Genomic DNA, 57,038 nt, shown 5'->3' on the forward strand with positions numbered 1-57,038 from the left:
GACACGGAGCGGTCTGCGGCGGCCGGGCTCCAGGCGGACGCTCGCCCGGGGCTCGGCCGTGGAGCGGTGCCAGGTCACCTCGGCCACCTCGCCCAGGCTGAGCGTGGCGATGGAGTTGTCGAACCACGGTCCCTTGACGATGCGCCAGCCGAACGGGCGGCGCGGCAGACCCGCGAGCCCGGCCAGCCAGCCGCCGAGCAGCGCGGCCAGGCCGAAGGAGGCCACGACGTTGGCCAGGCGCAGCAGCCTGCTCAACGGGTTGCGGATCGGGGAGCACACCACCTGGTGGATCGGCAGCCCGCGGGCCTTGGCGACGTAGGAGTAGTGCACGTCGCCCGACAGCAGCACGACCTCGCCGGGGAAGCGGGCCAGCATCAGGCACAGGTCCTCGAAGGAGCGGCGGAAGGCGGCCCAGTGTTCCAGGTCGATGGCCTGGCGCAGGGTCTCCGACCAGCGTGCGACCCGGCGGCCCCAGGCCCCGTCGCACAGCGCCTCGTTCCACGTCTCGACGTGGTGGATGCCGCTGGGCAGCAGCACCGGGATCGAGGAGCCGATCACCAGCCGGGCCGCCGGCCCGTGCGCCGCCCCCTCCACCTGCTCGCGGAGCCAGGCCCACTCCGCCGGGTCGAGCATCCGCCGGTCGCCGGGGGTGACCTGGCGGGCGCACCGGGTGTCGAGCATGATCAGCCGGGTGCCGCCGCCGAGGTCGCGGGCGTAGCTCCAGCGGCTGGCGCCCGGCTGCTCGTCGGCCCGCGCGGCGTACGCGTCGAGCAGGTCCGCGCCGTCCACGCCCTGGCCGGTGCGCTCGCGCAGCGCGGTCAGCAGCGGGTCGGCGGCGCGCTCGGCCGGGGACAGGTTGCCGAGGTGCTGGTAGACCCAGTACGACCCGAGCCCCGCCACCAGCCGCCGGTGCCACCACGGCACCCGGGCCATCTGCTCCCGCCAGGCCGCCGAGGTGTTCCAGTCGTCCCGCAGGTCGTGGTCGTCGAAGATCATCGCACTGGGCAGGGTGGACAGCAGCCAGCGGATCTCCGGCTCGGTCCACGCCTGCCGGTACAGCTCGGCGTACTCCTCGAAGTCGGCGATCTCGTACGCCGGCTCCTCGCCGTTCCTGCGCTCGCCGATGAACTCCAGCATCTCGCGCGAGGGCTCGTCGGCGTAGACCTGGTCGCCGAGCAGGAGCAGCAGATCGGGCCAGTCCTCCTGCGGCATGTCGCGCAGGCGGCGGCCGTACTCGCGCAGGGCGTCGGCGCCGTGGGTGAGCAGGTGCGCGGTGTCGTGCGGCACGCTGGTGCGGCAGGAGCCGAACAGCAGCACCGGGCGCCTGTCGGCCGGGGGCAGCCGGATCAGGCTCGGCGGGGCGTCCTGCGGGGGCCACACGCGCACGCCGTCGAGCTCCACCTCGTACGGCGTGCCGCCCGGCACCCCCTCGACGTCCACGATCGCGTAGTGGTGCCCGTGCACGGTGAACGTGCGCTCCTGCGCACGCGCCCCGCCCGCCACCACCGCGACCGTGCACGGCTCGGCGGTCTCCACCCACACGCTCGCGCATTCCGAATCGGCATACCGCAGCATCGGACCGACCACAAGCTCCGCCACGGGAGCACCTCCAAAACCTGACACACCGGCACGTTGCCCGCCCGAACCGTGCCATGGTGGCACGTTCCCAAACGCCGGATCACCGGCTTTGATCGAGAACAATGGACGGGGGGACGGGGCAACGGGGCCGCGTCCCGCCGCCAGCACCCGATGAGCGGGGCAAAGGGGCCCCGCCCAGATGGAGGATCTCCATGACCGTCATGGTGCCGTCAACGACGCCGGCCACCTCATCGCAAGCACCGCCGATCCCCTCGATCATCCCCGACCTTCCGGTCCCCCCGGGCCGCCAGGCCCTCGACTCCGCCCTGCACCAGCTCGGCCGGGCCGCCGACCTCCTCGGTCTGGACGACGGGCTGCGGGCGATGCTCGCCACGCCCCGCCGCTCGCTGATGGTCGCCGTGCCCGTGCGCCGCGAGGACGGCAGCGTGCGGGTGGTGCGGGGCTACCGGGTCCAGCACAACGTCTCCCGCGGGCCCGCCAAGGGCGGCATCCGGTTCCACCCGGCCACCGACCTGAACGAGGTCACCGCCCTGGCCATGTGGATGACCTGGAAGTGCGCGCTGGTCAACCTGCCCTACGGCGGGGCGAAGGGCGGCGTGGCCGTCGATCCGGCCGCCCTCACCGCCCGCGAGCTGGAGCGGCTGACCCGCAGGTACGTCAACGAGATACTGCCGCTGATCGGCCCCGAGCAGGACATCCCCGCCCCCGACGTGGGCACCGACGAGCAGACCATGGCCTGGATCATGGACACCTACTCGGTGAAGGCGGGCTACTCGGTGCCGGGCATCGTCACCGGCAAGCCGCCCGTGCTCGGCGGCTCGCTCGGCCTGGCGGGGGCCACCGCGCTCGGCGTCCAGATCGCCACTCTGGCGGCGCTCGACGGACGCGACCCCGAGGGCGTCACCGTGGCCGTGCAGGGGTTCGGCAAGGTGGGGGCGCTCACGGCCCGCAGCCTCGCCGCCGCCGGCTGCCGGATCGTCGCGGTCTCCGACGCGACCGGGGCGGTGACCGACCCGTCCGGGCTCGACGTCGGCGCGCTGCTGGAGCACCACGCCGAGGCGGGCGGCGTGCGCGGCTACCCTCGCGCCGACGCGCTGAGCCACGACGAGCTGCTGGAGCTGGACGTGGACGTCCTGGTGCCGGCCGCGCTCGAAGGCGCGATCCACGCCGGCAACGCGTCCCGGATCAGGGCCGGGCTCGTGGTCGAGGGCGCCAACGGCCCGACGACGCCCGAGGCCGACCGGGTCCTGTCCGACGCCGGGATCACCGTCGTCCCCGACATCCTCGCCAACGCGGGCGGGGTGATCGTGTCCTACCTGGAGTGGGTGCAGAACACGCAGGCCTGCTCCTGGAGCTCCGGCGAGGTCGAGCGCAGGCTGCGCGAGCTGATGCGCGACGCGTTCGGCGAGGTGCGCGAGGCCGCCGCCCAGCGCGGGATCTCGCTGCGCGACGCGGCCCACATGATCGGGGTCGGCCGGGTGGCCGAGGCGCACCGCGTGCGCGGCCTGTACCCGTAGGCCGTTCCCTGTGCCGGATCTTTACCCTGCGTGACGCATGCGCGCGATCACGCAGGGTAACCGGATCTCGTGATCGCCAAGGGACTGGGCGCCGCCTGCGCGGGCGCCGCACTGCTGATGACCCCGTACACCCCCGCAGTGGCCCCGGCGGCCGCGGAGGGGCCGCCCAGCGTCCCCGGCAGCCTGGTGATCACCCGCGACGGCGACCGGTACGGCTACGCGAAGGTGCCCCGGCCGTACACGCAGCGCCGGGCGCAGCGGCTCACCGGGGTGCTGCTGTCGCTCGACCCGGTCACCGGGCGTCACCGCACCTGCGGCGCGGCGGTGCTCCGCTCGCCCCGGCGCGACCTGGCCGTCACCGCCGCGCACTGCCTGTTCTACAACCACGGCGCGGAGCGGCGCTGGTTCGAGCGGGTCACGTTCGTCCCGGCGTACGGCGCGGCGCACAAGGGCGACATCCCGTACGGCGTGTGGCGCGCGGCCCGGCTGTGGGTGCCGCGGCAGTGGCGCACCCGCCCGTACTCCACCGAGGTGCTGCCCTATGACATCGGCCTGGTCCGGCTGGCCCCCGGCCCGGAGGGCAAGCGGCTGGAGGACGTCACCGGGCGCGGCCTGCGCCCGTACCCGACGCACCGCGGGCAGCCGCTCCTCGGCCTGGACCTGCTCGGCTACCCGTCGGAGGCCGGCTACACCGGCGACGACCTGTACCGCTGCACCGGCGACGCCACCGAGTCGGGCGGCGAGGGCCCGGGGATGCTGATCACCCGCAACTGCCAGATCGTGGCCGGGCACAGCGGCGGCCCGGCCGTGCACGACGGCATGATCGCCGGGGTCGCGTCCTCCTCCAACCCGTACGCGGCCCCCAACGGCTACTCCCTGATCACCCGCATCCCGCGCGACCTGGCCGGACACGGCTGACCCGGAGGGACCGCCGCGTGCGACCTGGCCGGGCACGGCTGACCCAAAGGGACCGCCGCGCGCCCGCCTCCCCATAGGGGCGGGCCGGTCAGGCGGCGGCGGTCCGCTCCTGCCCCCGCCACCACTCCAGGGTGGCCCGCAGCCCTTCGTCGATCGGGGTGGGCCGCATGCCGAAGGTCTGCTGGAAGTCGGTGGAGTCGATCACGAACGGGTGGTCGAACTGGTAGCGGACGTGCTTGATCTCCCCCATCATCGGGTTCACCACGCCCAGCATGTCCAGCAGCCACTGCGGCAGCCCGCCCACGCGCGGCGCGGGCAGCCCGGCCATCGCGCACACCCGCTCGGCCAGCTCCCGGTAGCTCGCCGGGGGCGCGGTCGGGATGTGCCAGGCCCGCCCGTACGCCCGCTCGTCGGTCCCGGCGATGGCGAGCGCGGCGGCGACGTCGGGCACGTACGTCCAGGAGTGCGGCTGGTCGGGGTCGCCGGTGAGCCGGACCGCCTTGCCGGCCAGCAGCCGCGGGATGAACCGGTCGCCCAGGTGCGACTGGTCGCGGCAGCCGGGCCCGTAGAAGTCGGAGCCGCGCACCTCGGTCACCCGCACCCGCCCCGCCTCGTGCGCCGCCAGCGCATCCCGCCACATCGCGACCCGCACCTCCGCCTTCTCACTGGACGGCTTCAGGGGGGTCCGCTCGGTCATCGGCCCGTCCACCGGCCCGTAACCGTACAGGCTGCCGAGGATGACGTACCCGGCCCCGGTGTCCTCCGCCGCCCCCAGCAGGGCCGCGGCCATCGGCGGCCAGTCGGGCATCCACCGGTGGTACTTCGGGTTGACGCAGTTGTACAGCGTCTCGGCCCCTTCGGCGATGGCCGCCAGCCGCTCCCGGTCGCCGGCGTCGGCCGCGACCCGCCGCACCCCCGCCAGCTCGGGCCCCGACCCCGACCGGCTGACGATCACGACCTCGTGCCCGCGCCGCACCAGCTCCCGAGCCAGCTCGGCCCCGACCTGCCCGGCCCCCACCACGACATGCTTTCCCATGACCAACGCTCCTTTGTGAGGCCATCGTTCGCTGACAAGAGCAACGCTCTCATGCATGAGCACCCATCGTCAAGAGCACTGCTCTTGAAAAAACTCACCGCTCTGCTAAAGTGAGCACATGAACGCCAGCCGAACCGCCAGGGAACGGGTCCGCGCCGAGCTGATCCGCGAGATCACCGACATCGCCCGCCGCCACCTCGCCACCGAGGGCGCCGCCGGCCTCTCGCTACGCGCGGTCGCCCGCGAGATGGGCATGGTCTCCTCGGCGATCTACCGCTACTTCCCCAGCCGCGACGACCTGCTCACCGCCCTGATCATCGACGGCTACAACGCGATCGGCGAGGCCGTCGAGCAGGCCGAGGCCACCTGCCCCCGCGACGACTACCTGGCCCGCTGGCTGGCATGCTGCCGCGCCGTCCGCACCTGGGCCCTCAACCACCCCCACGAGTACGCCCTGCTGTACGGCTCCCCGGTCCCCGGCTACCACGCCCCCACCGACACCGTCCCGGCCGCCATCCGCGACACGGTCGTCTACGGCCGCATAATCTCCGACGCCCACCACGCCGGCGCCCTCACCCCACCGGAACTCGGCCCCCAGCCCCCCGCCGTCTTCACCGAAGACGCCGACCGCCTGCGCGAAATAATCCCCGGCGTCCCGGACGACCTCGTGGCCCGCGCCGTAACCGCCTGGACGACCTTGTTCGGCATGGTGAACTTCGAACTGTTCGGCCAGTTCAACAACGCCATCTACGCCAGGGACGCCCTCTTCGACCACACGATGACCCGCATGGCCGCCTTCATCGGCATCCCCGGCACAACAACCGCCTGACACCCGACGAACAGTGAACCTCCCCCCACCCGCCAGGAGGAAATCCAGCAGAACTCCCTCTCCTTTCCCACGGCGCCGCTCGTACCGGATGACCGGCCTTCCACGGAAACCCCGATCCCGATTCTCTGTGCCTTTATAACCGCCTTGTCGCCGCAAGGGGAAGGTCGCGCAATACGCGATCAGGACGACCTGGCACGACGGTCGCCCATTTCCCGGCTCTCGGCCCGCTTCCCTCGTAGGACCGGTTGAAAGGTATGCCGGTGGGCATCGGCGGGTGTCCGCCGGTCCGCCTCGTCATCCCGGACCGGCCCTCCCCCGCACGGCAAGGGCCTTTGCCGTGAAATCGATGATACGTCGCGACTTCGAGGGCTACGATTCGTGCGGCGCGGAGAAAGGCGCCAGCCCCCAGATCATCGACCACCGGAACCGGGTGTCCCGATTGACGAGCACCGATTCACCGGCACTCGCCGCGCCACCGGATCTCCGGCCACCCCGGGGTACGGGCGACGCGTCTCATCGACGCCGAGCCTCCCCCAGCGGCATGAGCGTGCGCGCACGACGGCGCCGGTCACGGGCGCGGCCGGCACGCCTCCTGAGCGTTCTGGCGTTGCTCGCGGCCCTGTCCGGTTGCTCCTCACCCGGCGGCGCACCGGAGCCGGGCGTCATCGATTGCGACAGGTTCCGGCTCGTCGTGCTGAACGGCCTGTCGGTGGCCAACCCCGACTACCGCCCGCATTGGGAGTATCAGCACCGGAAGCCGGCCTGCGGCCCCGAAGTGTCGCCATTTCACCGTTCCGTTCCCATCGGGCTGGCGCCACGCAGCCTCGGCACGGCCAGAATCGTGTCCGACCCCCCGATGTGGGCCGATGAGATCGGCCAGAGCGCCGACGGAGAGCTCGCGCTGCCGCGATTGGGAGAATGGGGGATGAGCGCGGTGATCCGGAGCCTGGGTATTCCGGGCTCCCCCGGCGAGCAGGACACCGTTACGACGCTTTCCGGGGTCCGCGACGATTTCACCGTCCAGGCGGTCGTCGAACTGCGATCCCCGCTTCCGGAGGCCGGAATCGCGGATCTCTGGGCGACGCCGGAGGTGCTGTTCTTCTCCCCGGCCGGTCCGGGCAAGCCACTCGGTTGGGACTGGGATTCTCCCGGGCTGAACTGCGACGGCCTACGGGGATTCGGCTTCTGCGAAGGCGGCAGATCAGCGACTTCCGCCTTTCGTATCTGGGTGTCGCTGCTCACCGAAGGCGACGCTCCCGCGTTGGAGCAGATCGGGCTCGATCTCGATGAATTGCGCCGCCGGGCCGACGCTGGAATGATTCACGGGTTCGTCATGAGCAATCTGCCCGGCCAGGTGGCACGGGTGTCCCGAGATCCCCGGGTCGCTTCGGTGACGGTGATCGACATGGTGCCGTGGGTGGCGGGCTGAAAGCGGGCGGAGAGCACGTCGATTTCCGGCATCTCGATTCGCGGGAGCGGGCTTGATATCGATTATCTGTTCAGGCGCGGCCCTCGTCCGGGTCATGGCCGTCGTTCTGATCGCGGCCCTCGCCGCGTGCACGTCCTCCTCTCCGGCGCCGGCGAGGGCGCCGCGGCCGGCCGGTACCGTGGACGCCGAGCGGTTCCGGATGGTCGCCGGGAACGCGCTGGCGGTGAGCAGGCCCGACTACCGCATAGAGCTCGGGGAGGCGTTCGAGGTCGTCCGGCGGGAGGAGTGGCTGTCGCTGCCCGTGGTCGTCGAGCCGCAATGGGCGGGCGTCCCCGCCGACCCCTGGCTGCGGCGCCGCCTGGAGTTGCGGCAGTCGGCGGTGAGCGGGCGGGTTGTGCTGCCGGATCTTCCCGCTTCCCGGATCAGGCGCCTGTTCGGGCTGGTCGGCGGCGATGGCGGGGCGGAACGGCGAGAACGCGCCAGGGCGCTGCTCGACACCCTGGGGTCCGGCCCCGCTCTGACGCTCGTCATCGAGTTCGAGCGGGGCATGTCACCCGCGGAACTGAACCGGGAGGGGTGGGGCGAGATCCGGCGGGCGCTCCTCTCGCCGCGTACGGTGCGGCAGCCTCTCTACTGGGCCACCGGGTCATGCGCGAGCAAGGGGCTGCCGTCCACGTGCGATGAGGTGTCCCCGGTGGCCCAGTTCCACGCCTGGGTGTCCCTGCTCCGGCCCGCCGACGACCCCACCCTGCGCCAGTTCGGGCTGAGCCTCGCCCAGCTCCGGCAGTGGGCCGACACCGCGAAGGTGTACGGCTCGATAGAGATCGGGGTCGGAGCGGCGTACGCGAAGCGGCTGCTGGGGCGGGACGGCGTCAAGATGGTGCATGTCGTGGGCGCGGAGCTGGACTGCGTGTCCAACGACTACGCCTGCACCCCGCTGCGCTCCCCCTCGTGACTCATCTGCCTCGGGTGAAGTGGGCGGTGCGGGTGATCGAGTGGAAGCCGATGGCGGCGTACAGGGATCGGGGGATCGGGTACGCGGTGTCGCCTCGGGGGGCCACCGTCGCGTGGACGGCGCCCAGGTCGCGGGCCGTGTGCAGCGCCGACAGGCAGGCGGCGGTGGCCAGGCCCTTGCGGCGGTGGTCGGGGGTGGTGCCGGCGGGTTCGATCAGGACCGACCGGTTCGCCTCGTCCAGCCAGGCCAGGCAGTACGCGGCGACGCTGCCGTCCGGGGCCAGGACGATGGTGTCCAGCTCCTCCCGGTACGGCCAGGCGGCGCGGACGGCTGTGTAGCTCTCCTCGGTGACCCGGCTGGGGTGGAAGGCGGCCCGGTGGGCGGCGACCCGGGAGGGGACGTCCTGGGCGGTGACGTGGCGCAGGGTGTGGCCGGGTGGGACGCGCGGCTCGGGGAGGTCACCGGAGAGGTCGCGGGCCATGTGGACGAAGTGCGGCTCCTCGGCCGGGGCCCGGGTGAAGCCGTGGCGTTCCAGGGCCTCGATGAGGTGGGCCTCGGCGGCGGAGACGGCCGTGGTCAGGGTCGCGGCGGTCGCCGTTTCCGTGAACCAGGTCAGGATCTGCCCGGCCAGGCCGGCGTGGGCCGGATCGACCACCAGGTTCAGGTGGTCCGGGAGTTCGATCCAGGCCCAGGCGAGGACGTCCTCGCCGGAGCGCCAGATCGTCGTCGGCCACTCCGGCTCGCGGCCGGTGTGCTGGAAGCGGCCCCAGGCCAGGTCGCCGATGTGCCATCGCGACGCCGGGGACCACAGGCGGGAGACGAGGTCCTGCATCGCCCTGAGGTCGGCGGGGCCGCGGTACGGGGTGGGGGTGACCGTCACACTCCCATCGTGTCGGGTTCGGCGATCACGGAGAAGTCGGAGTCGCCGTGGCCGGTGCGGCAGGCGTGGTCCAGGGCCGTGAAGGCCGCGGTGAGGGCGGGCAGGGGGCGCGCCGACAGGCGCAGCATCAGCCGGGCGTCCTTGTGCAGCAGGTCGGCGGAGAACTGGGTGTCGTCGTACACCCCCTCGCGTACGATCTCGCCCTTGATGTCCCTGATGCGGGACAGCGGGGTGCCGTCGAGGGCGGCCAGGGCCTCCTCGGCGGTCAGACCGCCCGAGCAGCCCAGGCGCAGGGCCTCGACCATGCCCTGCATGCTGACCGCCAGGGCCAGGTTGGCCACCAGCTTGGCGGCGGCGGCCTTGGCCGCGGTGTCGTAGACGCGGGGCCTGCCCTGCGCGGCCCACAGCGACACGATGGGGCGGGCCAGGGCGATGGCGTCGGGCTCGCCGCCCAGCAGCACGCCCAGGGCGCCCGCCCGCGCGGGGGCCAGCGAGCCCACGACGGGCGAGTGGGCGAAGCGGATGCCGCGCTTGCGGGACCAGTCGGCGAACGCGGCGGCGTCCTCGGGGCCCACGCTGGTGATGTCCACCCACAGCGCCCCGTCGCCGATGGGCAGTTCGGGGGCGATCACGACCTCGCGTACGGCGTCGGGCCCGAACAGGACCGTGAGCACGGCCTCCGCGCCCGCGACGGCCTCCGGAGCGGTGTCGGCGGCGACCGCGCCCAGTTTGACGGCGCCCTCGGCCGCGGACGGCGTGCGGTTCCACACCGTGACCTGGTGCCCCGCGTCGATCAGGTGCACGACGAGCTCGCGCCCCATCCGGCCCAGCCCGAGGAAAGCGATGTTCACTTGCAGCCCCCTTGTCTTCATCCGGAACCCCGGCTCCGGCGTCACCGCTGCATCCATACCCCGAAATGCCAGGTGAACGGCATCGGCCCGCCGCGGGTGGTCGCGGCGGGCCGATGGGGGCGGGCAGGCTAGCGGCCGGCCCGGTTGACCGCGCTGATCAGGGCCTTGAGGCTGGCGGTGGTGGTGTTGGCGTCGATGCCGACGCCCCACAGCACCTTGCCGTCGACCTCGCACTCGACGTACGACGCGGCCTTGGCGTCGCTGCCGGCGCTCATGGCGTGCTCGGTGTAGTCGAGCACGCGTACCCGGATGCCGATCGTCTTCAGGGCGTTGCAGAACGCGGAGATCGGGCCGTTGCCGACGCCCTCGACCTCGCGGATCTCGCCGTCCACGCGGAGGTCGGCGCTGATCTTGTCCTTGTCGTCCAGGGTGGAGGCGGTGCGGTGGGCGAGCAGGCCCAGCCGGCCCCAGCGGTTGCCCGGGTTGGGGAGGTACTCGTCGGTGAAGATCTCCCACATGGCGGCCGGGGTGACCTCGCCGCCCTCGGCGTCGGTGCGGGCCTGGATCACCTTGGAGAACTCGATCTGCAGCTTGCGCGGCAGGTCGAGGTTGTGGTCGGACTTCATGATGTAGGCCACGCCGCCCTTGCCGGACTGGCTGTTGACCCGGATCACGGCCTCGTAGGTGCGGCCGATGTCCTTGGGGTCGATCGGCAGGTACGGCACCGCCCACCGGAAGTCGTCGACGGGCACGCCGGCCTCGGCCGCGTCGCGCTCCATCCACTCAAAGCCCTTCTTGATGGCGTCCTGGTGGGAGCCGGAGAAGGCGGTGTAGACCAGCTCGCCGCCCCACGGGTGGCGGGGGTGGACCGGGATCTGGTTGCAGTACTCGACGATCCGGCGCACCTCGTCGATGTCGGAGAAGTCGATCTGCGGGTCGATGCCCTGGGAGAACAGGTTCATGCCCAGCGTGACCAGGCACACGTTGCCGGTGCGCTCGCCGTTGCCGAACAGGCAGCCCTCGATGCGGTCGGCGCCGGCCATGTAGCCCAGCTCGGCGGCGGCGACGGCGGTGCCGCGGTCGTTGTGCGGGTGCAGCGACAGCACGATCGAGTCGCGGTAGGCCAGGTTGCGGTTCATCCACTCGATCTGGTCGGCGTACACGTTGGGCGTGGCCATCTCGACCGTGGCGGGCAGGTTGATGATCACCTTGTGGTCGGGGGTGGGCTGCCACACCTCGTTGACCGCGTCGCACACCTCTACGGCGTAGTCGAGCTCGGTGCCGGTGAAGGACTCCGGGGAGTACTGGAAGAAGATCGTGGTGTCGCCCATGTCGTCGGCGAGCTTCTTGCACAGCTTGGCGCCCTCGACGGCGATGGCGGTGATGCCCTCGCGGTCCTGGCCGAACACCACCCGCCGCTGCAGCGTGGAGGTGGAGTTGTACAGGTGCACGATGGCCTGCTTGGCGCCGCGGATCGACTCGAAGGTGCGCTCGATCAGCTCGGGCCGGGCCTGGGTGAGGACCTGGATCACCACGTCGCCGGGGATGCGGTCCTCTTCGATGATCTTGCGGATGAAGTCGAAGTCGGTCTGCGAGGCGGCGGGGAAGCCGACCTCGATCTCCTTGTAGCCCATCTTCACCAGCAGCTCGAACATCTTGAGCTTGCGGTGGGAGTCCATCGGGTCGATCAGCGCCTGGTTGCCGTCGCGCAGGTCCACCGCGCACCATCGCGGCGCCTGGGTGATCACCTTGTCGGGCCAGGTGCGGTCGGTCAGCCGGATCGGCTGGAAGGGCTCGTAACGGCCGTAGGGCATGGAGGTGGGCTGCTGTTGCGGATACGCCGTCATGGCTTCGGTGCTCCTCGTCGGCTGGTCATCGGTCGGCTGGTCATCGAAAAACGGCCGACGCGCATGACATGCTCCGCGGCGAGGGAGCCGGCCTGTTACAGGCCCCCGCCGCGGCACATAAGAAGCAGTCCGCGCAGCACGCTAATCACCGTAGCAGACGCCCCGCGCTGCCCGCGCCCCGCACGGCGGCCTCGTCCCGGCCTCCGGGCTCCCTCAGGCTAGAGTCGGCAGCAGTACGCGACTGCCGACCTAGGGGGCGTCATGCAAGACGGCGAGATCCTCTCTCGGATCAAGGACCTCATCGCCGAAGAGCACGAGCTGCGCGGCAAGCTGACCGCCGGCGAGCTGTCCTCGGAGGAGGAGAACGAGCGGATGAGGTCGGTGGAGCGGGCCCTGGACCAGTGCTGGGACCTGCTGCGTCAGCGCCGCGCCCGCCGCGAGTTCGGGCAGAACCCCGACGACGCGGCCGTGCGCCCCTCCGACGAGGTGGACTCCTACCAGCAGTAGCCGCGCCGGACGTACGCGCCGGAAAACCGGTCGCGTCCGGGCCGCCCGTGGGGTTGGCTTGGGAGCATGACGATCGTCGCGGTGGAGCCGTCAGAGCGCGCTGTGGTGGAGGAGTTCTACGCCGTCTTCGCGGCGGCGCACGAGCACGACCGCACCGGCCCCTACCCCCGCATCGCCCGGTTCGCGATCGGGTTCGAGGACCAGTGGGACGACGAGACGGTGGCCGCGCACGTGTTCGTGCGCGGCGGTGCCGTCGCCGGCGGCTACGCCCTGCGCCTGCCGCACAAGGACAACAGCCACATGGCGATGCTGCGCACGCTCGTCGTGGCCCCCGGGGCGCGCCGGGCCGGGATCGGCTCGGCGCTGCTGGAGCACGCGACCGGCGTCGCCCGCGCGCACGGCCGCCGGGTGCTGAGGGGCGAGTCGCCCGCGCAGGGCCCCGGGGCGGCCTTCGCCCGCGCCCACGGCTTCTCATCCGGCCTGGTCGAGGTACGCCGCGCGCTCGACCTGCGCGCGGCCGACCCGGGCCGGCTCGCCGAGCTGAGGCGGGAGGCCGAGCGCCACGCCGCCGGCTACACGCTGGAGCGGTGGCGCGGTTCGGCGCCGGAGCGGCTGCTCCCCGACCTGGCGGTGCTGATCAACGGCATGAACGACGCGCCGATGGGCGACCTGGACGTCACCGGCGAGCACTGGGACGTCGAGCGTGTGCTCGCGATGGAGCGGATGAACGAGGCCGCCGACACGCTGATGTACGCGACCATCGCCCGCCACGCCGCCACCGGCGAGCCCGCGGGTTACTCCGCGCTCGCGGTGCCCCGCAGCCGGCCCGACGGCTGGGCGCGGCAGACCGACACGGTGGTGTTGCGCCCCCACCGCGGCCACCGCCTCGGCCTGCTGCTGAAGCTGGCCAACCTCGCCTGGATGCGCGAGCACGAGCCTGACGTGGAGCACATCGTCACCTGGAACGCCGCCTCCAACAGCCACATGATCGCGATCAACGAGCGGATGGGGTTCCGGGTGCGGGACGAGTGGCACCAGTGGCAGCGCCCCCTGGACGCGCCGGCCGGCTAGAGACGGCCGGCTGGAGACGGCCGGGTAGAGACCGGCCGGGTAGAGACCGGCCGGGTAGAGACCGGCCGGGTAGAGACCGGCCGGGTAGAGACCGGCCGCTGGAGACGGCCGGCTGTAGGCCGCCGCTACACCGCGAGCAGCCGGTGCACCTCCGGGCCGTTGAGCTCCTCGGCGGCGCCGGCGTGCACCACGCGGCCCGCGTCGAGGATGAGGAACCGGTCGGCCAGGCGCAGCGCCAGGTCGAGGTACTGCTCCACCAGGAGCAGGGCCAGGCCCGAGGCGTGCAGGCGCTCGATCGCCTCCTCGATCTCGATGATGATCGAGGGCTGGATCCCCTCGGTGGGCTCGTCCAGGATCAGCAGCTTGGGCCGGGTGACCAGGGCGCGGGCGATGGCGAGCTGCTGCTGCTGGCCGCCGGACAGGAAGCCGGCGCGCCGCTTGAGCAGCGGCTTGAGCCGGGGGAAGGCGTCCAGGGCCTCCTCCAGCGCGGCCGGGTCGCGGTGCGGGGAGGCGTCCAGCGTGACCTGGAGGTTGCCCAGCACGCTGAGCTGCGGGAACGTCTCGTGCCCCTGCGGCACGTACGCCATGCCGAGCCGGACCCGCTCGTGCGGCCTGAGCCTGGTGACATCGCGCCCCTCGAAGGTGACCGAGCCCGCCGTGGCCGGGAGCACCCCCATGACGGTGTCGAGCAGGGTGGTCTTGCCGACGCCGTTGCGCCCCATCACGCAGACGAGCTGCCCCGGCTCCACCTCCAGCGACACGCCGAACAGCACCCGGGCGGCGCCGTAGCCCGCTTCCAGACCCTCAACCGACAGCATCCGTGGCCTCCTCACGAGCCCGTCCGAGATAGACCTCCTGTACCCGGGGATCGGCGCTCACGTCATCGACCGAGCCCTCGGTCAGCACCCGGCCCTCGTGCAGGACCGTGACCTGCGAGGCGTACCGGCGCAGGAAGTCCATGTCGTGCTCGACCACGATGACGGTGTGGTCCTCGGCGATCTCGGTGAGCAGTTCCCCGGTGCGGGCGCGCTCGTCCTGCGACATGCCCGCCACCGGTTCGTCCAGCAGCAGCAGGCTGGGCCGCTGCGCGATCAGCATGCCGATCTCCAGCCACTGGCGCTGACCGTGCGAGAGCACCCGCGCGGGCCGCTCGGCCAGCTCCTCCAGGCCGGTGGTGGCCAGCGCGGCTCGGACCGCCTCGGAGACGCCGCGCCGCCGCCCGGCCAGCGCCCACAGCGGGCGGCGGAAGGAGGCGGCCAGGTCCAGGTTCTCCACGACGGTCAGCTCCTCGAACACCACCGAGGTCTGGAAGGTGCGCCCGACGCCGAGCCGGACGATCTCGTGCTCCTTGCGGCCGACCAGGTCCTTGCCGCCGAACCGTACGCTGCCGCCGGCGGGCCTGGTCAGTCCGGTGATGACGTCGATCAGCGTGGTCTTGCCGGCGCCGTTGGGGCCGATGAGGAAACGCAGCTCGCCCCGCGCCAGGGTGAGGTTCACACCGTCGAGGGCGCGGAAGCCGTCGAAGACCACCGACAGGTCCCTGATCTCCAGCAGCGCTTCGGCGCCCGTGTCGTCGCCGCTCATCCGGCGGCCTCCTTTCGCCTGCGCAGCAGCCCGATGATGCCCTTGGGGGCGAGGGTCATGACGAGGATGAACAGCGCGCCCTGGAGGTAGAGCCAGGCGCTGCTCAGCTCCTCGCTGAATACGGTCTTGGCGTAGTTCATGACGACCGCGCCGAGCACCGCCCCGGCCAGCGCGAACCGGCCGCCGACGGCGACCGCGACCACCAGCTCCAGCGACGGCACCACGCCGAGCAGCGCCGGGGAGATGATCCCGACCACCGGCACGAACAGCGCGCCGGCGAGCCCGGCCATGCCCGCGGAGATCGCGAACGTGACGGTCTTGACCGTGGCCGGGTTGTAGCCGAGGAAGCGCACCCGGTCCTCGCCGTCGCGGACGGCGACGAGCAGCCGGCCGAAGCGGGAGTTCACGAGCTGCCGGGCGCCCAGGTAGAGCAGGCCGAGCACCACCGCGACGACGAAGTACAGGCCGCGCTGGGTGGAGTCGAGCGCCAGGTCCTGGCCGAACAGCTCGAAGAAGTTGGTCAGCCCGTTGGTGCCGCCGGTGAGCCCCTGCTGGCCGACCAGCAGGATCACGAACGCGGCGGCCAGCGCCTGGGTGAGGATCGCGAAGTACGCCCCGCGCACCCGCTGCCGGAACACCAGCGCGCCGAGCAGCGCGGCCACGACGACCGGGGCGACCACCGCCATGGCCAGCGCGAAGACCGGGTTGGCGAAGGGCGCCCACAGCGCGGGCAGCTCCTCCACGCCGCTCCACACCATGAAGTCGGGCAGGCCGCCCTGGGCTTCGGTGAGCTTGAGGTACATGCCCATCGCGTAGCCGCCCAGGCCGAAGAAGACGCCCTGGCCGAGCACCAGCATGCCGCCCTGCCCCCAGGCCAGGCCGATGCCGAGGGCGACGATGGCGTACACGAGGTACTTGGCGAGCAGGCCGAGCCGGAACGGCTCCAGCACCAGCGGGGCGACCACGAGCGCGAGCACGGCGACGGCGGTGAAGACGGCCGGGCCCTGGAGCCGGGCGCGCCAGGAGGGCCTGCCCGGCGGCAGCGGGGCGACCGAGGCGTCCTTCGATGTGACAACGGTGCTCATGTGAGGGCCCTCGACCTGACGACGAACAGTCCCTGCGGGCGGAACTGCAGGAAGGCGACGATCACCGCGAACACGATGACCTTGGCGAGGCTGGCGTCGGTCCAGAACTCGGCGTAGGAGTTGAGCAGGCCGAGCCCGGCGGCGGCGATCACCGCGCCGCGGAGCTGGCCGAGCCCGCCCGCGACGACGACCAGGAACGCGTCCACGATGTAGTACGTGCCGAGCGCCGGCCCGACCGGGCCGATCAGGGTGAGCGCCACACCGGCGATGCCGGCCAGCCCCGACCCGATGAAGAAGGTGCGCATGTCCACCCGGCCGGTGTCGATGCCGCTGGTCGAGGCGAGCCTGCGGTTCTGCATCACCGCCTGCATCCGCCGCCCCTGCCCGGTGCGGTTCATGTACGCCCAGACCGCCACGACGCTGCCGACCGCGAGCGCGAGGATGAACATCCGGTTGTACGGCATGATGCCGAGCCCGCCCTGCAGCCACTGCGGCGCCTGCACCTGCACGTTCGGGGCGCCGAACAGGTCGCGGGCGAGCTGCTGGAGCACCAGGCTCACGCCCCAGGTGAGCAGCAGTGTGTCCAGCGGGCGGCCGTAGAAGTGCCGGATCGCGGCCCGCTCCAGGGCCAGCCCCATCAGGCCCGCCACGACGAAGGCGACCGGCAGGGCGACGATCACCGCCTGCCGGCCGGCCCAGTCCTGCAGGAGGTAGGCGGTGTACGCCCCGGCCATGATGAACTCGCCGTGCGCCATGTTGATCACGCCCATCTGGCCGAAGGTGAACGTCAGCCCGAGCGCGATCAGCAGCAGCACGGCGCCGATCGACAACCCGATCGGCAGTTGGTTGAGGAAGGCTTCCACCAGCGTCCTTTCATGCCGGACCGGGCGGCCGTGCGTGGCCGGCCCGGTCGTTCGGCTCCGGGGCCGGGACGCGCCGCGTGGGTCGCGCCACGGTCGCCTCCTCTTCGACGGCCCCGGCCTCCCACGGCCGGGGCCCCGGCGGACCGAGGGCGAAGAGGTGGCGTATGTCCGTGATCAGGTCACGTCCCGGTCCCGGAACCGGTCCTGGGGAGGGCTGTCGGGGAACCGGGCTCAGCCGGAGGCCAGGCCCGCGGCCCAGGGGTAGCCCTTCAGGTAGGGATCGGGCTTGATCGGCTCGCCGGAGTTCCACACCTCCTTGATCAGGCCGTCGGGCTGCACGACCCCGATGCGCGCGGTCTTGTACATGTGCTGGTTCTCGCCGTCGATGGTGACCAGGCCCTCGGGGCGCTCCAGGGCGATGCCGCCGGCCGCCTTCTTCACCGCCTCGACCTCGACGGTGCCCGCCTTCTTCACCGCCTCGGCCCACAGGTAGACGGCGTTGTATCCGGCCTCCATCGGGTCGGAGGTGACCTTGTCGGCGCCGTACTTGGCCTTGAACGCCTGCACGAACTTGGTGTTCGCGGGGGTGTCGGTGGTCTGGTAGTAGTTCCAGGCCACGAGGTGCCCGGCGATGTTGTCCACGCCGATGCCCTTGACCTCTTCCTCGGCCACGCTGACCGACATGGTGGGCATGTCCTCGGCGGTGACGCCGGCGCTCTTGAGCTGCTTGAAGAAGGCCACGTTGGAGTCGCCGTTGAGGGTGTTGAACACCGCGTCGGGCTTGGCCTGCACGACCTTGTTCACCAGCGTGCTGTACTCGGTGTGGCCGAGCGGGGTGTACTCCTCGCCGATGACCTCCATGCCGTTGGCGGCGGCGTACGCCTTGATCACCTTGTTCGCGGTGCGCGGGAAGACGTAGTCGCTGCCGACCAGGAACAGCTTCTTCTTGCCCTGCTCCTTGAGGTACTCCAGGCCCGGCACGATCTGCTGGTTGGTGGTGGCGCCGGTGTAGAAGATGTACGGCGAGCTCTCCAGGCCCTCGTACTGGACGGGGTACCACAGCAGGGCCTTGCGCCGCTCGAAGACCGGGAGCATGGCCTTGCGGCTGGCCGAGGTCCAGCCGCCGAACACGGTGGCGACCTTGTCCTGCGCGATGAGCTTGGTGGCCTTCTCGGCGAACGTGGGCCAGTCGGAGGCCCCGTCCTCCACGACCGGGATGAGTTTCTTGCCCAGGACGCCTCCGGCCGCGTTGATCTCCTCGATGGCGAGGAGTTCGGCGTCCTTGACGGTGACCTCGCTGATGGCCATGGTGCCGCTCAGCGAGTGCAGAATGCCGACCTTGATGCCGTCTTCACCGCCGCCGGCCGCTTGCTGGGAGGATGAGGACCCGGGACCACAGGCACCGAGCGCGACGACGAGCGCCGCCAGCGGTAATGCGATCCGCCAGGCTGAGTTCCGCACGAAGTTCCTCCTTGCCGAGTGGGCCCCCGCACGTTCTGTTGCCGCCAAGGTGACTTCGGGAAATTTCCTGAGAAGGTCGTAATTGTTAATTGCTTTTTACCGAAAGTTCACGGTCACAACGGAACCGCGCCCCAAGCGCTCCACGTGCGCCGTTACACGGCGAAACAGCCACGACATGCCGCGGCAACATCGGGGTAACAGCCGGTTCTTAGGGTCCGGCCATGCGGCTCACCCCACACGAGCAGGAACGACTGCTCATCCACGTCGCCGCCGGGGTCGCCCGGGAGCGCAAGGCGCGTGGCCTCCGGCTCAACCACCCGGAGGCCACGGCGATCATCGCGTCCTTCCTCATGGAGGGCGCCAGGGACGGCCGGAGCGTCGCCGAGCTGATGGAGGCGGGGCGCAAGGTGCTCACCCGGGACGAGGTCATGGACGGCGTGCCCGAGATGCTGGAGTCGGTGCAGATCGAGGCCACCTTCCCCGACGGCACCAAGCTCGTCACCGTCCACAGGCCGATCCCGTGATCCCCGGAGTGAACCCGATGCGGCGGGCGAGGAGGGTGAGCGACCGGTGATACCCGGAGAGTACGTGCTCGGTGAGGGCGAGGTCGCGTTGAACCCCGGCCGGGAGCGGCTGACGTTGCGGGTGACCAACACCGCCGACCGGCCGATCCAGGTCGGCTCGCACTACCACTTCGCCGCCGCGAACCCGGGCCTGTCCTTCGACAGGAAGGCCGCGTGGGGGTGGCGGCTCGACGTGCCCGCGGGCACCGCGATCAGGTTCGAGCCCGGGGTCGAGCGCGATGTGACGCTGGTCCCGATCGCCGGGCGCCGCATCGTACCCGGCCTGCGCCCGGAGTGGGCCGGACCTCTGGACGGGAGCCGGCATGCCTGAGGCGAACCCCGCGCTGTCGCGGGCCCGCTACGCCGCCCTGTACGGCCCGACCGTCGGCGACCGGGTGCGCCTGGCCGACACCGACCTGTTCATCGAGGTCACCGAGGACCTGGCGATGGGCCCCTCGGGAGCGGGCGACGAGGCCGTGTTCGGCGGCGGCAAGGTGATCAGGGAGTCGATGGGCCAGGCCCGCGCCACCCGCGCCGAGGGCGCCCCCGACCTGGTCATCACCGGCGCGGTCATCCTGGACCACTGGGGCGTGGTGAAGGCCGACGTCGGGATCAGGGACGGCCGGATCAGCGCGATCGGCAAGGCCGGCAACCCCGACACCATGGACGGCGTCCACCCCGGCCTGGTGATCGGCCCGTCCACGGAGATCCTGGCCGGCAACGGCAAGATCCTCACCGCGGGGGCCATCGACTCGCACGTGCACCTGATCGCGCCGCAGATCCTGGACGAGGCGCTGGCCGCGGGCGTGACCACGATCATCGGCGGCGGCACCGGCCCGGCCGAGGGCACCAAGGCCACCACGGTCACCGGCACCTGGTACGTCGCGCGGATGCTGGAGGCGCTGGACTCCTGGCCGGTCAACGTGGCGCTGCTCGGCAAGGGCAACACGGTCAGCACCGAGGGCCTGATGGAGCAGCTCCGCGCGGGCGCGTCGGGCTTCAAGCTGCACGAGGACTGGGGCACCACCCCGGCCGCGATCGACGCCTGCCTGGCGGTGTGCGAGGCCACCGGGGTGCAGGCCGCGATCCACACCGACACGCTGAACGAGGCCGGGTTCGTGGAGTCCACGCTGGCCGCGATCGGCGATCGTACGATCCACGCCTACCACACCGAGGGCGCGGGCGGCGGGCACGCGCCCGACATCATCCGGGTCGCGTCGTACGCGAACGTGCTGCCGTCCTCGACCAACCCGACCCGGCCGCACACCGTCAACACCCTGGACGAGCACCTGGACATGCTGATGGTGTGCCACCACCTCAGCCCGTCGATCCCGGAGGACCTGGCCTTCGCCGAGTCGCGCATCCGGCCGTCCACGATGGCGGCCGAGGACGTGCTGCACGACATGGGCGCCATCTCCATGATCGGCTCGGACTCCCAGGCGATGGGCCGCGTGGGCGAGACGATCATCCGCACGTGGCAGACCGCGCACGTGATGAAGCTGCGCCGGGGTGCGCTGCCGGGCGACGGCCCGGCCGACAACCTGCGCGCCCGCCGTTACGTCGCCAAGTACACGATCTGTCCCGCGGTGGCGCACGGCCTGGACGCCGAGGTCGGCTCGGTCGAGACCGGCAAGCTCGCCGACCTGGTGCTGTGGGAGCCCGCCTTCTTCGGGGTCAAGCCGCACCTCGTGGTCAAGGGCGGCGTGATCGCGTACGCGCAGATGGGCGACGCGAACGCGTCCATCCCGACCCCGCAGCCGGTCTTCCCCCGCCCGATGTTCGGCGCCGCGCCGCTCACGGCCGCGGCGACCTCGGTGCACTTCGTGGCGCCGCTGGCGCTGGAGGACGGCCTGGCCGACCGCCTGGCCGTACGCCGCAGGCTGGCGCCGGTGCTCGACGTGCGCGGGCGCGGCAAGGACGCGATGCCGCTGAACGACGCCCTGCCCCGGATCGAGGTGGCCCCCGACACCTTCGAGGTCCGCATCGACGGCGAGCTGATCGAACCCGCCCCCGCCGAGTCGCTGCCGCTGGCCCAGCGGTACTTCCTGTTCTGAGCCGGGGTGACGATGAACGCGATGCTGCTGCTCCTGGCCGACTCCCGGCTGCCGGCGGGCGGGCACGCCCACTCGGGCGGCACGGAGCAGGCGGTCGCGTCGGGGGCGGTGCACGACGTGGCGAGCCTGGCGGCGTTCCTGCGCGGCCGGCTGGCCACGGCGGGCCTGGTCGCGGCCGGGCTGGCCGCCGCGGCGGTGACCGCCTCCGGTGCCGGCTGGGCGGAGCTGGACGCGGAGGCCGACGCGCGTACGGCATCGCCCGCGCAGCGGGAGGCGGCGCGCACCCAGGGCCGGCTGCTGCTGCGGGTGGCGCGGCGCATCTGGCCGGCGCCCGCCCTGGACGAACTGGCGGCGGCGGTGCCCAGCCCGCACCACCCGGTCGTGCTGGGCGCGGTGGCCGCCGCCACCGGATGCTCGCCGAGGGACGCCGCGCTGGCCGCCGCCTACAACGCGGTCACCGGCCCCGCCACCGCCGCCGTACGCCTGCTCGGCCTGGACCCCGTCGAGGTCCACCGCCTGCTCGCCGGCCTGGCCCCGGCGCTGGAGGACACGGCGGCCACCGCCGCGTCGGCCTGCGCCGCCGGAGAGTCGGCCCGCCTGCCCGCTCACGCCGCTCCCGCGCTCGACCTGCTCGCAGAACAGCACATCCGCACCGAGGTACGACTGTTCATCTCATAGACCTGCCGATCGCTTGAAAAGGACGGTACCGACCATGGGCGGTAACCACGCCGACCACCACCACGCTCCCGACGGCCACGGCCGGGCCCTGCGCCTGGGCATCGGCGGACCCGTCGGCAGCGGCAAGACCGCGCTCGTCGCGGCGCTGTGCCGCACCCTGGGGCCGTCGATGCGGCTCGGCGTGGTGACCAACGACATCTACACCACCGAGGACGCCGACTTCCTGCGCCGCGCGGGCGTGCTCGACCCCGAGCGCATCAGCGCCGTGCAGACCGGCTGCTGCCCGCACACCGCGATCCGCGACGACATCGCGGCCAACATCGACGCGGTGGAGGGCCTGGAGGAGCGGTTCGGCCCGCTCGACCTGGTCATCGTGGAGAGCGGCGGCGACAACCTGACCGCGACGTTCAGCCGCGGCCTGGCCGACAAGCAGATCTTCGTGCTGGACGTCTCCGGCGGCGACAAGGTGCCCCGCAAGGGCGGCCCCGGCGTGACCACGGCCGACCTGCTGCTGATCAACAAGACCGACCTGGCCCCGCTGGTCGGCGCGGACCTGACGGTGATGTCGCGCGACGCGGCGGCGGTGCGCGACGGCAAGCCGGTGCTGTTCACCTCGTTGCGCGAGGACAGGGGCGCGCACTCGGTGGCCGAGTGGGTGACCGGGCTGGTGCACGACTGGGCCCACCACCACCGCGCCCCGGCGCCGACCACCTCCACGGCGTGACCGCGCCACCAGACCGGGCCCAGTCAGAACGAGCACAGCCGGAACGAGCGCTGTCGGAACGAGCGCGGGATGACCGGGCGCAGGCGGACCGGGCCCAGGCGGGCTGGGCGCACGCACCGGGCCGGGCCGCGCGTTCGATCCACGCGCGGGCGGCCGTCGTCGCCGAGGCCGGGCCCGGCGGGCGCACCCGGCTGACGACGCTGCGCTCGGCGCCCCCCTTGACGCTGCGGCAGACCGGCCCGGAGCGGGTGCACCTCGTCTCGACCGCGGCGGGCCCGCTGGGCGGCGACCATCTGGAGCTGGACATCCTGGTCACCGAGGGCGCCACCCTGGAGCTGGGCTCGATCGCCAGCACGCTGGTGCTGCCCGGCCCGGGGCGCTCGGCGATGGTGGTGACCGCGCAGGTCGCGGCGGGCGGCAGGCTCACGTTCGCGCCCGAGCCGACCGTGCTGGCCGCCGGGTGCGACCACGCCATGACCGTACGCCTGGCGCTGCACGCCGACGCGTCGGCGTACTGGCGGGAGGAGATCGTCTTCGGCCGGCACGGCGAGACCCCCGGGCGCTGCCACGCCCGCTTCGACGCCACGGTGGACGGCCGGCCGCTGCTGCGGCAGGAGTTCACCGTGGGCGACCCGGCCGTGGACGGCAGCCCCGCGGTCTACGGCGACGCCCGCTGCGTGGGGAACGTGCTCGTCGCGGGCCCCGGGTTCACGCACCCGGAGCCGGGCGTGGCCCCGGGGCGGGCGGTGCTGCCGCTGGCCGGTCCGGGCACGCTGATCTTGGCCCTCGCCCCCGACGCGGTGGAGCTGCGCCGCCGCCTGGCGTAGCCGCCGCCCGCCGGCCTGCCATGAGTCGTAACCGTCAGTCGTAGAAGCCGAGGCGGCGGAGCTGCTTGGGGTCGCGCTGCCAGTCCTTGGCGACCTTGATCCGCAGGTCCAGGTAGATCCGGGTGCCGAGCAGCGCCTCGATCTGCTTGCGGGCGCGGGTGCCGACCTCCTTCAGCCGCTCGCCGCGGTGCCCGATCACGATCGCCTTCTGCGAGGGGCGCTCGACGAACATGTGGGCGTAGACGTCGAGCAGGTCGTCGCGGCCCTCGCGGGGCGCCATCTCCTCCACCACGACCGCGATCGAGTGGGGCAGCTCGTCGCGCACGCCCTCCAGCACGGCCTCGCGGATCAGCTCGGCGACCAGGACCTGCTCGGGCTCGTCGGTCAGCTCGCCGCCGGCGTACAGCGGGGGGCCCTCGGGGAGGCGATCGACGAGCAGGCCGGTCAGCACGTCGAGCTGCTCGCCGCGCTGCGCCGAGACCGGGACGATCTCCGCGAACTCCGCGAGCTGCGACACCGCGAGGAGCTGTGCGGCGACCTGCTCGCGGGAGGCGAGGTCGGTCTTGGTGACGATCGCCAGGACCGGGGTCTTCTTCACCGCGGCCAGCTTCTCGGCGATGAACCGGTCGCCCTTGCCGATCGGCTCGTCGGCGGGCACGCAGAAGCCGATCACGTCCACCTCGGTCAGGGTGGACAGCACCAGGCTGTCCAGCCGCTCGCCGAGCAGGGTGCGCGGGCGGTGCAGGCCGGGCGTGTCGACGATGACGAGCTGGGCGTCGGGGCGGTGCACGATGCCGCGGATGGCCCGGCGCGTGGTCTGCGGCTTGGACGAGGTGATCGCCACCTTGGTGCCGACCAGCGCGTTCATCAGCGTGGACTTGCCGACGTTCGGCCGCCCCACGAAGCACGCGAACCCGGCGCGGAACCCCGGCGGGGCCTCGCCCGGCAGTGTGGGCTGCGGCGGCGCGGTCATCGCAGCGTGCCGTCGGGCCCGGCGGTGAACAGGGCCTTCGCGCCGAGGTCGGTCACGGCGGCCCGGTCGGCCTCGCTCGGCCCCTCGCCCGCGGTGACCAGCGCGGCGGCCTCCAGCGACTCCGCGCCGCTCGACACGGCCATGGCCACGGCCACCTGGAGCGCCGACAGGGTCAGCGAGGGCAGCGCGACGTTGGTCGCGGAGTAGGTGCGGCCGGTCTCGTCGCGCACCGCGGCCCCCTCGGCGGCGCCGGTACGGGCGCGGGCGGCGCGCGCCAGCGTGATGATCTTGTTGTCCTCGGGGTCGAGCGTCGCCTCAGTCACGGCTCTAGGTTACTCAGCCTCGCCGGTGACCTTGGCCGTGACGGCCCTGGCGAAGGCCGCGGTGCGCGCCGGGTCGGCGGTGTCCACACCCGTGTGCACCATTGAGATCAGCGTCTGACCGGCGTGGACGAACACCAGGTGCATCTCGTACGGGTAGCCGTCGAGCCTTCCCCGCAGCCGTGCCCCCCGGGCGCCGTCGGCCAGGTCCCCCACCTCCAGCGGCGCCAGGGTGAAGGAGGTGCCGCGCCCGGGGTCCTGGCGGCGAGCGGGCCGGGCCCTGCCGCACTCGTCCAACGCGTCCCTGAGCGCGTCGAAGGCGTCGCCGGCGCCGCCCGCGTACCCGGCGACGGCCGCGCTCGCGTACTCGCCGACCCGATCGCCGTCGAAGGCCACCGCGGCCCGGACCCGGGGCCGCTCCCCCGGCGGACGCCCGGCGGCGGCGTCCAGCAGCGCCCGGCACTCCGCACCGGCGGCCCGGAACGGCGGGCGCCACGCCTCACGAGGCCGGGCGGAGAACCCCTCCGGCAGCCCCTCCACCGCCTCCAGCAACCCCCGCACCGCGGCCCGCTCCTCGCGCACCGGCGCCTGCCCGAACGTCGGCCCACCGGCACCGCACCCGGCCAGCACCCCGCAGGCCACCAGCCCCCACGCCAGCCCCCAACTACACCGCCGACTACACCGCCGACTACATCGCCCCAAAGCCCCCATGAGACGCACATACCCCACGCGGTCCCCGCTCTACGCACGCTCGTCGCGCCGAGCATCCCCTTCCCGATCACCATGGGCACGGTCACCATCCGGGCCGGGAGTGCCGGAGCAACGCCGGACCTTCCGCGCGACGGGATGACGGCGGGCGCCGGAACCCACGACTCCCCCCCCGCTGCGGGCCTGATGTGGAGGCTCACGGAGGACACGGTCCTGCGCGAGGCGCACCCGGGTGGCATCACCCCCGGTCACAGCGGCACCGCACGCGACAAACCCGCTTCGCGGACGGCGACGGCGGCACCGCCCGGACCGACTGCCTGATGGTCGATGCCGGCTCGGCGGTGAGCGCCCGGCTGTGGGCGCCGCAGCTCGAGAACACGGCCTGAGAAGGCGGCCTGAGAAGGCGGCCTGAGAAGGCGGCCTGAGAAGGCGGCCTGAGAAGGCGGCCTGAGGAAGCGGCCCGAGAAAACGGCCTGAGAAAAGGCGAAAGGACGCTCCCGCCCACCCAGCAAGGGCGGGAGCGTCCTTAAACCCAACGAGCGCGTCACGGCCGGTCGCCCGGCCGCGACGTCACTCGTATCCCCCCGGGCCGCCCTTGCCCGATACCCCTTCCGGCTCGGGCGCCCCTGTCGCGACTCCCGGAGCAGCGGGCGTCGCATCTACATATAAGCGGCGACGGCTTGCAATCCACTTACAAGGGACTTGCCGGGCAGATGGATCAGTCGTGCTCGGCGGCGGCCGCGACCTTGGCGTCGTCGGAGCCGGCGACCCGGCGGACGACGACCGTGCTGATCCGGTTGCGGCGTCCGGCCAGGCTCTCGGCGGTGAGCCGCAGGCCCTCCACCACGGCGGTGGAGCCCGCGATGGGGACCCGGCCCAGGGCGTGTGCCAGCAGGCCGCCCACGGTCTCCACGTCGTCCACGTCGATCTCGGTGTCGAACAGCTCGCCCAGCTCGTTGACCGTGAGCCTGGCGGTCACCCGGACCGAGCCGTCGGCCAGCCACTCGACGCGCGGGGCCTCCTGGTCGTACTCGTCGGTGATCTCGCCGACGATCTCCTCCAGGACGTCCTCGATCGTGACCAGGCCGGCGGTGCCGCCGTACTCGTCGATGACGATGGCGAGGTGGATCTGGCGGGCCTGCATCTCGCGCAGGAGCTGGTCGATGGGCTTGCTCTCGGGCACGTACGTCGCCGGCCGCATCTGGGTCTCGACCCGCTCGGCGCCGCCGCCGTCGCCGGCCTCGTGCACGCGGCGCACGATGTCCTTCAGGTAGGCGATGCCGATCACGTCGTCCTCGTTCTCGCCCACCACCGGGATGCGGGAGAAGCCGCTGCGCAGCGCCAGCGACAGCGCCTGGTTCAGCGTCTTGCCGCGCTCGATGAAGACCATGTCGGTGCGCGGCACCATGACCTCGCGCACCAGGGTGTCGCCCAGCTCGAACACCGAGTGGATCATCTCGCGCTCGTCGGGCTCGATCACCCGGCGCTCCTCGGCCAGATCCACCAGGTCGCGCAGCTCGGCCTCGGAGGTGAACGGGCCCTCGCGGAAGCCCTTCCCGGGGGTGAGCGCGTTGCCCAGCAGGATGAGGAGCTGGGGCAGCGGGCCGAAGATCCGGGTCAGGCCGTACACGATGGGGGCGCTGGCCAGGGCGATGGGCTCGGCGTGCTGGCGGCCCAGCGTACGCGGTGAGACGCCCACGATCACGTAGCTGACCACCACCATGGCCGCCGCGGCGGCGGCGTAGGCCCAGCCCTGGTCGCCGAGCAGGTCGATGAAGAGCAGCGTGGCGATGACCGTGGAGACCAGCTCGCAGCACAGCCGCAGCAGGAGCAGCAGGTTGAGGTAGCGCGGCGGATCGGCCACCACCGCGCGCAGCCGCCGGGACCCGCGCCGGCCCTCACGGACGAACTCCTCCGCGCGCACCCGCGAGATGCGGGTGAGCGCGGTCTCCGCACTGGCGATCAGGCCGCCGATCACGACGAGGACTACGGCGGCCAGCACCCATGCGTTGGCCGAACTCACGGTTCCGGCCGCACCTCCCGCCACGATTCGAGCAGTTCGGCCTGAAGGCCGAACATCTCGGCGTGTTCCTCGGGCTCGGCGTGGTCATAGCCGAGCAGGTGCAGGATGCCGTGGGTGCACAGCAGCTCCAGCTCCTCGCGGGCGCCGTGCCCGGCCTCGGCCGCCTGTTTGGCCGCCACCTGCGGGCACAGCACCACGTCGCCGAGCAGCGCGGGGTCGGACGGGGCGTCGGCCTCCTGCCGGCCCCCGCCGGTGCCGGGACGCAGCTCGTCCATCGGGAAGGCCAGGACGTCGGTCGGGCCCGGCTCGCCCATCCACTGCTCGTGCAGCACCGACATGGCCGCCTCATCGACCACCAGGATCGACAGCTCGGCCAGCGGATGGACGCCCATCTTGCCCAGGACGTGCCCGGCCAGTTCGACCAGGGAGTCCTCGTCGATCTCGACGCCGGACTCGTTGGCCACCTCGATGGTCATCACTGCCCCCGGGGGCGCTTGGCGCCCTTGATGGCGCGCGGCTCGCTCTGCCGCTGCTGGCTGGCGTCGTAGCGGCCGTAGGCGTCGACGATGTCGCTGACCAGGCGGTGGCGTACGACGTCGGCGCTGCTGAGCCGGCTGAAGTGGATGTCCTGGATGCCCTCCAGGATCTCCTGTACGACCTTCAGCCCGCTCTGCTGGCCGCCCGGCAGGTCGATCTGGGTCACGTCGCCGGTGACGACGATCTTGGACCCGAAGCCGAGCCTGGTCAGGAACATCTTCATCTGCTCCGGCGAGGTGTTCTGGGCCTCGTCCAGGATGATGAAGGCGTCGTTGAGCGTGCGTCCGCGCATGTAGGCCAGCGGGGCGACCTCGATCGTGCCCGCGGCCATCAGCCGCGGGATCGACTCGGGATCGACCATGTCGTGCAGGGCGTCGTACAGCGGGCGCAGGTAGGGGTCGATCTTCTCGTACAGCGTGCCGGGCAGGAAGCCCAGCCGCTCGCCCGCCTCGACCGCCGGCCGGGTCAGGATGATCCGGTTGACGTCCTTGTTCTGCAGCGCCTTGACGGCCTTGGCCATGGCCAGGTACGTCTTGCCCGTGCCCGCGGGACCGATGCCGAACACGATCGTGTGCTTGTCGATCGCGTCGACGTAACGCTTCTGGTTGACGGTCTTGGGCCGGATGGTCCGGCCGCGGGAGGACAGGATGTCGAGGGACAGCACCTCGGCAGGGCGCTCGCTGGTCATCCGCAGCATCGCGATGCTGCGCTCCACCGCGTCCACCGTGAGCGGGGTGCCGCCCCGCACCAGCTCGACCAGTTCCTCGAACAGGCGCACCACGGCGCCGCTCTCTTCGGGGGAGCCGGTCACGGTGATCTCGTTCCCGCGAACGTGGATGTCGGCGCGGAAGGCGCCCTCGATGACCCGGAGCAGTTCGTCGCGCGAGCCCAGCAGGCTGACCATGGAGTAGTCGTCGGGGATGACCACCTTGGCCTGCGTGTGGGCGGGACCCTTGGGTCTGGTGTCGTTTACTTCGGACATGGGCAGGCTCGCGGCCTGTTCGCCTCCCGTTTTCGGCACGGTTCTCTCACGTCATGGTAGCCGCCGGAACCCGCTTCGCGCTCATCCGGGAGGCCAGTTCAGCCCACGGCCGCCGATCAGGTGTCCGTGCACGTGGAAGACGGTCTGACCGGCCGCGGGACCGGTGTTGAACACCAGGCGGTAGCCCTCGGCCGCCACCTCCTCCGCCTCGGCGATGCGGTGGGCGGCCATGATCACCTCATCGGCCAGGCCGTCGTCGGCCGCGGCGAGCGCGGCGGCGTCGCGGTAGTGCTCCTTGGGGATCACCAGGACGTGCGTCGGGGCCTGCGGATTGATGTCACGGAAGGCGAGAGTGCGCTCGGTCTCGTGCACGATCGTGGCCGGGACCTCCTTGGCCACGATCTTGCAGAACAGACAGTCGTTGTCCACGATCATAGAGCTCCACCATATCGGTAAGCGCCGTTGCCAATCGGTAATCCACCGGCGGCTGCACGGTAAGATCCTCCCGGATAGGGTGAGTGTGCAACACTTCAGCGAAACAGATTCTCGGGCGAGGCCACCGGCGAGGACACGACTGGGTCATGCCCCCAAATGAACCGGAAGAGCGTAGTAAACCCTCGGCGAAGGCTGCGCGTCCCACTGATGTGACCACCGAGACCCTCGTGGCCGACAGGTCGCTCGGGGCGGTGCCCGTCGGGTGGGATGCCGACATGGCCGTGACGGCGCTCTATAGCGCGCACTATCGGTCACTCGTGCGTCTCGCAGTGTTGCTGGTCCGCGATAATGCCACCGCGGAGGAAGTCGTGCAGGACGCGTTCGTCGCCATCCATGGCGCCTGGCGCAGGCTGCGCGATCCCGACAAGGCGCTCGCCTACCTGCGGCAATCGGTCGTCAACCGATCCCGTTCCGTACTGCGCCACCGCGCGGTCGTGGAGAAGTACGCACCGAAGGGCCTGCCCGACGCGCCGAGCGCCGAGAACGGCGCCATCGGCGAACTGGAACGATCCGCCGTCATCGAGGCGTTACGCAGCCTGCCCACCCGCCAGCGCGAGGCCCTGGTTCTGCGGTATTACGGTGACCTGTCCGAAGCCGAGATCGCGAACACGATGGGCATCAGCAAGGGCGCGGTCAAGAGCCACACGGCTCGTGGCATGGCCGCCTTACGTACCGTTCTGGAGCAGTTGTCATGACCGAGTCCACCGACGAGCACGGCGATCTTCTCCGCCGGGTGCTCCGGGCGGAGGCGGACGCGGTGGTGCCCTCCCCGGACGGACTGGAGATCATCCGTGCCCGCATCGAGCAACGCGGCTCACGCGGGCTGTTCTGGTGGCGCGCCGCGGCCTCGGCCGCCGGCGCGGTGCTGGTCGCCGCCACGGTCGTGATCGTGTGGCCGCAGATCCAGGGCGAGGAACCGCAGCAGCAGACGGTTCAGACGGTCGTGGACGAGACCAGCGCCCCGGAGATCCGGGCCACCTCGCGCGCGCCCGCGCCCACCGCGGCCACCACGTCGCTGCCCGCCAAGCAGCCGCCGCCGGTCCCGCCGGTGCAGACGCCGAGCGAGGAGCCCAAGCCGACGGCGCCTGCCCGCACCCCGCGGCAGACTCCTACGCGCTCCGACCCCTGCCCGACTCCGGCCGCGGGCGAGCCCAGGGCCGGCGCCCGTGACGACTGCCCCGCGGAGGCGACCCCCACTCCCACGCCGACGCCCAGCGACTCCGGCGGCTCCCAGACGCCCGGCGAGCCCTGCCCGGCCGACGAGTGCCCGCCCTCCGACGCCGATCCGGCACCCAGCGTGGTCACCACGCCGGTGAACACCGGCGCCGACGCCACCCCCAACTGAACCCCCGCCGCCCCGAGCCGCCCCGCACCCCGCGGATCGGCCCGGCGGACGTCACCAGCGGCCGGTGCGCGACGACAGCACCGCCGCGGCGGCCAGCCCGGCCGTGGACGTGCGCAGGACCGTTGGGCCCAGAAGGGCCGCCACGGCGCCCGACGCGCGGAAGCGGTCCAGCTCCTCCGGGGTGATGCCGCCTTCGGGGCCCACCACGAGCACGATGTCGCCCTTATCCGGCATGGGCAGGCCCGACAGCGGGGTCTCGGCCTCCTCGTGCAGCACGACGGCGGCGGACGCGCCGGCCAGCAGTCCGGCGACCCCGGCCGTGGTCGCGAGCTCGGTCACCTGCGGCAGGTGGAAGCGGCGCGACTGCTTGCCCGCCTCGCGCGCCGTGGCCCGCCAGCGGGCCAGCGCCTTGGCGCCGCGCTCGGCCTTCCACTGGGTGACGCAGCGGGCGGCGGCCCAGGGCACGATCACGTCCACGCCGGCCTCGGTCATCATCTCCACGGCCAGCTCGCCGCGCTCGCCCTTGGGCAGGCCCTGGACCACGACGATGCGCGGTTCCGGGGCGGGCACCTCGTAGACGCGGTGCACCGACAGGCGCAGCGCGTCCTTGGCCACGGCGGCGACCGTGCACTCGGCCACCCGGCCCGCGCCGTCGGTCAGGTCCACGCGCTCGCCCTCACGCAGCCGGCGTACGGTGGCCGCGTGGCGGCCCTCGGCGCCGCCGAGGACGACCTCGCCGACCACCTCGCCTCCCGAGCCGGCCGAAGCGCCCGAGGGGCCCCAGGGGCCCGAGGGGCCCGCGGGGCCCGGTGCGGGCAGGTCGGCGGCCAGGAACAGCGGTACGGTCATCGGCCCGGCCGCGCCTCAGCGGCCGTTGAAGGCGTCGCGCAGCCGGGAGAAGAAGCCCTGCTGGCCGGGGGCGAACTTGCCCGGCGGGCGCTCCTCGCCGCGCAGCTTGGCCAGCTCGCGCAGCAGCTCCTCCTGCTGCGGGTCGAGCTTGGTCGGCGTCTCGACGTTGACGTGGATCAGCAGGTCGCCGCGGCCGGACTCGTTGAGCCGCTGCACGCCGCGGTTGTACAGCGGGATGACCTGGCCCGACTGGGTGCCGGGCCGAACGTCGATCTCCTCCTTGCCGTCGAGGGTCTCGACGCTGAGGATCGTGCCGAGCGCGGCGGCGGTCATCGGGATCTGGACCGTGCAGTGCAGGTCGTCGCCGCGGCGCTCGAAGATGTCGTGCGGCAGCTCGACGATCTCCAGGAACAGGTCGCCGGGGGGACCGCCGCCCGGACCGACCTCGCCCTCGCCCGCGAGCTGGATGTGGGTGCCGTCCTCGACGCCCGCCGGGATGCGCACCTTGATCGTACGCCGGGTGCGCACGCGCCCGTCGCCGGAGCACTCGGGGCACGGCGTGCGGATGATCGAGCCGAACCCGCCGCACTGCGGGCACGGCCGGGAGGTCATCACCTGGCCCAGGAACGAGCGGGTGACCTGCGACACCTCGCCGCGCCCGTGGCACATGTCACAGGTGTCGGGGTGGGTGCCGGGCGAGGCGCCGGACCCGGTGCACACCTTGCACAGCACGGCGGTGTCGACGGTCAGTTCGCGGGTGGTGCCGAACGCGGTCTCGCGCAGCTCCAGCTCCACCCGGATGGTCGCGTTGCGCCCGCGCCTGGCCCGCGAGCGGGGCCCCCGGCTCGCGCCGGAGGCGCCGAAGAACGCGTCCATGATGTCGCTGAACGGGAACCCCGCGCCGAACCCGCCCGCGCCCGCGCCGGCGCCCGAGGAGAACGGGTCGCCGCCGAGGTCGTACATCTGGCGCTTGTTGGGATCGGACAGTACCTCGTAGGCCTGCGTGATCTCCTTGAACCGCTCCTGTGTCGCGGGATCGGGGTTCACGTCAGGGTGGAGCTCGCGCGCCAGCCGCCGATACGCCTTCTTGATCTCATCGGGACTGGCGTCACGGCGTACCCCGAGGGTGCCGTAGTAGTCGCTCTTAGCCACTTATCGACCTCGTTAAGATGCAGCCAGGATCTGGCTGACGTAGCGTGCCACCGCGCGCACCGCGCCCATCGTCACCGGATAGTCCATGCGAGTGGGGCCCAGCACACCGAGCCGAGCCAGTTGCTTGTCGCCCGAACCGTACCCGGCCGCCACGATCGACGTGCCGCGCAGGCCGGTATAGGGAACCTCCGAGCCGATGCGCACCGTCAGCGCCTTGCTGTCGGAGGTCTCCCCGAGCAGGCGCATGAGCACCACCTGCTCTTCCAGCGCCTCCAGCACCTCACGCAGGCCGACCGAGAAGTCGGCCGCCGCGAGGTTGGCGGCGCCGGCGAACACGATCTTCTCATCATGCCGCTCCACGAGCGCTTCGAGAAGCACCGACAGGACCATCGCCGCCACCGGCCGGTCCTCGGCCGGCACCCGGTCGGGCAGGTCGGCCACGTTGTCGGGGACCTTGTTCAGGTCGCACCCGTCGAGGGAGGCGTTCAGCAGCGCGCGCAGGTGCGCGATCCGGTTCTCGTCCACCGCCTCGGGCAGCTCGATCACCCGCTGGTCCACGCGGCCGGTGTTGGTGATCAGCACCAGCATCACGCGGCGCTCGGTGAGCGGCACCAGCTCGATGTGGCGCACCGTGGAGCTGCTCAGCGTGGGGTACTGCACCACGGCGACCTGGCGGGTCAGTTGCGCGAGCAGGCGTACGGTGCGGGTGACCACGTCGTCGAGATCGACCGCGCCCTGCAGGAAGGACTCGATCGCGCGCTTCTCGGCGGCCGACAGCGGCTTGATCTGGGAGAGGCGGTCGACGAAGAGGCGGTAACCCTTGTCGGTGGGGACCCGGCCGGCGCTGGTGTGGGGCTGGGTGATGTATCCCTGCTCCTCCAGCACCGCCATGTCGTTGCGGATGGTCGCGGGCGAAACCCCGAGGCTGTGGCGCTCGGTGAGCGCCTTGGAGCCCACCGGCTCGTTCGTGGAGACGTAATCTTCGACAATGGCACGGAGCACCGCGAGCTTGCGGTCATCGACCAACGTGCTCACCTCCCTGCTTCACGCGGCTTACTGGGGAAACGCGAGGTCTGGCACTCGGTGTTCCCGAGTGCCAAGTGTACGGCTCCGGCACACGAGGTGCGATAACGCGAGCGTCGCAAGCCACCGCCAAGTCGGCTGCCTTCCGGTGTCAAGTGCGAGCCGCCACACTCTTCGGTATGACTGACACACCTCCCGAGGGCGCCGACCGCACCACTCGCGTGCCGCGCTCGGCTCAAGGGACGCCGTCCGCCTCTCCCCAGGGCGCGCCGGCTCCCGGCCCTTCGACGACTCCTCCCCCGCCCTCGGGCGCCCAGCCGTACGGCGGCGGGCAATCCTTCGGCGCGCAGGCGGGCCCGCCGTACGGCGGCACCCCCGCCCCGCCGTTCGGATCTCCCCAGTACGGCGGGCAGCAGCAGCCCTACGGCAGCCCGCAGCAGCCGTACGGGCAGCAGCCCTACGGCTCCCCCGGCCAGCCCGGCGGACCGGACTGGCCCGGCGGCCCCGGCGGCCCCGGCGGCCCCGGTTACGGCGGCCCGCCGCCCGGCTACGGGCCGGCCGCGGTGCCCAAGCAGCAGATCCGGCCGAAGCTGACCTGGGTGTGGCTGTCCTGGGTGGTGGCGATCCTGTGCCTGATCGGCGGCGTGGCGGGCGGCGTCGCCGGCCTCTTCGGCAGCGTGAGCGACGTGGCCCCGGCCACCCCGTTCGCGCCGGGCCAGACGGCCAGCGTAACCCTCGACCCGGCCGACCAGCCCGCCTTGTACATCGCCACCGACCAGAACGTCAACTACGAGTGCTCGATCGACAACGGGGGCAAGCTGACCCGTTCCGCGGTGAGCCAGAACGTCACGGTCAACAACGTCAACTGGCAGCTCATCCTGAACATCGAGGTCCCGAAGGCCGGGACGTACAAGGTGGCGTGCGCGACCCAGGAGAACGCCCCCGACGTGCGGTTCGGCGTGGGCAGGAACCTCGGCGACGTGGCGAGCGGGCTCGGCGGCTCGGTCGCGGTGCTGTTCGGGGTGCCCACCGCGGGCTTCCTGTTCGCGATCATCGTCACGATCGTGGTCCTGGTGCGGCGCAGCGGCGCCCGCAAGCGCCTGGCCGCGAGCGCGGCGGGCGTCGGCGGCCCGCCTCCCGGGCCCTACGGCGGATGATCACCCCGTTTGCTAGCGTCACCTGACATGTACGGGCGCGACGTGCTGGCGGACGACTGGCGGCGGCGGAAGAAGGCCGCCATCCCGCAGATCCCGGCCGAACCCGACCTCGTGGTCGAGGACGCCGGCAGCGGGTTCTGCGGGGCGGTGGTGGCCTGCGACAAGGAGGCCGTCACCCTGGAGGACCGGTTCGGGCGGCGGCGGCTGTTCCCGCTGGCGCCCGCCGCCTTCCTCCTGGAGGGCAAGCCGGTGACGCTGGTACGCCCGCCCGCCGCGCCCCCCGCGGGCGGCGCGGGGCGCCGCCGCAGCGCCTCGGGCTCGATCGCCGTCGAGGGGCTGCGCGCCCGGGTGGCCCGCGAGAGCCGGATCTACGTCGAGGGCGTGCACGACGCCGCCCTGGTGGAGAAGATCTGGGGCCACGACCTGCGGGTCGAGGGGGTCGTGGTGGAGTACCTGGAGGGCGTGGACGACCTGCCGGCGATCGTGGCCGAGTTCGGCCCCGGGCCGGGCAGGCGGCTGGGCGTACTGGTGGACCACCTGGTCCCCGGCTCCAAGGAGAGCCGCATCGCCGCCCAGGTGGCCTCCCCGCACGTCCTGGTCGTCGGGCACCCGTTCGTGGACATCTGGCAGGCCGTCAAACCGGCCACCCTGAAGATCCCCGCCTGGCCCCGGGTGCCGCACGGCCGCCCGTGGAAGCAGGGCGTGATCGAGGCGCTCGGCTGGCGCATGGAACCCGCCGACGCCTGGCGCCGCATCCTCGGCGCCGTATCCAGCTACACCGACCTGGAGCCCGAACTGCTGGGCCGGGTCGAGGAACTCATCGACTTCGTCACCGCTCAGGAGAGCTCATGACCGACACCAACGGCCAGCCCGGCGACCCGCGCGACGCGCCGGGCGACCCGGCCGCCCCCGACCAGGACCCCAACCGGACCACCTTCGCCCGCCACCAGCCGCCGCCGTACCAGGCCCAGCCCGGGTACGACCAGGCCGGGTACGACCAGCCCCAGCCGGGCTACGGCCCCCCGCCGGGACAGGCGTACGGCCAGCAGGGCTACGGCCAGGACTACGGGCAGCAGAGCTACGGACAGCAGGACTACGGGCAGCAGGACTACAGCCAGCAGAGCTACGGCCAGCAGAGCTACGGCCAGCAGGACTATGGCCAGGCGGGCTACGGGCAGGCCGGGTACGGGCCGGGATACGGCTCGGCCCCCGGGTACGGCTCGGCCCCCGGGTACGGCTATGGTCCCACGCCGGGCTACGGTGCCCCGGCCTCCGCGTACGGCCCCCGCCCCGGCTCCGACGACACCACGATGGCCATGATCGGCCACCTGCTCGGCCTGCTGACCTGGTTCGTCGGCCCGCTGGTGCTCTACTTGGTGAAGAAGGACGAGTCGCCCTACGTCCGCCGCCAGACCGCCGAGGCGCTGAACTTCCAGATCACGTTGCTGATCGCCTACTTCGTCAGCTTCGTCCTGACGTTCGTGTTCATCGGCGTCTTCCTGTTCATGATCGTCGGCGTCGGCGCCCTGATCCTGTCGATCATGGCCGCGGTCGCCGCCAACCGCGGCGAGGACTACCGCTACCCGTTCAACATCCGCATGGTGAGCTGACCCGGCCCGGCAGGCTGATCGTGAACGCGTGCACGCTCAGCGGCCCTCGGTGAGGAAGCCGGCGATGGCGTCGGTGACGCGGTCCAGGTGGGCCGCGTCGGGCAGATGGTACGGGCCGTCGAGCGCGATCAGGTGGGCGTCCGGCAGCTCGGCGGCCAGGTGGCGGCCGCCGGCGAAGGGGATCACGCGGTCGCCGGTGTAGTGCAGCACGAGCGCGGGGGCGGCGATCTCGGGCAGCAGGTCCGCGACGTCGATGTCGTAGATCGCCTCCAGGTAGCCCGCGGCGGTCTCGCGGTCGGCGGAGTCCTTGAGCACCCCGGCCATGTGCCGGGCGGCGGCGTCGGAGCCGCCGGGACGGTACAGGTCGGCCATCAGCCGCGAGCCGATGCCCCAGTGCGTGCGGATCATCCGCACCAGCATGGCGTTCAGCTCGGTGTGGGTGAACACCGCGGGGCCGGAGGCGTACGTGCCGAACATCACCAGCCGCTCGACCAGCTCGGGGTGCCGCGCCGCGAACGCGAGGGCCACCGGGCCCGCCTGCGACATGGCCAGCAGGCTCACCGGGCCTCCCGTCCGCTCTACCACGGCGGCCAGCTCGGCGACGCTGGGCTCCAGGGAGAAGTCGTGTACGGGCCCGCGCGACAGGCCGGTGCCGTACCGGTCGTACAACGTCAGCCGTACGTGCGCGACCAGGCGTTGCAGCAGGGAGGAGCGCGGGTCGCGGCCGGAGGCGATCACGTCGATGGCCGACACCCAGCCGGGCAGCGCGACCAGCGGCGGCCCTTCGCCGAGCGTGGCGTAGGCGATCGTGCGGCCGTTCGCGTCGGCCGCGTACCGGGCGCGCAGCGCGCTCAGCGGCGGCCCCGCGCGCCCTGCGTGCCCGGCGGCGGGCGGGGCCTGCGCGGCGACCGGCGGGGCATGGAGGACGACCGGCAGGGCCTGGGGGGCGACGTCGTGCCGCAGGATCTCCAGTTCCAGGGCGGCCATGGCCGCCGACGGCTCCAGGCCCAGGTCCTCGGCCAGCCGCCGCCGGTACGCCTGGTAGTTGCGCAGCGCGTCGGCGTGCCGGCCCAGGGCGTACAGGGCGCGCATGAGCAGCGCGCGGGCCCGTTCCCGGAGGGGGTGCTCGGTGGTGAACGCCTCCAGCGCGGGCAGGGCCTCGGCCGCGCGCCCGCAGTCGAGCAGCGCCGCCGCGCGGGCCTCGACCGCCTCCAGCCGCGCCTCGTCCAGCCGGATCGCCTCCAGCCGGGCGATCTCGGCGTCGGCGAACTCCGCGTAGGCCGGCCCGCGCCACAGCGCCAGCGCCTCGCCGAGCAGCGCGGCCGCCGCGGCCGGATCGTCCTGCCTCCTGGCCTCGGCGACGAGCGCGTCGAAGCGCAGCGCGTCCACCTCACCGGGGCCGGCCTGGAGCAGGTAGCCGGGCGGCCGGGTGACCAGGCCGTCGTAGCCGAGCGCGCGGCGCAGCCGGGACACCTGGCTGTGCAGCGCTGCGTGCGGGTTGGCCGGCGGCCTCTCGCCCCACACCAGGTCCACCAGCCGGTCGAAGGACACCACCTCGCCGGCCCGCGCCAGCAGCGCGGCCAGCACAGCGCGCTGCCGGTCGCCCAGCGCCACCGGTGCCCCGTCGCCGGCCTCCACCGTGCCCAGCACCCGGAACCTCATCGCGCCCCCACCGGGAAGTGCCGCTCCATGGGGACACGATCGCAGATGGGAAGACGGGCCGTACACGCGGCGAAGCGGGCCCCGCCCGGACGTCAGGTCAGGTCGCGGATCAGCGCGTCGGCGAGCAGCCGGCCGCGCAGGGTCAGCACCATGCGGCCCGAGGTGAACGGCGCCGGCGACAGCAGGCCGCGCGAGAGCGCGTCGGCCACCGTGGGGCGGGCTGCCGGGGCGACCTCGGCCAGCGGGTAGCCGCTGGACAGGCGCAGCTCCAGCATCAGCCGCTCCACCGCCCGGTCGTCCTCCGTCAGGACCTCGCGGGCGTGGGCCGGGCTGACGCCCTGGGCGAGGCGGGCGGCGTACGCGGCGGGGTGCTTGACGTTCCACCAGCGGGTGCCGCCCACGTGGCTGTGCGCGCCCGGACCGGCGCCCCACCAGTCGCCGCCGGTCCAGTAGAGCAGGTTGTGCCGGCAGCGGCCCGCCTCGGACGCCGCCCAGTTGGAGATCTCGTACCAGGAGAACCCGGCCGCCGTGAGCATCTCCTCGGCGATCAGATAGCGGTCGGCGGCCACGTCGTCGTCGGGCATGGGCAGCTCGCCGCGCCCGATCCTGGCCGACAACCTGGTGCCGTCCTCGACGATCAGCGAGTACGCCGAGACGTGATCAGGACCCGCCTCGATCGCGGCGGCCAGCGAGGCCCGCCAGTCGTCGTCGGACTCGCCCGGCGTGCCGTAGATCAGATCCAGGTTGACGTGCTCGAACCCGGCCGCGCGCGCCTCGGCCACCGCCTGCGCGGCCCGGCCCGGCGTGTGCCGCCGGTCGAGCACCCGCAGCACGTGCTCGCGGGCGCTCTGCATGCCGAAGCTCATCCGGGTGAACCCGCCCGCGCGCAGCTCGGCCAGCGACGCCGGATCGACCGACTCGGGGTTGGCCTCGGTGGTCACCTCGGCGCCCGCGGCGAGGCCGAACTCGGCGTCGATGGCGGCGAGCACGCGTACGAGGTCGGCCGCGGGCAGCAGCGTGGGCGTGCCGCCACCGAAGAACACCGTCTCGACCCGGGGGGCCCGGTCGCCGAGCACCCGCCGCGCCAGGCGCACCTCCTCGATCACCGTCTCGGCGTAGTCGCCCCGTGACGCGCCCGGCCCCAGCTCGGCGGCGGTGTAGGTGTTGAAGTCGCAGTAGCCGCAGCGCGTGGCGCAGAACGGCACGTGGACGTAGAACCCGAACGGCCGCTCGCCGAGCCCGGCCAGCGCGCCGTCGGGAAGCTCTCCTGTGGCGGGCACGGGCTCGCCGTCGGGAAGGGTCGCAGGCACCCTCCCAGTCTGCCGCCGGTCGGCCAGTGCCCCGGACGGCCCGCGTACCGGCCAGAGCGCGGAATGGGTCGAGCCGGGAGGGGGAAAGCCGATAACGTCGGTAGTGGATCTTTCCGGCCGAGCACCCCCAAACGGAGCTCCGATGCATCCCTTCCCGGACCCGGACGACGACCCCGAGCGGACCGCACGCGTCCAGCCCCGCCCCGCCGCCGGCGCACCCGGCGCGCCGGCGGCCGGCCCATCGAGCGGCGCGAGCGGCGGCGCGGACCGGCCGCCCGGCGACCCCACCGACCCGCCCCCGGCCTCCCCGCCCCCCGCCGACGCCGCTCCCCCCGCCGAGCCGGCGCCACCCCCGGGCGCGGCGGGCGAGCCCCAGGCCCCGCAACCGCCGCCCGGGGAACACCCGGGCGCGCCCGCCCCGCCATCGGGCGAATACCCGAGCACGCACACCCCACCATCGGGCGAATACCCGAGCGCGCAGGCCCCGCCCTCCGGGGAGTATCCCGGCATGCAGGCGCCGCCGCCTCCCCCGACCGGCGAGTACGCCCAGTACCAGCAGCAGGCGCCGCAGCCGCACCCGCAGCCCCAGCCGCCGCCCGCCGCGCAGGTGCCGCCGCCACCGCCGCTGCACAACACCACCCGCTACCTGTCGGCCGGCGTCTATCTCGACGAGCGGTTCCGCGACCGGATCGTGCGCGAGCTGCTCGGCGACCGTTACCGCGCCGTCGCGCCGTCCCTCGGCGGGTTCGACGTGGTGCCCGTGCTCTCGCACACCCTGCGCGCCGAGCGGCTGTCGCTGATCAGGGACGGCGCGGTGACCGTGCTGCTCCTGGTGCTGCTGATCCTGTTCTCCTCCCTGACCGTGCCGTGGCTGCTCGCCCTGCTGCCGCTCGCGCTGCTCACGCTGCCCCGGATCAGGAGCGGGCACCTGGTGTGGCGGGTGCTGCTGATCCTGTGGGCGATCCTCTCGCTCACCTCGACCGGGCTCGTCACCGCCGGGCTGACGGCGACGGGCCTGTGGGCGGCCGGTCTCGGCGCCGACGGGCTGGGCGCGGACGCCGGGCCGGTGATCGTGCCCACGCTGCTGCTGCTCGTGACGTTCGGGGCGGCGCTGGCGTACTGGGTGTGGCAGCATCTCGCGCTCGCCCGCGCCCTGCCGCCCGGGGCCGGGCACGCCCCGTCCGGCGTGCCGGCCAAGCTGCGCGACCGGCTGGCGTACCTCGGGCAGGCCCAGTGGGGCAACGTCGCGCTGCACGACGGCGACAACCCCTACCTCGGCGCCGGTGTGCCGCACCGCTCGTGGTCGGTCACGGTCGAGCTCGACCCGCCACGGGGCCCGGCCGACCGGCTGCCGCCCGCGCCGCGCCCGCAGACCCGGATCGACCCGGCCGCGCTGCACGCCTTCGTACGCCGCCGGGTGATGGAGATGCGCGACGCGGTGGACCAGCCCGGCGAGCGCGTGGACCGCATGCACTCCGCCGACCACCTCGCCGTGCGCGGCACCTTCACCCGGGTCGACTGGCCCAGCCCGGCCGCCCGGCACCTGCGCGACCAGTCACATCCGCTCGTCGACCCGGCCACCGGCCTGCCCCACTTCGTCGCCTCGCCGGAGACCATCGACTCCGCGATCCGGCAGCCGCAGGGCGGGCTGAGCTACTACCAGCGCTTCACGATCGGCGGCGAGGGCGCCGAGGTGCGCGGCCCCGGCGGCATCCTGCTCGCCCCCGCCCAGGACCAGGGCGCCAGCGTGTCGGCGTTCCTGCACGTCGCGGTCGAGGGCCGCATGCTGTACGCGAGCGTCGTGACCACCGTGCTCCCGCCGGTGCGCGCCGGCTTCCAGGTCGTGGACCTGCTGCCCTCGCTCGGCACCGGCAGGGCGATCTGGGCGGCGATCCGGCGGGTGCGGCTCGACCTGGTGGCCGACGTCGTGTTCGCGCCGCTCCGCCTCGTGCGCACGCTGGTGCGGCTGGCGCGCCGCTCGATGGGCGCGCCGAGCCCGGCGGCGTACCAGATCTACCCGTTCGGGGCGCGCGAGAGCGTGCGCGAGCTGGGCGCCGAACCCGGCCCGCCGTCCCCGGCGGCGGAGAAGTACGCGGCCATGGTGGAGCGCCGGATCACCGGCGCCCTCCTGGAGTACCTCGACGCCCACGACGTGGACCACGGCCCCCGCGTGTGGCGCGCATGACGGCTCAGATCTCGTGCACCGCCCGCTCCGGCAGGCTGTGCTCGCGGGCGAGCGGGTTCCACATCGCGAGGAACTCCTTCTTGGCCTCGGTCGCCCTGTCGGAGGCGGCCAGGCCGCGCTTGTAGTCGGGGTCCTGCGGCCAGGCGGAGGTGCAGTCCTGCGCCTGGCGGCGGGCCCAGGCCAGGAAGCGCCGGTCGGCTTCGAGCGAGGCCCCAAGCGCGGCCGACAGCCGCGCCTTGAGGGTCTCGCCGTCGGCGATGGCGTCCACGACCAGCCCCTCGACCTGGGCGACCTGCTCCTCGCGGCCGTCGGTGATCCGCTGGATCGTGGCGATCCCGGCCTGCGCCTGCTCACAGCCCCGCACCTGGTCCAGCGCCGGCCCGAGCCCGGCCCGAGCGCCACCGCTGTCGGACAGGATCTCGTCCACGGCCTGCGCCTGCTCGGCGGCCACCGCGGGGTCCCCCGCGGGCTCCGACGCCACCGGCGCCTCGTCCTCCTCCGCGCCGCCCGCGCCCTCCCCCGGCTCGCCGGTCTGCCCGGCCCCGGCGGTCGGCGCGCTCACCGGCGCCGTACCCCCCGCCTGGTCCCCGCCCCGGAACACCACCGCCCACACGACCCCCGCCGCCATCGCCAGCGCCGCCACCACGGCCACGACAGGCACCACCCACCGCCGTCGCCGCTCTCCGAAGCCCTCCTCCCGCGAGGGCCCTCCGGCCCACCCGTGCTGATCCGGCTCCGACGCCCCACCCCTGTTGAGCGGGCGCTCGTCCCCGCGCCACCCCTCGCTCCCGTAGGCCCCGGCCGGGCCGCTCCCCCCGTGTACGCCAGACCCGCCGCGCGGATCGCCACCGGCCCACTCCCCCGCCGTGCCGGCGGCAGCCGGATGACCGAACGGCCGGGGATCGCCGGAGGACCCGAGGCCGCCTGGAGGACGGGGGCCGGTGGAGTGCCGGGGATCGGCGAACACCCCTGGGCCGGAGGAAGGTCCCAGGCCGGCGGCGGGCCCGGAAGCGGCGGCAAGATAGGGGCCGCTGGAAAACAGGGGGTCCGTGGGAGGACCGGGGTCGGTGGGAGGACCGAGATCGTCGCCGGTCCGCCCACGATGGGCGCCCCCGCCGACGCCCGCATCCCCGCCGACGCCGCCAGTGCCCGCGCCGCGCATACCCGCGCCGCTCATGCCCGCGCCGCCGCTCACGCCAGCACCGCCGCCGACATCCGCACCGATGCCGCTCACGCCGGCACCGCCGCTCACGCCAGCACCGCCGCCGACATCCGCACCGATGCCGCTCACCCCTGCACCGCCGCTCACGCCAGCGCCGCCGCTCATGCCTGCACCACTGCCGGTGCCTGCGCCGCCGACCCCCTCGCCACCTCCGAACCCCTCGCCACCGCCGAAGCCCTCGCCACCGCCGAGGCCGACGCCGCCGCCGAGCCCCACAGGGCCGCTGGATGGGCGCTCCCGGCCACGAGGGGGACCGTCCCAGGCCGTGGGCTGCCTGTGCCCCTCCCGGCCTTCCTGGCCCTCGTGAGCCCCGTGAGGGCCGTAGGGGGCCTGTCTGCCGTAGATGCCGCTGCGGCCGAGGTCGTGCTCGTGGGGGCGGGGAGCCGGGTCACCGCCCGCCGGCTCCCGGGTGGAGGGGTCCTGGTACGGGGGACGGGCGCGGCGGGTCAGGTCGGGGTCGGTCTCGCGCCACCATGAGTCCTGCTCCCAGACCGGGGGCGGCTCCTCCCTCCGCTCGCCCTGCCGCGGGGACGGGGCGGGCGCCCATGAGCCGGTGCCCGGCGCGCCCCACGAGGCGGGCGGCTCCGCCGGGCGAGCGGCGTGGCGGGGACCGGACGGTTCGCGGCCGGAGGGTTCGCGTTCGGCGGGAGGAGGCTCGGCGGCCGGAGGCCCATCGGCGGCGTGCCGCGGGCGGGAACCGGCCGAGGGGCCGGTGGGCGGCGTCCCCTGAGCCGCATGTCTCGGCCCCGAACGAGGAGTCTCGTACGGCGGAAGGCGCGAGGGCGCGGGCGGAACGGGATCGGACGCAACCCTCGGGTCCTGCGGGGGCACACCTGCGGTCGCAGGAGGAGCCGGATCCGACACACCTGACGAAGGCCCATACGGCGACTCGCCAGCGGACGCAGGAGCGGCGGGATCCGACACACTCGGCGAACCCCCATACGGGCGCACGCTCTCGGACGCGGAGGCAGCCGGATCCTCCCACACACCCTGCGAACGCCCGTACGGGCGCACACCCTCGGGCGCGGAGGCAGCCGGATCCCCCACGCCCGGCGAAGGGCCATGCGAGAGTCCACTCCCAGACTCGGAAGCAGCCCCGTCCGGCGCACCCGGCGAAGGCTCGTACGTGCGCACGCCCTCGGACTGGGGAACAGCCGGATCCCACGCACTCCGCGAAGGCCCGTACGGGCGCACGCCCGAGGACGCGGGAGCAGCCGGATCGGTCGTGGGCGGTGGAGGGGTGGGCGGGGTGGGCGGGTGGATGGCGTGGCCGGAGGTGCCGGAGGTGCCCGAGGTGCCGGAGGTGAAGGGGGGATCCAGGGCGGTGGGTGAGGTGGGGGGCGGAGGTGGGGTGGTGGCGGCGGTGGGGAGGCCGCAGCGGGGGCAGCGGTCGCGGCCGGCTGTGGGGGTGCCGCAGCGGGCGCAGGGTGCGGGGTCGTGGGGTGGTTCCGGGCGCTGCTCGGTCATCGAATCTCCTCGGGCGTGGAGACCCCCGTCGTCGGGCGTGGGAGGAAGTGAAGACGCCAATCACCCACCTGTTTCGAGACTAGAAGACGCGGGGCCCGTACGGCAGGGGGAAACGGGGGACGGGCGTTGACTGCGGCGGTGGGCGGCTCTACGATCCGGACAAACTTTAAGGAAAGTTTCCTATCAGTTCTCGCCCTGACAGCTCCGAGCAGTGGAGACACCGTGGTCCGACTCCCCAGGTACGCTCTCGTCGCCGCCGCGATGGCACTCGGCCTCACCGTGACGGCCTTACCCGCGCAAGCGCACTCCCAGACCGCCGGCGCGCACGGCGATCGGTACAAGCGCGTCGGGTACTTCATCCAGTGGGGCATCTACGCCCGCGACTTCCATGTCAAGGACCTGGACGTCAGCGGCGCCGCGCGCAAGCTGACCCACGTCAACTACGCCTTCGGCAACGTCGCGCAGGACGGGACCTGCGTCTCCGCCGACGCGTGGGCCGACTGGCAGCGGCCGGTCCCGGCCGAGCAGAGCGTGGACGGCGTGGCCGACGCCGACGACCAGCCGCTCAAGGGCAACCTCAACCAGCTCAAGGAGCTGAAGGCCAAGCACCCGGGCCTGAAGGTGCTGATCTCGCTCGGCGGCTGGACCGGGTCGAAGTACTTCTCGGACGCGGTGCTCACCCCGGAGTCCCGCGCCAAGCTGGCCGCGTCGTGCATCGGGCTGTGGCTGAAGGGCGACCTGCCGGGCCTGCCCGCGGGAACGGGCGCGGGCGTGTTCGACGGCATCGACCTGGACTGGGAGTGGCCGGGGTCGGCCGGGGCCGAGGGCAACGTCATCCGGCCCGAGGACAAGCGCAACTTCACCCTGTTCGTCGCCGAGCTGCGCCGGCAGATGGACGCCTTCGACCGGCGCAGCGAGCTGACCGCGTTCCTGCCCGCCGCCGCGGCCAAGATCGACGCCGGGTACGAGGTCCGGCAGGTGTTCAAGCTGCTGGACTTCGCCACGATCCAGGGGTACGACCTGCACGGCCCGTGGGAGCCGCAGACCGGGCACAACGGCAACCTGTTCACCGACCCCCGCGACCCGAACCCGGTCCGGTTCAGCGTGGACCAGACCGTGCGCGACTACATCCAGCGCGGCGCGCCGAAGCGGAAGCTGGTGGTGGGCGTCCCGGCGTACGGGCAGGGCTGGACCGGCGTGACCGGCGGCGGTGACGGGCTGTACCGGCCGGCGACCGGCCCGGCGCCGGGCACCTGGGCCGCGGGCACCGAGGACTACAAGGTGCTCGTCTCCAAGCCGGGCAAGCGCTACCGCGACCTGCGCACCGGCGCGCTGTGGCTGTACGACGGCACCGACTTCTGGTCCTACGACGACCCGGCGGTGCTGACGCAGAAGGCGGCCTACATCCGGCTCAAGGGGCTGGGCGGCTCGATGATGTGGTCGCTGGACCAGGACGACGCCAAGGCGTCGCTCACCTCGGCGCTGTACGCCGTGCTGCGCTGAGCCGGACGGGCCGGACGAGCTACAGATGAGCCCGGACGAGCGCGGGCGGGGCCGGGAAGGCTACTTCTTGGCCTTGTCCGTGCTCGACTCGGTGGACAGGGCGGCCACGAACGCCTCCTGGGGGACCTCGACCCGGCCCACCATCTTCATCCGCTTCTTGCCCTCCTTCTGCTTCTCCAGCAGCTTGCGCTTGCGGCTGATGTCACCGCCATAGCACTTGGCCAGGACGTCCTTGCGCATGGCGCGGATGTTCTCGCGGGCGATCACGCGGGAGCCGATGGCGGCCTGGATCGGCACCTCGAACTGCTGGCGCGGGATGAGGTCCTTGAGCTTCTTGGCCATCTCGACGCCGTACGCGTACGCCTTCTCCTTGTGCACGATCGCGCTGAAGGCGTCGACCGGCTCGCCCTGGAGCAGGATGTCCACCTTGACCAGGTCGGCCTCCTGCTCGCCGGAGGGCTCGTAGTCGAGGGAGGCGTAGCCGCGGGTGCGCGACTTGAGCTGGTCGAAGAAGTCGAAGATGATCTCGGCGAGCGGGAGCGTGTAGCGGATCTCGACCCGGTCCTCCGACAGGTAGTCCATGCCCTGCAGCGACCCGCGCCGGTTCTGGCACAGCTCCATGATCGCGCCGATGTGGTCGGCGGGGGCGAGCAGCGTGGCCTTGACGACCGGCTCGTGGATCGTGGAGATCTTGCCCTCGGGGAACTCGGAGGGGTTGGTGACCACGAACTCCTTGCCGTCCTCCATGATCACGCGGTAGATCACGTTGGGCGCGGTGGAGATCAGCGAGAGGTTGAACTCGCGCTCCAGCCGCTCGCGCACGATCTCCATGTGCAGCAGGCCGAGGAAGCCGCAGCGGAAGCCGAAGCCGAGCGCCGCGGAGGTCTCGGGCTCGTAGACCAGCGCGGCGTCGTTGAGCCGCAGCTTGTCCAGGGCCTCGCGCAGCTCCGGGTAGTCGTCGCCGTCGATCGGGTACAGCCCGGAGTAGACCATGGGCTTGGGGTGCTCGTAGCCGCCGAGCATCTCCTGGGCCGGGCGCGAGGCGGAGGTGACGGTGTCGCCGACCCGCGACTGGCGCACGTCCTTCACGCCGGTGATGAGGTAGCCCACCTCGCCCGCGCCCAGGCCGTCGGCCGAGGGCTTGGGCTCCGGGGAGATCACGCCGATCTCCAGGGTCTCGTGCTGGGCCTGGGTGGACATCATCAGCAGCCGCTCGCGCTTGCCGAGGTGGCCGTCCACGACCCGGACGTAGGTGACCACGCCGCGGTAGGTGTCGTACACCGAGTCGAAGATCAGGGCGCGGGCGGGGGCGTCGGCGTCGCCGACCGGCGGCGGGACGTCCTGGACCACCTTGTCCAGCAGCTCGCGCACGCCCTGGCCGGTCTTGCCGGAGACCCGCAGCACGTCGTCGGGGGCGCAGCCGATCAGGTTGGCCAGCTCCTCGGCGTACTTCTCGGGCTGCGCGGCCGGCAGGTCGATCTTGTTCAGCACCGGGATGATGTGCAGGTCGGCGTTCATCGCCAGGTAGAGGTTGGCCAGCGTCTGGGCCTCGATGCCCTGGGCCGCGTCGACCAGCAGGATCGCGCCCTCGCACGCCTCCAGCGAGCGGGACACCTCGTAGCTGAAGTCCACGTGGCCCGGCGTGTCGATCATGTTCAGGACGTACTCGGAGCCGCCGGACTTCCACGGCAGCCGGACCGCCTGCGACTTGATCGTGATGCCGCGCTCGCGCTCGATGTCCATGCGGTCGAGGTACTGCGCGCGCATCAGCCGCTCTTCGACGACGCCGGTGATCTGCAGCATCCGGTCGGCAAGCGTGGACTTGCCGTGGTCGATGTGCGCGATGATGCAGAAGTTGCGGATCAGCGCGGGATCGGTCTGGCCAGGCTGGGTGCGCACCGGTGTCCGTTTCGACGAAAAGGGAACGATCATACGGCTGGCTGGGACAGCCGGCCTTTCATCATATCCGCGAGGGGGAGTGCCGGGTTTCCCCGGCGAGGGAAGCGCCCCTTTGATACGGTTCCCGTGATCGAAAACGGGCAGGGCTTGTCCGGCGCCCACCTCATCCGGGGGAAGCGAGAAGCCGCTCTCTTCGGAGAGAGCGGAGGAGTCACGGTGACACGTCCGGATGCTTCACCACGGGGCGCCGCGCGCCGTGGTCTCCGCCTGCTGCTGCGGGCCGCGGCCGTCGTGCTCGCTCTCGCCGGCCTGCTGGCCGGCGTCACCGCCGCCGCCTTGCGCCTTCAGTTCACCGGGGCCCCGGCCTCCTGGGCGAGGTCGTCGGGGCACGACGCGCTGTGGCTGGGCCACATGTGGGTGGACGGCCGGCGCGGCGAGCGCGACGTGGCCGCGCTGGCGGCGCGGCTGCGCGACACCGGGATCAAAGATGTGTACGTGCATTCGGGGCCGTTCGAGCTGGACGGCACGCTAAAGCCCGAGAAATACCCCAACGCGCGAAATTTCCTGAAGTGGTGGCGGACCCACCTCCCCTCCGTCCGCGTGTCCGCCTGGCTCGGCCAGGAGGTCAAGGACGGCGGCCTCGATCTCGACGACCCCGCCAACCGCGAGCGGGTGCTCTCCGGCGCCCGCGCGATCCTCGACACCGGCTTCGACGGCGTGCACTACAACTTCGAGCCGATCGGCGACGGCGACGCCGAGTTCCTGGAGTTGCTCGACCGCACCCGCGCCCTGGCCCCCGGCAGGCTGCTCACCACCTCGGTGCCGCAGACCGAGCCGTACCTCGGGATGCGCCTGCTCGCCCGCGCGGTCATCGCCCACGACAAGTACTGGTCGCGCGGCTACCTGCGCGAGGTGGCCCGGCGCGTGGACCAGGTCGCGGTCATGACGTACGACGCGTACTGGCCCATGGCCTCCCTGTACGGCGGCCACGTGGCGCGCCAGACCGAGCTGGCGCTGCACACCGTGCCCGAGAAGACCGGCCTGCTGATCGGCGCGCCCGCCTACCACGACCACGGCGGCCCGTTCCTGGACGCCGCCGAGAGCGTCGCCGGGGCCGCCGAGGGCGCCCGGCTGGCCCTCACCGAGCACGGCAGGCCGCGCCACCGCGTGGGCCTGGCCCTGTACGTCGACTTCGCCGCCACCGAGACCGACTGGAAGGAGTACCGAACCGCCTGGCTCCGGCCCGGCTGACCGGTACAATCGACACCCGATCGGCGCGCCGAGGCGGTGATTTGAGCCGGGGGCCGCCCGATTGGTAACCTGTTCAACTGCGTGTGGCGCGCCCTCTCAATCATGCCCGCGCGCCCCGTCCACCAACTTTGACACCGAGGCTTCTTCGTGGCGAACATCAAGTCCCAGATCAAGCGCAACCGGCAGAACGAGAAGCGCCGGATGCGTAACAAGGCCGTCAAGTCGTCCCTGAAGACGGCCGTCCGCAAGTTCCGCGAGGCCGCCGAGCAGGGCGACGTCGAGCAGGCCGTGGCGCTGATGCAGGCCGCCTCCCGCCAGCTCGACAAGGCGGCCAGCAAGGGCGTCATCCACAAGAACCAGGCGGCCAACCGCAAGTCGGCCATCGCCAAGCGCGCCGCCGCGCTCGCGGGCGCCAAGTAATCGACGCCTGAGCAGTCGGCGCCAATCGACCGGCGCCGTACAGTCGGCGCCATGTGGTCGGCGCCGATCTGCCAGGGCCATGGGCCGGCCGTAGCAGGCCGGCCCGGTTCGTCCCGCGCCGCATCCCCCTCAAGGTGGGGTGCGGCGTTTTGGCGTTTCCGCACGCCCGCGAGCACGCCGGGTCACGCGGAGTAATGTCACGATTTCGATATCACACGCGCGTCGCCGCCGGATATCGGCTCCGTCACCGTCGCCCCGCGCGTATTGCCCCCCGCCCGCACTTCCTTGAATCGTGCCTACGGCAGGTGAAACGGCACGACGGGAAAGGCGGTTCGGATGCGGGGGCGGGCACCGCTGGTACTGCGGCGCGCGTTGGCCGAACCGCTGCTCCTGTTCGCCGCCTTCGGCTCGATCCTGCTGGCCACGACGGCGCTCGTCGCCCTGACCATGTACGCCTCCTCGGTGGCCGACGTGGGCGTACGCCGGGCGATGGCCGACGCCCCGGTCGGCTCGGTCTCGGCCACGGTCACCGCGCCGAACGCCCGCGACGGCTTCGCCGCCCAGGACCGGGCCGTACGCGACCGGCTCGCGCGGGCGTACGAGGGGGTGTCGCTGACGATCTCGCTGAGCGCCCGCTCCGACTCCTACGCCATGCCGGGCCAGGAGGACCGGGAGACCCCCGAGCTGACCAGGTTCGGCGTCTACGGCGGCCTGGAGCGCCACGCCCACCTGCTGTCCGGCGCGTGGCCGAAGCCGGCCCCGAGCGGCACCGTGGAGGCCGTGCTGGCGCAGCCCGCCGCCCGCGCCATGAGGCTCGGCACCGGCGACGAGATCTCCATCGAGGGGCGCCTGGACCACGAGAAGGTACGGGTCCGCGTCACCGGCGTGTTCGCGCTCGACGACCCGTTCTCCGACCGGTGGGAGGGCGAGACGCTGCTCACCCGGGGCCTGGAGATCGGCGGCTACACGACGTACGGGCCGCTGATGGTGCCGGAGGAGACGTTCGCGGCGCGCTTCGCCGGCGAGGTGGCCACCCAGTGGGTCGCGGTGCCCGACCTGCGCGGGGTGTCCCCCGACCGGCTCGGACCGCTGGCCGCCTCGGTGGCCTCGCTGAGCCGCGACGCGGGCTGCCCGAGGTGCACCGCCGAGAGCCGCCTGCCCGAGGTGCTGGCCCAGGTCTCCACGGCCAGCCTGGTCGCCCGCTCCACCATGCTGGTCCCGGTGCTGCAACTCCTGCTGCTGGCCGCGTACGCGCTGATGCTCACCGCCCGGCTGCTCACCGAGCACCGGCGCATGGAGACCGCGCTGCTGCGCTCACGCGGCGCGGGCAGCGCCCGGCTGGCCGCGCTCGCCGGGGCCGAGGCGCTGATCGTGGCGATCCCGTGCGCGCTCGCCGCGCCGCTGCTGGCCGCCCCGCTGCTGCGCGCGGTGAGCCTGATCCCGTGGATCGAGGCGTCCGGGGTGCGCTTCGCGCCCGTCCCCGACGCGGCGGCGTTCGGGGTGGCCGCCCTGGTCGCGCTGGGGTGTGCGGCACTGCTGGCCCTGCCCGCGCTGCGCGGCGCGCGGCGCACGTACGTGGAGGAGCAGTCGGCGCGCGGGCGCGGCGAGCGCCGGGGCCTGATCCAGCGCGCCGGGGCCGACATCGCGCTGCTGGTGGTGGCCGCGCTGGCGATCTGGCAGCTCCAGAGGTACGGCGGGCCGGTCACCGCGACGGCGGGCGGCGGCCTGGGCATCGACCCGCTGATCGTGGCCGGGCCCGCGCTGGCGCTGCTGTGCGGCGGCATGCTCGGCCTGCGGCTGGTGCCGCCGGTCTCGAAGCTGGCCGAGCGGATCACCTCGCGCCGCCCCGGGCTCGCGCCCGCGCTCGGCGCCTGGCAGGTGAGCCGCCGCCCGCTGCGCTACTCCGGCCCGGCGCTGCTGCTGACCATGGCGGTGGCGATCGGGGTCGTCTCCGTGGCCACCGCCGCCACCTGGCGGTCCTCCCAGGAGGACCAGGCCCGGCACCGCGCGGGCGCCGACCTGCGGGTGACCGGCTCCACCGAGGGGCCCGAGCTGGGCGCGCTGGGACGCGGCACGGCGTACGCCGCGCTGCCGGGCGTGACCGCGATCAGCCCGGCCTTCCAGGGCACCGCCGAGTTCGGCGGCACCGACGTCTCGCTGCTCGCGCTGGACGCCGCCCGGCTCGGCGAACTGGTCCACCTGCGGCCCGACCTGGCCGCCGACCCCGTCGCCACGCTCGGCGCGCGGCTGCGCCAGGGACGTCCCGAGGTGGGCGCGTTCCCGCTGCCCGGCGAGCCCGGCCGGCTCACCGTGACCGCCCGGCTCACGGTCGAGGACGGCGGCGCGGCCGGGCCGTACGAGGAGATGCCGGTGCGGATGGTGCTGAGCGACGGGCTCGGCGTGCGGCACGAGGTGGCGGTCGGCCCGCTGCGCGCGGGGCGTACCGAGGTGGAGATCGACCTGGCCGCGCTCGCGGGCCGCTCCGGGCGGCTCACGTACCCGCTTTCGGTGCGCGGCCTGCACGCCGACGTGCCGGTGCCGCCCGGCGGCAGCGCCTTCACCTTGGCGATCGAGAGCCTGCGCGCCGACGGCGCCGAGGTGCCCGCCCCGGCGAACACGCGGTGGGCGCACCGCCTCGCGGCCGGGGACCACCTGCCCGCGGAGGAGGTGCGCGAAGGCGACGGCGCGCTGGTCGCGGTGGGCTTCGGCGCCCCGCGCGACGCCCGCGAGGGCGGCGACCCGCAGCGGCTCACGCTGGTGCCCGCCGCCGCGGGGCTGAGCGACGAGGACGTCTTCGCCGCCGCCGGGAAGGTCTTCGCCCGGCTCCCGGTCGTCGTCACCGAGGACCTGGCCGCGAGCGAGAAGCTCGCCCCGGGCAAGGAGGCGACGCTGACCGTGGACCGGCAGATCACCCGGGTCGTGGTGGCCGGGATCGCGCGGCGCCTGCCCGGCACCGCCGCCGAGCGGCCCGCCGTGCTCGTGGACTGGGACACCCTGCAGACCCGCGACCTGGCCGCCGGGCAGCCGCCGCGCCCGGCCACGGAGTGGTGGCTGGCCGTACGCGGCGGCGACACCGCGCCCGCCGCGGCCGAGCTGCGCCGCCACCCCGAGTGGGACCAGACCGTGGTGGACGTGGCCGCGCTCACCCGCGAGCTGCGCGACGACCCGCTGGCGGGCGGGCTGCAGGGCGCGCTGATCCTGGGCTTCCTCGCCGCGCTGGTCTTCGCGCTGCTCGGCTTCCTGGTCAACGCGGCGGTCGCGGCGAGGGAGCGGGCCTCGGAGTTCGCGATCCTGCGCGCCCTCGGGGTGAGCTTCCGGCAGATCTTCGGGCTGCTGGCGGTGGAGCAGGCGTTCCTGATCGGCCTGTCGCTGGTGGCCGGGACCGTGCTGGCCGTGGTGGTGGCCGCGCTGGTCGTGCCGCACATCGTGCTCACCGGCCAGGCCACCGCCGTCACCCCGGACGTGCTGCTGCACATCCCGTGGGGGGCGACCGCGGCGCTGCTGGCCGTGGTGGCCGCGCTGCTGCTGGCGATCGTGGCCGCCCTGGCCCGCACGCTGCGCCGTCAGGGCCTGGGCCGGGCCCTGCGGATCGGGGAGGACCGGTGAGCGCGCTGACGCTGGTCAAGGTGCACCGGGGCGTGGCCGCGGTGCTCGCCGTGCTCGCGCTGAGCGCGGGACTGCTGGTCTCGGCCATGCCCCGGGCGATGCAGGCGGCGTACGACCGGGCGCTGCGTCAGGACCTGGACGCGGCCTCCGCACAGGCCGCCGACATCGTCGTGACCCGCCGCCCGCAGCTCGCCGAGCACACCCTGACCACCCCGGCCGCCTTCGCCGAGCTGGACGAGCGCTGGCAGGGCCTGCTCCCGCCGGCGCTGCGCGAGGTCACCGAGCACGGGCCCGGCTCGCGCGCCCACTACAGCGCCAAGACCGAGGAGACGCCGGTCGCCGCGCGCATCGGGCCCGGCTTCCAGGCGTACCAGTTCGTCAACGTGGGCTGGCTGTCCGACGCCGAGCGCAAGGTCAGGTACGTCGAGGGCGCGCCCCCCGGCCCCGCCGGGCGGGTCCGCGTCCCGGCCCGGCCCGAGCTGGGCGAGATCCCCCGGTTCGACATCGCGCTCACCCGCGAGGCCGCCGAGCGGATGGACCTGCCGGTCGGCACCATGCTGCTGCTCGGGCACAGCGGTACCATCGCGGCCCGGGTGACCGCCCTCTTCGAGCCGGTCGATCCGGCCGACCGCTACTGGCAGCACAACGGCGACCTGCTGCACGTCTCGGTGCGGCGCGGCGGGCCGGACCACGACGAGTTCCACATCACCGGGCTCACCTCGGCCGCGACGCTGTCCCGGCTCACCGGGGAGGAGCGCCAGCTCATCTACCGATGGGTCCTGCCGGTACGCGGCGAGGACCTGACCGCCCGCAACGCCCGCGACGTCATCGAGGCGATGGCCGCGTACTCCGACTCGGTGCGGGTCGCCGACCCCGGCGCCGGCAAGGGCTTCATCGCCCAGACCGGGTTCCAGGCCGACACCGGGCTCGGCAACCTGCTCACCGGCTTCCTCGGCAGGCAGCGGACCGCGGAGACCCTGCTGGCGCTGCTGCTCGGCGGGCTGACCGTGGTGGCGCTGGGCGTGATCCTGCTCGCGGTGCGGCTCGCCGAGGAGCGTACGCACGCCGCGCTGGCGCTGATGCGCGCCCGCGGCGGCTCGCTGGCGCGGGTGACGGCCACCGGGACCGCGATGGTGGCCCTGGCCGTGGTCCCGGCGGCGGCGCTGGGGTACGCGGCGGCGTACCTGGTGCCGGGGCCGGTGACGGCGCTCGCGCACGCCGGGCCTGCCCTGCTCGCGCTCGCCGCGGTGGCGTTCGCGGCCGTACGCCTGGCACTGGCGCACCGCGGGCCGCTGCGCGAGCGGCGCGACGACATGGTGGCCCAGCGGCCCTCGCCGCGCCGGATCACCCTGGAGATCGTGGTCGTGGGGCTCGCGCTCGGCGGGGCGTACCTGCTGCGCAACCGCGGCCTGACCACCTCGGCCGAGGGCGGCGCCGACGTGTTCCTGCTGCTGGTCCCGGTCGGGCTGACCGTGGCGAGCGCGCTGGTCCTGATCCGCTGCTACCCCTACCCGCTGCGGCTGGTGGTGCGGCTGCTGGACCGGGGCCGCAGGGCGGTGCCGTTCCTGGGCTTCACCCTGGCCGCCCGCGCGCGGGCCTCGGCGGCGCTGCCGGTGCTGATCCTGCTGCCCGCGCTGGCGGTCTCGGTGTTCGCCGCGGTGATCGCGGACGGCCTGGACGCCGCGCAGCGGGAGTCCGCCTGGCGGCGCGCCGGGGCGGACGCCAAGCTGGAGAGCACCGTGACGATCCCGCAGGACGCGATCGAACGCGTGCGCAGGGTGCCGGGCGTACGCGCCGTCGTGCCCGTGGCCAAGGACGTCGTGGCCATCGGCCTGGGCGGGCGGCCCGGCGTCGGAGTGGCCCTGGACCTGGCCGAGTACCGCAAGATCATCGCCGGTACGCCGCTGAGCGCGCCGCCGCCCCCCACCGCGGCCCCGGCCGCGCCCAAGGTGGCCGCCCTGGTCAGCCCGGAGCTGAGCAACGGCGGCGAGTTCGCCATCACCTGGCGGAACCGGATCGACGTGGTGCCGAGCGGCATCGTGCGCGGCCTGCCCGGCATCACCGCCGAGACCGATCGGCTGGTCGTGGTGCCGCTCGCCGCGGCCGGGAGCATCGCGGTCAACACGCTGCTGATCCAGGGGACCGGGGTGGACCCGGCGGCCCTCGCCGCGGCGGCCCGGCTGCCGGTCAAGCCGCTCGTCGCCACCTTCGACGGCGAACTCGCCGAGATCGCCGATGCGCCGCTGGCGGCCACGGTGAGCCGCACGCTGCTCGTGGTCACGCTCGCGCTGGGCGCGTACGCGCTGGTGGCGGTGGTCCTGGTGCTGGCCGCCGGCGGCGCCCAGCGCGGCGCCGCGCTGGCCCTGCTGCGCACCCTGGGCCTGTCCGAGCGGCAGGCGCGCGGCATGACCGTGCTGGAGGTGACCCCCATGATCGCGCTCACCGCGCTGGCCGGCCTCGGCCTCGGGCTCGCCCTGCCGTACGCCCTGGGCCCCGGCATCGACCTCAGCCCGTACGCCGGCGGGCCGGCCACCGGCGACCACCCCCTCGACCTCGTCACGCCGAGCCTGCTGGCCGGCGGCCTCACGGCGGTGGCCGTGCTCGGCGTGTTCACCCACACCGCCGTCACCCGCCGCCGCGCCCTCGGCCACGTCCTACGAGTAGGTGAGTGACCCATGGACCGCAGCGAGACCGCGAGCACCCCCGGCGCCCCGCCCCCGGCGACGCTCTCCGACCTGGAGGAGCGCGCCTCCCGGCGCGGCCCCGCCTTCGGCGAGAGCGCGCACATCCTGTGCGACAACCTCGTGCGCATCTACAAGACCGAGGGCGTCGAGGTGGTCGCGCTCCAGGGCCTGGACCTGCTCATCGACAAGGGCGAGCTGGTCGCGATCGTGGGCGCCTCCGGGTCGGGCAAGTCCACGCTGCTCAACGTGCTGTCGGGCCTGGACGTGCCCACCGCCGGGGTCGCCCGGGTCGCCGGGGTGGACCTGCTGTCCATGACGGCCAAGGACCGGCTGCGCTACCGGCGCGAGACGGTCGGCTTCATCTGGCAGCAGACCGCGCGCAACCTGCTCCCCTACCTGACGGCCGCCGAGAACGTCGCCCTGCCGGTCCGCCTGGCCGGCCGCGGCGCCAAGGCGGGCCGCGCCCGCGCCGCCGAGCTGCTGGACCTGCTCGGCGTCGCCTACTGCGCCGGCCGCCGCCCCGGCGAGATGTCCGGCGGCGAGCAGCAGCGCGTCGCCATCGCCGTCGCCCTGGCCAACGGCCCCGAGGTCATCCTCGCCGACGAGCCCACCGGCGAGCTGGACACCGACACCTCCGAGGACGTCTTCGCCCCCCTGCGCACCGCCAACCGCGAGCTGGGCGTCACCGCCGTCATCGTCACCCACGACGACCTGGTCTCCGAGCAGGTGGACCGCACCGTCGGCATCCGCGACGGGCGTACCAGCAGCGAGACCCTGCGCCGCGAGTCGGAGGACGGCGGCATCATCGCCCAGGAGTACGCCGTGCTGGACCGCGTCGGACGGCTCCAGCTCCCGCGCGACTTCATGAACGCGCTGAAGATGGAGCGGCGGGTGCGCCTGGAGCTGGAACGCGACCACATCGGCGTCTGGCCGGAGGAGACGCGGGACACGGAAGGAACCGACAGCGATGCCTGACACCCCCACCCCGGAGCCCTCCGCCCCCGTGACCAAGAAACCCGAGAAAGCGACAGAAGTGGCGGACGGGCCGCTCGTCATAGTGGAGGACCTGCGCAAGGTCTACCGCACCGGGCCGAAGGAGGTCGTCGCCCTCGACGGCGTCTCCTTCCGCGGCGAGCCGGGCGAGCTGATCGCGATCCGGGGCAGGTCCGGCTCGGGCAAGACCACGCTGCTCAACCAGGTCGGCGGGCTGGACCGCCCCGACGCGGGGCGGGTCGTGGTCGCCGGGCAGGAGGTGACCGCGCTGCCCGAGGACGGCCTGCTCGCCCTGCGCCGCGACGTGGTGGGCTTCGTGTTCCAGTCCTTCGGCCTGATCCCGGTGCTGTCGGCGGCCGAGAACGTCGGCGTCCCGATGCGGCT

General features: G+C 73.2%; 51 protein-coding genes (3 of these 51 only partly in view). 27 read left to right on the top strand and 24 right to left on the bottom strand.

Features of this window, described 5'->3' with window-relative positions; all coding sequences use genetic code 11:
* Positions 1–2 carry a 2-nt sliver of an ornithine--oxo-acid transaminase gene (gene rocD, locus HNP84_RS13420; protein WP_185049993.1) on the top strand. It extends 1,210 nt beyond the left edge of the window, so a 2-nt sliver of its 1,212-nt coding sequence is all that appears in the window; its start codon lies beyond the left edge, outside the window; the stop codon is cut by the window's left edge — 2 of its three bases fall inside, at positions 1–2.
* Here the strand turns inward: rocD and HNP84_RS13425 are convergent.
* Positions 1–1,599 carry the 5' portion of an alkaline phosphatase D family protein gene (locus HNP84_RS13425; protein ID WP_185049994.1) on the bottom strand. The gene continues 30 nt to the left of window position 1, outside the view, so 1,599 of the gene's 1,629 nt are visible here — the first part of the coding sequence; it begins with the start codon at positions 1,597–1,599; its stop codon lies beyond the left edge, outside the window. The two genes, rocD and HNP84_RS13425, sit on opposite strands and share 32 nt — an antisense overlap.
* A 191-nt stretch (positions 1,600–1,790) precedes the next feature.
* Here HNP84_RS13425 and HNP84_RS13430 point away from each other — a divergent pair, with 191 nt between their 5' ends.
* On the top strand, positions 1,791–3,116 hold the full coding sequence (locus tag HNP84_RS13430; protein WP_185049995.1) for a Glu/Leu/Phe/Val family dehydrogenase: 1,326 nt from the start codon (positions 1,791–1,793) through the stop codon (positions 3,114–3,116).
* A gap of 69 nt (positions 3,117–3,185) precedes the next feature.
* A complete protein-coding gene (locus tag HNP84_RS13435) occupies positions 3,186–4,034 on the top strand; it encodes a trypsin-like serine peptidase (protein WP_185049996.1) in 849 nt (282 codons plus the stop codon).
* Positions 4,035–4,122: 88 nt separating this feature from the next.
* Here the strand turns inward: HNP84_RS13435 and HNP84_RS13440 are convergent, their stop codons facing one another.
* A complete protein-coding gene (locus HNP84_RS13440; RefSeq protein ID WP_185049997.1) occupies positions 4,123–5,070 on the bottom strand; it encodes an NAD-dependent epimerase/dehydratase family protein in 948 nt (315 codons plus the stop codon).
* A gap of 118 nt (positions 5,071–5,188) precedes the next feature.
* On the opposite strand from HNP84_RS13440, the gene HNP84_RS13445 reads away from it, so the two are divergent.
* The 3 genes from HNP84_RS13445 to HNP84_RS13455 all read left to right on the top strand — a co-directional run bounded on the left by HNP84_RS13445 (position 5,189) and on the right by HNP84_RS13455 (position 8,283).
* Positions 5,189–5,899 carry a TetR/AcrR family transcriptional regulator gene (locus tag HNP84_RS13445; protein ID WP_185049998.1) on the top strand — a complete coding sequence of 237 codons (711 nt, stop codon included), beginning with the start codon at positions 5,189–5,191 and terminating at the stop codon, positions 5,897–5,899.
* Positions 5,900–6,506: 607 nt separating this feature from the next.
* Positions 6,507–7,328 (top strand): hypothetical protein, encoded by an 822-nt coding sequence (locus tag HNP84_RS13450; RefSeq protein WP_185049999.1) that lies wholly within the window; start codon positions 6,507–6,509, stop codon positions 7,326–7,328.
* A 94-nt stretch (positions 7,329–7,422) separates the two neighbouring features.
* Entirely contained in the window at positions 7,423–8,283 is an 861-nt protein-coding gene (locus HNP84_RS13455; RefSeq protein ID WP_185050000.1) for a hypothetical protein, read from the top strand.
* Position 8,284: 1 nt separating this feature from the next.
* Here HNP84_RS13455 and HNP84_RS13460 read toward each other — a convergent pair whose 3' ends face one another.
* The 3 genes from HNP84_RS13460 to leuA all read right to left on the bottom strand — a co-directional run bounded on the left by HNP84_RS13460 (position 8,285) and on the right by leuA (position 11,861).
* Positions 8,285–9,163: a GNAT family N-acetyltransferase gene (locus tag HNP84_RS13460; protein ID WP_185050001.1), complete on the bottom strand. Its 879-nt coding sequence runs from the start codon at positions 9,161–9,163 to the stop codon at positions 8,285–8,287.
* Positions 9,160–10,014 (bottom strand): NAD(P)-dependent oxidoreductase, encoded by an 855-nt coding sequence (locus HNP84_RS13465; protein ID WP_185050002.1) that lies wholly within the window; start codon positions 10,012–10,014, stop codon positions 9,160–9,162. The genes HNP84_RS13460 and HNP84_RS13465 overlap by 4 nt, the downstream gene beginning before the upstream one ends.
* 128 nt (positions 10,015–10,142) lie before the next feature.
* Positions 10,143–11,861, bottom strand: a complete 1,719-nt coding sequence (leuA, locus tag HNP84_RS13470) for a 2-isopropylmalate synthase (RefSeq protein WP_185050003.1) — start codon at positions 11,859–11,861, stop codon at positions 10,143–10,145.
* A gap of 261 nt (positions 11,862–12,122) precedes the next feature.
* Here leuA and HNP84_RS13475 point away from each other — a divergent pair, with 261 nt between their 5' ends.
* Both HNP84_RS13475 and HNP84_RS13480 read left to right on the top strand, forming a co-directional pair.
* Positions 12,123–12,368: a DUF2630 family protein gene (locus HNP84_RS13475; protein ID WP_185050004.1), complete on the top strand. Its 246-nt coding sequence runs from the start codon at positions 12,123–12,125 to the stop codon at positions 12,366–12,368.
* Positions 12,369–12,434: 66 nt separating this feature from the next.
* A complete protein-coding gene (locus HNP84_RS13480; RefSeq protein WP_185050005.1) occupies positions 12,435–13,439 on the top strand; it encodes a GNAT family N-acetyltransferase in 1,005 nt (334 codons plus the stop codon).
* A 125-nt stretch (positions 13,440–13,564) separates the two neighbouring features.
* Here HNP84_RS13480 and urtE read toward each other — a convergent pair whose 3' ends face one another.
* From urtE to urtA, 5 genes are all read right to left on the bottom strand, one after another.
* Entirely contained in the window at positions 13,565–14,257 is a 693-nt protein-coding gene (gene urtE, locus HNP84_RS13485; protein WP_185050006.1) for an urea ABC transporter ATP-binding subunit UrtE, read from the bottom strand.
* Complete coding sequence (urtD, locus tag HNP84_RS13490) at positions 14,244–15,023, bottom strand: urea ABC transporter ATP-binding protein UrtD (RefSeq protein WP_185050007.1); 780 nt, start codon at positions 15,021–15,023, stop codon at positions 14,244–14,246. Before urtD ends, urtE begins: the two co-directional genes overlap by 14 nt.
* Positions 15,020–16,108 carry an urea ABC transporter permease subunit UrtC gene (gene urtC, locus HNP84_RS13495; protein WP_185050008.1) on the bottom strand — a complete coding sequence of 363 codons (1,089 nt, stop codon included), beginning with the start codon at positions 16,106–16,108 and terminating at the stop codon, positions 15,020–15,022. The genes urtD and urtC overlap by 4 nt, the downstream gene beginning before the upstream one ends.
* Positions 16,105–16,971 (bottom strand): urea ABC transporter permease subunit UrtB, encoded by an 867-nt coding sequence (urtB, locus tag HNP84_RS13500; protein ID WP_185050009.1) that lies wholly within the window; start codon positions 16,969–16,971, stop codon positions 16,105–16,107. The genes urtC and urtB overlap by 4 nt, the downstream gene beginning before the upstream one ends.
* Before the next feature lie 231 nt (positions 16,972–17,202).
* Positions 17,203–18,432 (bottom strand): urea ABC transporter substrate-binding protein, encoded by a 1,230-nt coding sequence (urtA, locus tag HNP84_RS13505; protein WP_185050010.1) that lies wholly within the window; start codon positions 18,430–18,432, stop codon positions 17,203–17,205.
* Positions 18,433–18,653: 221 nt separating this feature from the next.
* Here urtA and HNP84_RS13510 point away from each other — a divergent pair, with 221 nt between their 5' ends.
* From HNP84_RS13510 to HNP84_RS13535, 6 genes are read left to right on the top strand one after another with little or no spacing between them, the layout of a single operon-like run.
* Complete coding sequence (locus tag HNP84_RS13510; protein WP_185050011.1) at positions 18,654–18,956, top strand: urease subunit gamma; 303 nt, start codon at positions 18,654–18,656, stop codon at positions 18,954–18,956.
* A 46-nt stretch (positions 18,957–19,002) separates the two neighbouring features.
* Complete coding sequence (locus HNP84_RS13515; protein WP_185050012.1) at positions 19,003–19,326, top strand: urease subunit beta; 324 nt, start codon at positions 19,003–19,005, stop codon at positions 19,324–19,326.
* Positions 19,319–21,049, top strand: a complete 1,731-nt coding sequence (locus tag HNP84_RS13520; RefSeq protein WP_185050013.1) for an urease subunit alpha — start codon at positions 19,319–19,321, stop codon at positions 21,047–21,049. The genes HNP84_RS13515 and HNP84_RS13520 overlap by 8 nt, the downstream gene beginning before the upstream one ends.
* A gap of 21 nt (positions 21,050–21,070) precedes the next feature.
* Positions 21,071–21,727, top strand: coding sequence for an urease accessory protein UreF (locus HNP84_RS13525; protein WP_246518114.1), 657 nt, complete (start codon positions 21,071–21,073; stop codon positions 21,725–21,727).
* 34 nt (positions 21,728–21,761) lie between these two features.
* Positions 21,762–22,451, top strand: a complete 690-nt coding sequence (gene ureG / locus HNP84_RS13530; RefSeq protein WP_185050015.1) for an urease accessory protein UreG — start codon at positions 21,762–21,764, stop codon at positions 22,449–22,451.
* Positions 22,448–23,278, top strand: a complete 831-nt coding sequence (locus HNP84_RS13535; RefSeq protein ID WP_312924679.1) for an urease accessory protein UreD — start codon at positions 22,448–22,450, stop codon at positions 23,276–23,278. Before ureG ends, HNP84_RS13535 begins: the two co-directional genes overlap by 4 nt.
* Before the next feature lie 34 nt (positions 23,279–23,312).
* Here HNP84_RS13535 and era read toward each other — a convergent pair whose 3' ends face one another.
* The 7 genes from era to HNP84_RS13570 form a co-directional block, all read right to left on the bottom strand.
* Positions 23,313–24,251, bottom strand: a complete 939-nt coding sequence (gene era, locus HNP84_RS13540; protein WP_185050016.1) for a GTPase Era — start codon at positions 24,249–24,251, stop codon at positions 23,313–23,315.
* Complete coding sequence (locus HNP84_RS13545) at positions 24,248–24,574, bottom strand: cytidine deaminase-like protein (RefSeq protein ID WP_185050017.1); 327 nt, start codon at positions 24,572–24,574, stop codon at positions 24,248–24,250. Before HNP84_RS13545 ends, era begins: the two co-directional genes overlap by 4 nt.
* A 9-nt stretch (positions 24,575–24,583) precedes the next feature.
* The gene (locus HNP84_RS54940) at positions 24,584–25,213 is read right to left on the bottom strand and encodes a hypothetical protein (RefSeq protein WP_185050018.1); all 630 of its coding nucleotides are present in this window, start codon (positions 25,211–25,213) and stop codon (positions 24,584–24,586) included.
* A gap of 784 nt (positions 25,214–25,997) precedes the next feature.
* Positions 25,998–27,302, bottom strand: coding sequence for a hemolysin family protein (locus HNP84_RS13555; RefSeq protein ID WP_185050019.1), 1,305 nt, complete (start codon positions 27,300–27,302; stop codon positions 25,998–26,000).
* Complete coding sequence (gene ybeY, locus HNP84_RS13560; RefSeq protein WP_185050020.1) at positions 27,299–27,778, bottom strand: rRNA maturation RNase YbeY; 480 nt, start codon at positions 27,776–27,778, stop codon at positions 27,299–27,301. The genes HNP84_RS13555 and ybeY overlap by 4 nt, the downstream gene beginning before the upstream one ends.
* On the bottom strand, positions 27,778–28,821 hold the full coding sequence (locus HNP84_RS13565) for a PhoH family protein (RefSeq protein WP_185050021.1): 1,044 nt from the start codon (positions 28,819–28,821) through the stop codon (positions 27,778–27,780). Before HNP84_RS13565 ends, ybeY begins: the two co-directional genes overlap by 1 nt.
* Positions 28,822–28,902: 81 nt before the next feature.
* Positions 28,903–29,253 carry an HIT domain-containing protein gene (locus tag HNP84_RS13570; protein ID WP_185050272.1) on the bottom strand — a complete coding sequence of 117 codons (351 nt, stop codon included), beginning with the start codon at positions 29,251–29,253 and terminating at the stop codon, positions 28,903–28,905.
* 278 nt (positions 29,254–29,531) lie between these two features.
* On the opposite strand from HNP84_RS13570, the gene HNP84_RS13575 reads away from it, so the two are divergent.
* Positions 29,532–30,011 carry a SigE family RNA polymerase sigma factor gene (locus tag HNP84_RS13575; RefSeq protein ID WP_185050273.1) on the top strand — a complete coding sequence of 160 codons (480 nt, stop codon included), beginning with the start codon at positions 29,532–29,534 and terminating at the stop codon, positions 30,009–30,011.
* Complete coding sequence (locus tag HNP84_RS13580; RefSeq protein WP_185050022.1) at positions 30,008–30,661, top strand: hypothetical protein; 654 nt, start codon at positions 30,008–30,010, stop codon at positions 30,659–30,661. The genes HNP84_RS13575 and HNP84_RS13580 overlap by 4 nt, the downstream gene beginning before the upstream one ends.
* 51 nt (positions 30,662–30,712) lie before the next feature.
* Here HNP84_RS13580 and HNP84_RS13585 read toward each other — a convergent pair whose 3' ends face one another.
* Genes HNP84_RS13585 through hrcA form a run of 3 tightly spaced genes read right to left on the bottom strand, consistent with a single transcriptional unit; the run spans position 30,713 to position 33,688 of the window.
* Positions 30,713–31,510: a 16S rRNA (uracil(1498)-N(3))-methyltransferase gene (locus tag HNP84_RS13585; protein WP_185050023.1), complete on the bottom strand. Its 798-nt coding sequence runs from the start codon at positions 31,508–31,510 to the stop codon at positions 30,713–30,715.
* A 15-nt stretch (positions 31,511–31,525) separates the two neighbouring features.
* A complete protein-coding gene (dnaJ, locus tag HNP84_RS13590) occupies positions 31,526–32,662 on the bottom strand; it encodes a molecular chaperone DnaJ (RefSeq protein ID WP_185050024.1) in 1,137 nt (378 codons plus the stop codon).
* 12 nt (positions 32,663–32,674) lie between these two features.
* Entirely contained in the window at positions 32,675–33,688 is a 1,014-nt protein-coding gene (hrcA, locus tag HNP84_RS13595) for a heat-inducible transcriptional repressor HrcA (protein WP_185050274.1), read from the bottom strand.
* Positions 33,689–33,864: 176 nt separating this feature from the next.
* Between hrcA and HNP84_RS13600 the strand changes: the two genes are divergently transcribed.
* Genes HNP84_RS13600 through HNP84_RS13610 form a run of 3 tightly spaced genes read left to right on the top strand, consistent with a single transcriptional unit; the run spans position 33,865 to position 36,452 of the window.
* Positions 33,865–34,842, top strand: a complete 978-nt coding sequence (locus HNP84_RS13600; protein ID WP_185050025.1) for a hypothetical protein — start codon at positions 33,865–33,867, stop codon at positions 34,840–34,842.
* Between the two features lie 27 nt (positions 34,843–34,869).
* Positions 34,870–35,694 carry a DUF3097 domain-containing protein gene (locus HNP84_RS13605; RefSeq protein ID WP_185050026.1) on the top strand — a complete coding sequence of 275 codons (825 nt, stop codon included), beginning with the start codon at positions 34,870–34,872 and terminating at the stop codon, positions 35,692–35,694.
* Positions 35,691–36,452, top strand: a complete 762-nt coding sequence (locus tag HNP84_RS13610; protein ID WP_185050027.1) for a DUF4870 domain-containing protein — start codon at positions 35,691–35,693, stop codon at positions 36,450–36,452. Before HNP84_RS13605 ends, HNP84_RS13610 begins: the two co-directional genes overlap by 4 nt.
* Before the next feature lie 36 nt (positions 36,453–36,488).
* Here the strand turns inward: HNP84_RS13610 and HNP84_RS13615 are convergent, their stop codons facing one another.
* Together HNP84_RS13615 and hemW are read right to left on the bottom strand one after the other, a co-directional pair.
* A complete protein-coding gene (locus HNP84_RS13615) occupies positions 36,489–38,114 on the bottom strand; it encodes a bifunctional AfsR/SARP family transcriptional regulator/alpha/beta hydrolase (RefSeq protein ID WP_185050028.1) in 1,626 nt (541 codons plus the stop codon).
* 92 nt (positions 38,115–38,206) lie between these two features.
* Complete coding sequence (gene hemW, locus HNP84_RS13620) at positions 38,207–39,424, bottom strand: radical SAM family heme chaperone HemW (protein ID WP_185050029.1); 1,218 nt, start codon at positions 39,422–39,424, stop codon at positions 38,207–38,209.
* A 142-nt stretch (positions 39,425–39,566) separates the two neighbouring features.
* Here hemW and HNP84_RS13625 point away from each other — a divergent pair, with 142 nt between their 5' ends.
* Positions 39,567–41,609, top strand: a complete 2,043-nt coding sequence (locus HNP84_RS13625; protein WP_185050030.1) for an AbeC-like domain-containing protein — start codon at positions 39,567–39,569, stop codon at positions 41,607–41,609.
* Between the two features lie 4 nt (positions 41,610–41,613).
* Here the strand turns inward: HNP84_RS13625 and HNP84_RS13630 are convergent, their stop codons facing one another.
* A complete protein-coding gene (locus tag HNP84_RS13630; protein WP_185050031.1) occupies positions 41,614–42,261 on the bottom strand; it encodes a beta/alpha barrel domain-containing protein in 648 nt (215 codons plus the stop codon).
* Between the two features lie 2,259 nt (positions 42,262–44,520).
* Between HNP84_RS13630 and HNP84_RS13635 the strand changes: the two genes are divergently transcribed.
* Positions 44,521–45,801, top strand: coding sequence for a glycoside hydrolase family 18 protein (locus HNP84_RS13635; RefSeq protein ID WP_312924688.1), 1,281 nt, complete (start codon positions 44,521–44,523; stop codon positions 45,799–45,801).
* A 60-nt stretch (positions 45,802–45,861) separates the two neighbouring features.
* On the opposite strand, the gene lepA is transcribed toward HNP84_RS13635, so the two are convergent.
* Positions 45,862–47,700, bottom strand: coding sequence for a translation elongation factor 4 (gene lepA, locus HNP84_RS13640; RefSeq protein WP_312924690.1), 1,839 nt, complete (start codon positions 47,698–47,700; stop codon positions 45,862–45,864).
* 216 nt (positions 47,701–47,916) lie between these two features.
* On the opposite strand from lepA, the gene HNP84_RS13645 reads away from it, so the two are divergent.
* The 6 genes from HNP84_RS13645 to HNP84_RS13670 all read left to right on the top strand — a co-directional run.
* Positions 47,917–48,951 (top strand): glycoside hydrolase family 18 protein, encoded by a 1,035-nt coding sequence (locus tag HNP84_RS13645; RefSeq protein ID WP_185050033.1) that lies wholly within the window; start codon positions 47,917–47,919, stop codon positions 48,949–48,951.
* Between the two features lie 147 nt (positions 48,952–49,098).
* Positions 49,099–49,371, top strand: coding sequence for a 30S ribosomal protein S20 (gene rpsT / locus HNP84_RS13650; RefSeq protein WP_185050034.1), 273 nt, complete (start codon positions 49,099–49,101; stop codon positions 49,369–49,371).
* A 336-nt stretch (positions 49,372–49,707) separates the two neighbouring features.
* Entirely contained in the window at positions 49,708–52,977 is a 3,270-nt protein-coding gene (locus HNP84_RS13655; RefSeq protein WP_185050035.1) for an FtsX-like permease family protein, read from the top strand.
* On the top strand, positions 52,974–55,649 hold the full coding sequence (locus HNP84_RS13660; protein ID WP_185050036.1) for an FtsX-like permease family protein: 2,676 nt from the start codon (positions 52,974–52,976) through the stop codon (positions 55,647–55,649). Before HNP84_RS13655 ends, HNP84_RS13660 begins: the two co-directional genes overlap by 4 nt.
* A gap of 3 nt (positions 55,650–55,652) precedes the next feature.
* Positions 55,653–56,636, top strand: coding sequence for an ABC transporter ATP-binding protein (locus HNP84_RS13665; RefSeq protein ID WP_185050037.1), 984 nt, complete (start codon positions 55,653–55,655; stop codon positions 56,634–56,636).
* Positions 56,629–57,038 carry the 5' portion of an ABC transporter ATP-binding protein gene (locus HNP84_RS13670; protein WP_185050038.1) on the top strand. It continues 346 nt past the right edge of the window, so 410 of the gene's 756 nt are visible here — the first part of the coding sequence; the start codon lies at positions 56,629–56,631; its stop codon lies off the right edge, out of view. Before HNP84_RS13665 ends, HNP84_RS13670 begins: the two co-directional genes overlap by 8 nt.

The sequence above is a fragment of the Thermocatellispora tengchongensis genome (assembly GCF_014202315.1).
GTDB classification, from domain to species: Bacteria; Actinomycetota; Actinomycetes; order Streptosporangiales; family Streptosporangiaceae; genus Thermocatellispora; species Thermocatellispora tengchongensis.

Bases quoted from the DNA above. Each gene is read 5' to 3' on its own strand.
- HNP84_RS13430 (WP_185049995.1), top strand. From the start codon at position 1,791: ATGACCGTCATGGTGCCGTCAACGACGCCGGCCACCTCATCGCAAGCA.
- HNP84_RS13440 (WP_185049997.1), bottom strand. From the start codon at position 5,070: ATGGGAAAGCATGTCGTGGTGGGGGCCGGGCAGGTCGGGGCCGAGCTG.
- HNP84_RS13445 (WP_185049998.1), top strand. From the start codon at position 5,189: ATGAACGCCAGCCGAACCGCCAGGGAACGGGTCCGCGCCGAGCTGATC.
- HNP84_RS13455 (WP_185050000.1), top strand. From the start codon at position 7,423: ATGGCCGTCGTTCTGATCGCGGCCCTCGCCGCGTGCACGTCCTCCTCT.
- leuA (WP_185050003.1), bottom strand. From the start codon at position 11,861: ATGACGGCGTATCCGCAACAGCAGCCCACCTCCATGCCCTACGGCCGT.
- HNP84_RS13475 (WP_185050004.1), top strand. From the start codon at position 12,123: ATGCAAGACGGCGAGATCCTCTCTCGGATCAAGGACCTCATCGCCGAA.
- HNP84_RS13480 (WP_185050005.1), top strand. From the start codon at position 12,435: ATGACGATCGTCGCGGTGGAGCCGTCAGAGCGCGCTGTGGTGGAGGAG.
- urtE (WP_185050006.1), bottom strand. From the start codon at position 14,257: ATGCTGTCGGTTGAGGGTCTGGAAGCGGGCTACGGCGCCGCCCGGGTG.
- urtD (WP_185050007.1), bottom strand. From the start codon at position 15,023: ATGAGCGGCGACGACACGGGCGCCGAAGCGCTGCTGGAGATCAGGGAC.
- urtC (WP_185050008.1), bottom strand. From the start codon at position 16,108: ATGAGCACCGTTGTCACATCGAAGGACGCCTCGGTCGCCCCGCTGCCG.
- HNP84_RS13510 (WP_185050011.1), top strand. From the start codon at position 18,654: ATGCGGCTCACCCCACACGAGCAGGAACGACTGCTCATCCACGTCGCC.
- HNP84_RS13520 (WP_185050013.1), top strand. From the start codon at position 19,319: ATGCCTGAGGCGAACCCCGCGCTGTCGCGGGCCCGCTACGCCGCCCTG.
- HNP84_RS13525 (WP_246518114.1), top strand. From the start codon at position 21,071: ATGCTGCTGCTCCTGGCCGACTCCCGGCTGCCGGCGGGCGGGCACGCC.
- ureG (WP_185050015.1), top strand. From the start codon at position 21,762: ATGGGCGGTAACCACGCCGACCACCACCACGCTCCCGACGGCCACGGC.
- era (WP_185050016.1), bottom strand. From the start codon at position 24,251: ATGACCGCGCCGCCGCAGCCCACACTGCCGGGCGAGGCCCCGCCGGGG.
- ybeY (WP_185050020.1), bottom strand. From the start codon at position 27,778: ATGACCATCGAGGTGGCCAACGAGTCCGGCGTCGAGATCGACGAGGAC.
- HNP84_RS13565 (WP_185050021.1), bottom strand. From the start codon at position 28,821: ATGTCCGAAGTAAACGACACCAGACCCAAGGGTCCCGCCCACACGCAG.
- HNP84_RS13575 (WP_185050273.1), top strand. From the start codon at position 29,532: ATGGCCGTGACGGCGCTCTATAGCGCGCACTATCGGTCACTCGTGCGT.
- HNP84_RS13580 (WP_185050022.1), top strand. From the start codon at position 30,008: ATGACCGAGTCCACCGACGAGCACGGCGATCTTCTCCGCCGGGTGCTC.
- HNP84_RS13585 (WP_185050023.1), bottom strand. From the start codon at position 31,510: ATGACCGTACCGCTGTTCCTGGCCGCCGACCTGCCCGCACCGGGCCCC.
- HNP84_RS13600 (WP_185050025.1), top strand. From the start codon at position 33,865: ATGACTGACACACCTCCCGAGGGCGCCGACCGCACCACTCGCGTGCCG.
- HNP84_RS13605 (WP_185050026.1), top strand. From the start codon at position 34,870: ATGTACGGGCGCGACGTGCTGGCGGACGACTGGCGGCGGCGGAAGAAG.
- HNP84_RS13610 (WP_185050027.1), top strand. From the start codon at position 35,691: ATGACCGACACCAACGGCCAGCCCGGCGACCCGCGCGACGCGCCGGGC.
- HNP84_RS13615 (WP_185050028.1), bottom strand. From the start codon at position 38,114: ATGAGGTTCCGGGTGCTGGGCACGGTGGAGGCCGGCGACGGGGCACCG.
- HNP84_RS13625 (WP_185050030.1), top strand. From the start codon at position 39,567: ATGCATCCCTTCCCGGACCCGGACGACGACCCCGAGCGGACCGCACGC.
- HNP84_RS13655 (WP_185050035.1), top strand. From the start codon at position 49,708: ATGCGGGGGCGGGCACCGCTGGTACTGCGGCGCGCGTTGGCCGAACCG.
- HNP84_RS13665 (WP_185050037.1), top strand. From the start codon at position 55,653: ATGGACCGCAGCGAGACCGCGAGCACCCCCGGCGCCCCGCCCCCGGCG.